The following is a 41,028-nucleotide window of genomic DNA, read 5'->3' as shown; positions in this document are numbered from 1 at the left end:
CCCGCTCCTCAGGGAGCGGGCGCTTCCCTGTGTGTGGGCCGTCGCCAGGGCCTGTCGTTTGGATCAGGCGAATGAAAGACGCTAGACCGCCGGGGAGCGATGGGCCACGTACGCCAGGGTGCCGAGGACGAGGCGGGCCTGCGGGGGCTGGGTCGCCGAGTCGAGTCCGGGGGCGCGCAGCCACCGGACCGGGCCGAGGCCGCCGCGGTCGGAGGGCGGGGCGGTGATGTGGGTGCCGGGGCCGAGCGCGTGCAGGTCGAGGGCCGCGTCGTCCCAGCCCATCCGGTAGAGCAGTGAGCCGAGTTCGGCGGCGGAGCCCGGTGCGACGAAGAAGTGGGCGCGTCCCTCGGGCGTCGCCGTCACGGGGCCGAGCGGCAGGCCCATCCGCTCCAGGCGGACGAGCGCGCGACGGCCGGCCGACTCGGGTACGTCGATGATGTCGAACGCGCCGCCGACGGGCAGCATCACCGCGGCACCGGGGAACTGGTCCCAGATCTCGGTCGCTTCGTCGAGCGTGGCCCCCGCCGGGACGGTCGGCGCGTGGTCGATGGGATGGGCGCCGGGTTGGATGCAGTCCGCCCTGCCGCACGAGCAGGCGCCCTCCGAGGCGCGTGCTCCCGGCACCGCCTCCCAGCCCCAGAGTCCGGTGAACTCGGCCACCGTGGTGCAGTCCGACGCGCGGCCTGCAGTGCGGCCGCGGCGCCGCGCACCGGACCGGATGTCGAGAATCCCGCGGCTGCCGCCGATCGTGAAGCCCATGCCCCCTCCAACGGGTCCTGCGCACCGGTGGTTACGAGACGGAATCGGATCGTGACCCTCTGCTTCCATGGGGCCGTGAACCGCCGGCTCGGGGCGGCGTTCGGTAGCTTCGGGGGGTGGTGCGCCCGGTGCCGCACGCCCCGGCGTACACCGCTCCGCCCACTTTCAGCCGTCCTATGTCAAGTGAATCGTGTGTGGCGCCCGCCTAGTTCATTCGAAGGGGTGGCGAATGGTGGCGTTTCCGGGTTCGCCATGGCCGGAGGGGTGATCGTAGGGTTACTTTCAGTACACAAGCCCCTGGGATGTGAGCACTCTTGGGTATGCCGGAGGCAAGTCGGTTTCCTGTTCGAGGAGTGACAACCACCGGACGGGCGGCCGCAGTTGACGGCATGCTGGTAGGGCTTGACGCACATCGCACCCCGCAGCAGCGGGGTGGCGAAGAGGTGGCTTCAGGGATGGGGGCGTTCCAGTGGGCGGCAGCGACGGAAGCGTGACGAACGCTGAGAAGCGCCCCAATGAGCTGCTGAGCTCGTGGTTCCTGCGCAGCGGCTGGTCGAAGGGCGAGCTGGCGCGCCAAGTGAACCGCCGGGCACGGCAGTTGGGCGCCAATCACATCTCCACGGACACCTCGCGCGTGCGCCGCTGGCTCGACGGCGAGAACCCGCGCGAGCCGATCCCGCGGATCCTGTCCGAGCTGTTCTCCGAGCGCTTCGGCTGCGTCGTCGCGGTCGAGGACCTCGGCCTGCGCGCCGCGCACCAGTCGCCCTCCGTGTCCGGCGTCGACCTGCCCTGGACGGGTCCGCAGACGGTGGCGCTGATCGGTGAGTTCTCCCGCAGTGACCTGATGCTGGCGCGCCGCGGATTCCTCGGCAGCGCCCTCGCGCTCTCCGCGGGCCCCGCGCTCATCGAGCCCATGCAGCGCTGGCTCGTGCCCACGCCCGGGACGTCGGCGGCGGAGCCCGACCCGGCGGCCCTGCGCCGCGGGAACCGGCTCTCGAAGCCGGAGCTCGACCTCCTGGAGTCGACGACGGTCATGTTCCGGCAGTGGGACGCGCAGTGCGGTGGCGGGCTGCGCCGCAAGGCCGTCGTCGGCCAGCTGCACGAGGTGACCGACCTGCTCCAGGAGCCCCAGCCGGCGGCCACGACGAAGCGGCTCTTCAAAGTCGCGGCCGAGCTGGCCGAGCTGGCGGGCTGGATGAGCTACGACGTGGGCCTCCAGCCCACCGCCCAGAAGTACTTCGTCCTCGCCCTGCACGCGGCCAAGGAAGCCGGCGACAAGCCGCTCGGCTCGTACGTCCTGTCCAGCATGAGCCGGCAGATGATCCACCTCGGCCGGCCCGACGACGCGCTGGAACTCGTCCATCTCGCGCAGTACGGCAGCCGCGACTGCGCCAGTCCGCGCACGCAGGCCATGCTGTATGCGATGGAGGCCCGCGCCTACGCGAACATCGGGCAGCCCGGCAAGTGCAAGCGGGCCGTCCGGATGGCCGAGGAGACCTTCCACGACGCCGACGACTGGGACGACCCGGACCCCGACTGGATCCGCTTCTTCTCCGAGGCCGAGCTGCACGGCGAGAACTCCCACTCGTACCGCGACCTCGCCTATGTGGCGGGCCGCAGCCCCACGTACGCCTCGATGGCCGAGCCCGTCATGCGGCGCGCCGTCGAGCTCTTCGAGAAGGACTCCGAGCACCAGCGGTCGTACGCGCTGAACCTGATCGGGATGGCCACGGTGCATCTGCTCCAGCGCGAGCCCGAGCAGTCCACGGTGCTGGCCGAGCAGGCCATGGTCATCGCCAAGAAGGTGCGCTCCGAGCGGGTCAACACCCGTATCCGCAAGACCGTGGACACCGCGGTCCGTGAGTTCGGGGACGTCGCCGAGGTCACGCACCTCACCGAACAGCTCGCGATCCATCTGCCGGAGACCGCCGAAGCGGTCTGAACCCTTGTCCCCGGCCGCGGCCGGCCCTCCCGGACTGCCCGACTCGGCTCCCCCATTGCCAGGTCAACCGGATGGCCGCCGCGGCCGGTCTTTGTTGGTTGCGTCACGATAACGATCGCCTCACCCCGTATCAGGCAGTTCATTGACGCGTAACACGCACGACCTCTTCGTCACTGCGGCGAAACATCGAGGGGCGTCCACGGAAACGGCGCTGCACCATTCTCTTGGCGCATAACCGGCCCGCCCCTCTTGACCGCACAGGCTTCGCCCGCACGGGGCCGTACCAACGACGAGGAGACGCCGATGCCCCCAGGCATCACGCTTGCCGCAGACACGCCCACGCTGTCTGCCGCCAATACAGGGTTCATGCTGATCTGTTCCGCCCTGGTGATGATCATGACGCCCGGACTCGCCTTCTTCTACGGAGGCATGGTCCGCGTCAAGTCCACCCTGAACATGCTGATGATGAGCTTCATCAGCCTCGGGATCGTCACGATCCTGTGGGTTCTCTACGGCTTCTCCGCCGCCTTCGGCACCGACCACGGCAGCCTGATCGGCTGGTCCTCGGACTACGTCGGGCTCAGCGGCATCGGCCTGACGCAGCTGTGGGACGGCTACACCATCCCGGTCTACGTCTTCGCCGTGTTCCAGCTGATGTTCGCGATCATCACGCCCGCCCTGATAAGCGGCGCGCTCGCCGACCGTGTGAAGTTCAGCGCCTGGGCGCTGTTCATCACCCTGTGGGCGACGCTCGTGTACTTCCCCGTCGCGCACTGGGTCTGGGGCACCGGCGGCTGGGCGTTCGACCTCGGCGTCATCGACTTCGCCGGCGGCACCGCGGTCCACATCAACGCGGGTGCGGCCGCTCTCGGTGTGATCCTCGTGATCGGCAAGCGCGTCGGCTTCAAGAAGGACCCGATGCGGCCCCACTCGCTGCCGCTGGTGATGCTCGGCGCCGGTCTGCTGTGGTTCGGCTGGTTCGGGTTCAACGCGGGCTCGTGGCTCGGCAACGACGACGGTGTCGGCGCGCTGATGTTCGTCAACACGCAGGTCGCCACCGCCGCCGCCATGCTCGCCTGGCTGATCTACGAGAAGATCCGGCACGGCGCGTTCACCACCCTCGGCGCCGCGTCCGGCGCGGTCGCGGGCCTCGTCGCGATCACCCCGTCCGGCGGCTCCTGCTCGCCCCTCGGCGCGATCGCCATCGGCGTCGTCGCGGGTGTCCTGTGCGCCATGGCCGTCGGCCTCAAGTACAAGTTCGGCTACGACGACTCGCTCGACGTCGTCGGCGTCCACCTCGTCGGCGGAGTCATCGGCTCGCTCCTCATCGGCTTCTTCGCCACCGGCGGCGGCCAGTCCGACGCGCAGGGCCTCTTCTACGGCGGCGGCCTGACCCAGCTGTGGAAGCAGCTCGCGGGCGTCGGCGCGGTCCTCGCGTACTCGCTCGTCGCCTCCGCGATCCTCGCCTTCCTGATCGACAAGGCGATCGGCATGCGGGTCAGCGAGGACGACGAGGTCTCCGGCATCGACCAGGTCGAGCACGCCGAGACCGCGTACGACTTCAGCGGCGCGGGCGGCGGCACGGTCCTGCGCTCGGCGGCGCCGGGCCCGGGCTCCGGACGCGTCGACGAGGCAGCAGCGCAGACCAAGAAGGTGGACGCATGAAGCTCATCACGGCGGTCGTCAAGCCGCACCGGCTCGACGAGATCAAGGAAGCCCTCCAGGCCTTCGGCATCCAGGGCCTGACCGTCACCGAGGCCAGCGGATACGGCCGCCAGCGCGGTCACACCGAGGTCTACCGCGGCGCCGAGTACACCGTCGACCTCGTGCCGAAGATCCGCATAGAGGTCCTCGTGGAGGACGACGACGCCGAACAGCTCATCGATGTCGTGGTCAAGGCCGCCAGGACCGGCAAGATCGGGGACGGCAAGGTCTGGGCCGTCCCGGTGGAGACCGCCGTCAGGGTCCGCACCGGTGAGCGCGGGCCGGACGCGCTGTAAACGCAACAGAGGAGTCGCTGGGTGACGAGTGTGGATGTGCAGACCGGAAAAGCGGACGACGACGATTCAGCACCCAGCGGCTATGCGGCGGCCCGGCTGCGCCTCCTCCAGGACGAGGCGCAGTCCGGGCCGCCGCGCCGTTCTGCCCTCGCCGGGCTGACCGACGACTGGCTCGCCGAACTGTTCACCGACGGGGCGCGCGAGCTGTCAGGGGTGTCACTCGTCGCCGTCGGCGGCTACGGGCGCGGGGAGCTCTCCCCGCGCAGCGACCTCGACCTGCTGCTCCTGCACGACGGCAGCGCCGGCCCCGGCGCCATCGCCTCCCTCGCGGACCGCGTCTGGTACCCCGTATGGGACCTGGGGCTCGCCCTCGACCACTCCGTCCGTACTCCGGCGGAGGCGCGCAAGACGGCGGGCGAGGACCTCAAGGTGCAGCTCGGCCTCCTCGACGCCCGGCACATCGCCGGCGACCTCGGCCTGACGGTGGGCCTGCGCACCGCCGTCCTCGCCGACTGGCGCAACCAGGCACTCAAACGCCTGCCCGAACTGCGTGACCTGTGCGACGAACGGGCCGAACGCCAGGGCGAGTTGCAGTACCTGCTCGAACCCGACCTCAAGGAGGCCAGGGGCGGCCTCAGGGACGTCACCGCGCTGCGCGCCGTCGCCGCGTCATGGCTCGCCGACGCCCCCAGGGAGGGCCTCGCCGACGCGCGGCGCAGACTCCTCGACGTACGGGACGCCCTGCACCTGGCCACCGGCCGCGCCACCGACCGCCTCGCCCTCCAGGAACAGGACCAGGTCGCAGCGGAACTCGGCCTCCTCGACGCCGACACCCTGCTCCGCCAGGTCTACGAGGCCGCGCGCACCGTGTCGTACGCCAGTGACGTCACCTGGCGCGAGGTGGGGCGCGTGCTCAGGTCGCGGGCCGTGCGGCCGCGGCTGCGCACCATGCTCGGCGGCGGGAGCAAGCCCGCCACCGAGCGGTCGCCGCTCGCCGAGGGCGTCGTCGAGCAGGAGGGCGAGGCGGTCCTCGCCCGCGCGGCCAGGCCCGAGCGCGACCCCGTGCTGCCGCTGCGCGCCGCCGCGGCCGCCGCCCAGGCCGGGCTGCCGCTGTCCCTGCACGCCGTCCGCAGGATGGCCGCCGCCGCGCGCCCGCTGCCCACGCCGTGGCCCGCCGAGGCCCGCGAGCAGCTCGTGACGCTGCTCGGCGCGGGCCGGCCGACCGTCGAGGTCTGGGAGGCGCTGGAGGCCGAGGGCCTGATCACGCGGCTGCTGCCCGACTGGGAGCGGGTGCGGTGCAGGCCCCAGCGCAACGCCGTGCACACCTGGACGGTCGACCGGCACCTCGTCGAGACCGCCGTGCGCGCCGCCGCACTCACGCGCCGCGTCGGCCGCCCCGACCTGCTGCTCGTCGCCGCGCTCCTGCACGACATCGGCAAGGGCTGGCCCGGCGACCACTCCGTGGCCGGCGAGATCATCGCGAAGGACGTGGCCGCGCGCATCGGCTTCGACCGTGCGGACGTCGCCGTCGTCGCCACCCTCGTACGCCACCATCTGCTGCTCATCGAGTCGGCGACGCGGCGCGATCTGGACGACCCGGCGACGGTGCGGGCCGTCGCGGACGCGGTCGGGTCCGTGGGGACGCTCGAACTGCTGCATGCCCTGACGGAGGCGGACGCGCTCGCCACCGGGCCCGCGGCCTGGTCCTCGTGGCGCGGGTCTCTCGTCACCGACCTGGTCAAGCGGGTCGCCGCCGTCCTCGCGGGGGAGGACCCCGGCGACGGCGACGGCCCCGCCGCGGCCGAGCCGACCGCCGAACAGGAGCGGCTGGCCGTCGAGGCCTTCCGCACGGGCGGCCCGGTGCTGTCCCTGCGCGCGCAGACCGAGGCCCCCGCAGACCGGGACGCGGAGGGCACCGAGGCCGCGCCCGCCGATCCGGAGCCCCTCGGCGTCGAACTGCTGATCGCCGTCCCCGACCAGCCCGGCGTGCTGCCCGCCGTCGCCGGGGTGCTCGCCATGCACCGGCTCACGGTCCGCACGGCGGAGCTGCGGGCCCTCGACCTGCCCGCTCAGATGCCGGGCTCGGTCCTGCTCCTCGACTGGAGGGTCGCCGCCGAGTACGGGTCCCTGCCCCAGGCCGCACGGCTGCGCGCGGATCTCGTACGGGCCCTCGACGGCTCCCTGGACATCGCCGCCCGGCTCGCCGAGCGGGACGCCGCCTATCCGCGGCGGCGCGGCACCGTCGCGCCGCCGCCCCGGGTGACGGTCGCCCCCGCCGCCTCGCGGCACGCGACGGTGATCGAGGTGCGGGCACAGGACGCACCGGGCCTGCTGCACCGCATCGGCCGGGCGCTCGAGACGGCGGACGTACGGGTGCGGTCCGCGCATGTGTCGACCCTCGGGGCGAACGCGGTCGACGCGTTCTATGTCACGGGCGCCGAGGGAACACCGCTGCCCGCGGCGGCCGCGGCCGCGGTGGCGGGCGCGCTGGAAGGGGCGCTGCGGGGGTAGTGAGGCCGACGGGGAGACCGGCTTTTTGTGGCGCCGGTCTCCCCGGGGCGCTTCGTACGGCCTCGGGAGCGCTTCGTACGAATGGGGTGGAGACCCCACTGGACACCTCCGGATACCCTGGAGGACGACCTGTCCGCCCGCCCTTCAACCCGAGGATTCGCGACCGCCGTGTTCGACACTCTTTCCGACCGCCTCGCAGCGACATTCAAGAACCTCCGCGGCAAGGGGCGCCTCAGCGAGGCGGACATCGACGCCACGGCGCGCGAGATCCGTATCGCCCTGCTCGAAGCGGACGTGGCCCTGCCCGTCGTCCGCGCCTTCATCAAGCAGGTCAAGGAGCGTGCGGCCGGCGCGGAGGTCTCCCAGGCGCTGAACCCCGCCCAGCAGGTCATCAAGATCGTCAACGAGGAGCTCATCGGCATCCTCGGCGGCGAGACCCGGCGCCTGCGGTTCGCCAAGAACCCGCCCAGCGTGATCATGCTCGCGGGTCTCCAGGGTGCCGGTAAGACGACCCTCGCCGGAAAGCTCGGCCACTGGCTGAAGGGGCAGGGCCACGCGCCGCTGCTCGTCGCCTGTGACCTCCAGCGCCCGAACGCCGTGAACCAGCTGTCCGTCGTCGCCGAGCGCGCCGGCGTCGGCATCTACGCCCCCGAGCCGGGCAACGGCGTGGGCGACCCGGTCCAGGTCGCCAAGGACTCCATCGAGTTCGCCCGGCAGAAGCAGTACGACGTCGTCATCGTCGACACCGCCGGCCGCCTGGGTATCGACCAGGAGCTGATGCAGCAGGCCGCGGACATCCGCGACGCCGTCTCGCCCGACGAGGTCCTCTTCGTCGTCGACGCCATGATCGGTCAGGACGCGGTCAACACCGCCGAGGCCTTCCGTGACGGCGTCGGCTTCGACGGCGTGGTGCTCTCCAAGCTCGACGGTGACGCCCGTGGTGGTGCCGCCCTGTCGATCGCGCACGTCACCGGCCGCCAGGTCATGTTCGCCTCGAACGGCGAGAAGCTGGACGACTTCGACGCGTTCCACCCGGACCGCATGGCGTCCCGCATCCTCGGCATGGGCGACATGCTCACGCTGATCGAGAAGGCCGAGCAGACCTTCTCGCAGCAGGAGGCCGAGAAGATGGCCTCCAAGCTGGCCTCCAAGAAGGGCCAGGACTTCACGCTCGACGACTTCCTGGCCCAGATGGAGCAGGTCAGGAAGATGGGCTCCATCTCCAAGCTGCTCGGGATGCTGCCCGGCATGGCGCAGATGAAGGACCAGATCAACAACCTCGACGAGCGTGACGTCGACCGCACGGCCGCCATCATCAAGTCGATGACCCCGGCCGAGCGCGCGGACGCCACGATCATCAACGGCTCGCGCCGTGCCCGTATCGCCCGTGGTTCGGGCGTCGAGGTCAGCGCGGTGAAGAACCTCGTCGAGCGGTTCTTCGAGGCCCGCAAGATGATGTCCCGCATGGCGCAGGGCGGCGGCATGCCGGGGATGCCCGGGATGCCGGGCATGGGCGGCGGCCCCGGCCGGCAGAAGAAGAAGCAGAAGCAGGCCAAGGGCAAGCAGCGCTCCGGCAACCCGATGAAGCGCAAGCAGCAGGAAGAGGAAGAGGCCGCGCGCCGCGAGGCCGCCGGCCAGAGCGGCAACGCGTTCGGTCTGCCCGCCGCCGACCAGGACAAGAACTTCGAACTGCCCGACGAGTTCAAGAAGTTCATGGGCTGACCGGCCACTTCGTAGACATGCGTAAGGGGCGCCCGCCATTGCGGGCGCCCCTTACGCATGGGCGGGTCAGGCGGCCCGCGCCGCCGCCCGACTGATCTTCGTGCCGTTCGCGAGCCCCGCCGGATCGAGGCCGAGCGCCGCCGCGGCCGTCGCGCCCACGTCCGCCAGGCTGCCCGCGTCCGGCAGCAGCTCGACACCTGCCGCGCCCGGGCGGTGGACGAGCACCGGCACGAACTCCCGGGTGTGGAAGGCGTGGCCGATCGTCGGGTCGTTCCCGTGGTCGCCGGTCACGATCAGCCGGTCGCCGTCCGCGTCGAGCAGGGAGACGAGCGCCGCGAGCCCCGCGTCGACCTGCTCCAGGACGTGCCCGTAACGCTCCACGTCCTGCTGGTGCCCGGCCAGATCGCTCTCCTGCACATTGGCCACGACCAGCGCGTCGCCCTCCGCGCGGACGGCTTCCAGTGTGTGCGCGAGCACGTCCGCGGTCGGCACCGCCGGGCGCCGCACCGCGTCGTCGCAGGCCAGGATGTCCGCGGCCTTCCCGACGAGCGTGACGGGAATCCCGGCCCGCGCCGCCAGGTCCGGCAGCTGCCGCGTGTGGTCGAGGCCCGCGCCGAGATGCCGCACCTCAAGGCCGCCGTTGCGGTAGAAGCCGCTCGCCGGGGTGTCGAGACCGACCGTGCCACCGTCCCCATTGCGTACGAAGTCGGAGAGCGGCCCGCTCGCGTGGCCGCCCACTGCGATCACCCGCGCGACGGGCGCCACCGCGCGCACCGTGCGCGCGATGGAGAGGATCCCGTCGAAGCCCAGATCGTCGAGGCGGCCCGAGGCGTTCCAGTTGATACCCGGGTCGGCCTCCAGGTTGTCGTGCACGAGAACAACCCCGTCGACCACCAACAGGGACCTGTCGTCGAGGAGTTCGACCCGGTGGCCCGCGGTCTCCAGGGCTGTCGTCACCTCGTCGAGGTGGTCGCCGAGCCGCGCCACCGTCACCTGGCTGAAGTCGGCGCCCATCATCGTGTGGTGACCCGCGTACGTGTCCGCGCCGGGGTAGCCGAGCCCGGCCCGGCCCGCCGCGACCGGCAGATGGGTGCGCCGCGCGAGGTCCGGGTGCGGATGGACCAGGCCGAGCCCGAGCGCACCGAGCGCGGGCAGCCGCAGCGGGCGTCCGAACGCCTCGCGGCACCGGTCGAGCACATGCCCGCAGGTGTCCGCCGCCAGGTCGCCGGGGCGCAGGGCCCCCGCGTCCGGCATGGCGCCGACACCGAATCCGTCGACGACGACGACGACGGTCTTGGCTCTCACAGGGCCCTTCCTTGCGCGTCGTACAGGCCGGTCAGGCGCGGGGACCCGGACGACAGGCCCGCCACCACCGCGACCGTCGAGCGGGTCACGAAGATCTGTGTGCGGAACGCGAGCAGCGCCGTGTCGCCCGCCGCGACGGCGCGGCCGGGGGCGGGCGCGTCGAGCAGCCGGTAGTAGTCGATGTTCTCCGCGGGCGCGTCCTGCACCGCAAGGCGCCGGCCCGTGCGGGGCAGCAGCGCCGAACCGATGTGCGCGCGGGGGTAGAAACCGCCGCCGAACACGGCGGGCCGGCCGTCGGCGAGGGTGTGGGCGACCTCGGTGACGTAGACGTACGCGGGCTTCTCGGGCTGGCCGGCGTCGCGGGCGTGCAGGGGCGTGGTCCCGGTGAGCGAGTGGCCCGGCTCGCCGTGGGTCGCGCCGTGCCCGGCGAGGAGCGGGAGGCTGGCCATGGAGGTGGCGCTCGGGGCGCTCAGCTTCAGGCCTTCGTGCCCGCGTGAGGTGAGCAACTCCCTTGCCTTGACGGCGAGTTCGAAATTGGCGGTGGGGCGTGGCGTGCCCGTCGCCGGGTCGCACAGGACGCACGGGAACGCGGTGACGCCCGCGATCCGTACCCCGGGCAACTCCTCGGCGGCTGCCGCGAAGTCGTCGAGCGCGCCGAGCGGAACGCCGCCCTCCTGCCCGGGATAGACCGCACCCTCGGCCCCTTCGAGGCGCACGAGGACGTCCTGGACGAAGCCCTGTGCGCGGGCCGCGTCCGAGACCGCGCGGGCGTTGTCGATGTCGAAGACGGTCACGGTCTCCGGACGCCGGGCCAGCATCTCGGGGAGCGAGCGGCGCGGGATCTGCACGAGGTGGCCGAGGTTTCCCGCCTGGGCGCCCGCCGCGTGCAGGGTGCGGGCCTCCTGCGCGTCGATGGCCGCGTACTTCGGGATGTGCCGGGCGATCGCCCTGATCAGCTCGGGGTTGCGGCCGAGCTGCTTCACGACGAACCAGAGGGTGAGCCCGAGCCGGTCCGCCTCGGCGGCGAGCAGCGCGGCGTTCGACTCGACCGCGTCGAGATCCATGACGTACGTGTCGGGCGGGATCGCGCCCCGCCGGTGGAGGTCGGCCGCGGCGTCGACGAGCTCCGGGTTGCGGGTGCGCAGACTGTCGAGGAACACGGTCAGTCGTCCTTTGCGTGGTGCTTCAGTACGTCGAGGGAGCGGCGCAGGATGTCGATCACGAGGTCGGCGCCCGCCCGCATCGGGTTGATCCGCACCGTCCAGTCCGCGAGCCCGGGGGAGTCGTCGAGGGACGAGCTGGACATGCGGTAGAACAGCGGCGCGATCTCGTAACGGGAGTTGGCGCCGACGGGATAGGGCGCGGCGCCGAACCGGGCGGCGACAGCGGGGAGTTCACGCGCGACGGGTCGGTCGAGACGCACGAGCAGACACCGGTCCTGGGCGTTCGCGAGCCGCACCTCGGCGACCCCGGGCACCTCACCGGCGGCGAGCCGCCCGGCGACCTGGGCGCCCACCCGCGACTGCACCGCCCACATCACCGGCACGTGCGTCAGGGCGCGCAGCACGTCAAGCGCCTGATGACCCTGGACCTGGCCGCCGCCCGAGTAGTTGTCCGCGCGGACCCGCCCGACGAGGTCACGCGCCCCGACGACGATGCCCACGCCCTCGGGCCCGTGCAGCTTGAACAGCGAGAAACAGGAGGCGTCCGCGCCGAGTTCGACGCCCGAGAAGGGCACGCGCAGCACGGCGTAGTTGTCGTCGACGACCGTGCGCACTCCGGCCGCCCGGCAGGCGGCGAGCACCTCGCCCGGGTCGTACGAGTCGCCGAGCCGCTGGCGGGTGTGCTGGACGTACGCCCACCGGAAGCGCCCCGACGCGAGGGCCTCGCGCAGCGCGCCCAGGTCGTTGAAGTCGACCTCTTCGGTACGGACGCCGATGCCGCGCAGCGTGACCTCGGTGGTCCGGTACACCGGTGCCCGGTGGATCAGCAGCGGGTCACCCGCGCTCACCGCGGCGTTCAGCGCGGCACGGATCGCCCCCGTGCCCGCGCCCTGGACGAACGCGGCGTCCTCGGCCCCGAAGAAGTCGGCGAGCACCGCCTCGGCCTTGGCGGTCGTGCGGGGCCGGCCGAGCCCCGGCACGACGCCCGCGTCGGCGCTGAACAGTTCCTCGCCGGAGAAGTGCGCGGTGGTGCACTCGATCAGGCGGAACTGCCGGGCCATCGCCTCGTCGACCGGGACCGTGGCGAGCGGAAAGGTCTCGGGGAGCGCGGGTGCGGCCGAGTGGGTGGGCGTCATCGTCAGATCTCCTCCGCGCTCGCGCCGGTCAAAAAGCGCAGCGGATTGCGGCGCGTCATCAGGTCCACCAGGCCGTCGTCCACGCCCACGGCACGGGCCCGGGGCAGGAACGACCGGAACAGATGCCCGTAACCCTGACCGCCCTCGCGCTCCAGATAGCCGTGGCGCGAGATGTCGCAGCTGAGCAGGACACGGTCGGCGTAGCCGGCCTCCAGGAGGGCGAGCAGCAGCCGCAGCCGGACGTCGTCGCTCTGGTAGCCCTCCTTGCCGACCGTGTCGAACGCGACGTACGCGCCGCTCGCGGCCAGCTCCTTGTGCACGGCCGGATCGTCGAGGAGGTCCTGGTGGCCGACCGAGATCCGGTGCGGGACGAGGCCCTCGCCGGTGAGCAGCTCCAGCTGGGCGAGACCGCCGCGGCCGAGCTGCGCGTGCGTGGCGACCGACAGGCCGGTGGCGACGGCGGCCCGCGCCGCCGCCCGCAGCGCACGCGACTCCGGCTCGCCGGGCACGTCACCGTGGCTGCCGACCTCGCCGAGCACGCCCGGCCGGACGCCGCTCGCGCCGAGACCGCCGTCGATCTCGCGGACCAGCGAGTCGGCCAGCTGCCCGACCTCCGCGCCGGCCAGCTCGGGCGTGTGGAACGGCTCGTAGTACCAGCCGGTGGCCGCGACGACGGCGACCTGCGCATCCCGGGAGATCCGGGCCAGGGCGCGCGGGTCGCGCCCCATGCCGCGGCAGGTCAGCTCGATCACCAGGGAGAGGCCGAACTCCTCGCGCAGGGCGGCCAGTTCGCCCGTGACGGCCGGTCCGTGCTCCTCGGCGTCGAGGACCGCTGCACCGTTGCCGTGCCGGTCGAGGTCGAGCACCAGATGCTCGTGGGCCAGGGCCGGGCCGCGTACGGCGGTTGCGGGGAGCGGGCCGGTGACGGTGCGGAGGAGGGGCGGGGTGTGCATGGTGCGGTGGGTTTCCTTCCTGGCGTACGGACCCGGCCTCAGCTCTTGATCGGGGTGAACAGGTCGAGCCAGTACAGGAGGTTGAGCAGGATGCCGCCGACGATCACCGCTGCGGGAGCGGCCGCCATCCGTACGACCGGCCGGCCCATCGCCTCGTTCAGCAGGTAGAGCCCGCCGACGACGAGGATGCCGAGACCGGCGCCCATGGCGTTGGCGGCCATCAGCGAACCGAAGAGGATCGCCAGCTGGAGCGTGTCGGTGATGGCGCTGCGCAGATGCTCCGACGAGTCGCGCACGCTCGGCAGCTTGCCGAGGAACCTGCCGATGTAGGAGAGGGCGAGCACCTCGACGGCGAAGACGGCCGCGCCGACGATGGCCGCGAGGAACGGGTTCGGCAGCAGATAGCCGATGGGGTAGACGAGCGTGAAGCCCGCGATGCCGTACGCCCCCGAGGCGAGCGCGGTCGTCGCGATCAGCGGGATGAAGCCGAACACCCGGTAGAAGTCCACCTGGGCGGCCTCGCTGTAGTGCCCCTTGGCGATCAGGAAGCTGGTGGCCTCACCACCGCCGAATATGTGCATCTGCGCGAGCACACAGACACCCGCTCCGAGCACCATGAACAGCGGCAGGAACGTGCGCAGTCTCGCCGCGCTGGCGCTGAACAGCGACGCCATGGGGTCGTCCGCGAGGACCACTTCCTCGACGCCGCCGCCCTCGGCCCGCGCGGCCTTGCGCTCCCGGACGTCCTTGGCGACCGCGAGGCCGATGAGCATCAGGACACCGACCGCCATGGCGAGCGCGCCCGCGAACATGTTGGGCCAGATCTTCATGGTCATCACGACCAGGGCCAGTTCGAGGACGCCCGCGACGCCGCCCCACCGACGTCCGAACTGCTTGGTGATCGCCAGCACCGGGAACAGCGTGAACAGGAAGAGGATCGGCGTCGACATCTGCTGCATCGCGGTGAGGAAGTCGACCGGCAGGTCGTGGGCCACGTCGTTCGCGCCGTTCAGGCCGAACACGACGACGGCGCCCCAGGCACCGCCCAGGATCGGCGCGAGCCACTTCTTCGGGGCGAGCAGCCCGAGGATGTCCGTGGGCAGGAACAGCAGCCACGGGTTGAGCACCCCGGTGGACAGGGCCATCGGCGCGCCGAGCCCGAAGATGAACCCGGCGGAGAGCCCGAAGGAGACCGCGGTGGTGGCGCTGCGGGTCGACCGGCCCTGGATGAAGTCCAGCATGAACGGGCGTACACCGTCGTTGAAGACGGCCAGTGCCATGTGCGAGATGAACGCGGTCAGCGCGCAGAGCGCGATCACGGTCAACTGCTGCGCCAGAGAGAAGTCGAGGTTCGCACCGGCGGCGAGTGTGGTGTTCACGGGGCTCACGGGATCTCCTTCGTGCCCGGGGCGGAGGTGCCTGGTGTGATCAGGCGCGCGCGGCGATGGCGCGGGCGATCAGGGGGGCGATGACGTCGATCTGGTCCATGGAGAAGCCGAAGACCTTCTTGCCCTGGTCGAGCAGGGAGTCGACCTCGTCCTCGGTCGGTACGGAACGCCCGAAGGTGTGGCACGCGGGCCGGCCCATGAGCCCGACGAGGACGCCGAGCGAGGCGCCGGCGCCGGTGTGACAGGTGCCGAGGTAGAAGTCGGCCTGGCCCACGCGGAGCTTCATCGCGGCGTCCATGTCGCTGGAGACGACGATGTCCACGCCGTCGAGAGCGAGCGCCTTGACGGTCCCGACGACCTCGACCTTGCCGACGCCGCCGGTGAGGATCTTTGTCATGGAGTGGTCCTTGGGGGTGGGGAGTCGGGTGATGGATGTCCCGCCAGCACCGCAAGATGCATGGCAAGGAAGTTGACTTCGGAGTCGGGCAGGGTGGCGCCGAGCTGTTCGCGGGCGCGGGCGGCGACCTCGCGGGCGCCGGCCACGGCCCGGGGGTGGCCGGCCAGCTCCGCGGCCACCTGTTCGTCGGTGAGGAACTGCTCGATCGGCTCCCCGTCGACGAGCCGGGTCAGCGCCATCATCAGATGGCTGGTGAGCATGCCGGCGGTCTGCTCGGTGACCTCGTTTCCGCGTTCCGCGAGGGCGGTGAGCTCGGCGGTCACGAAGTCGGCGACCTCGGGCCTGACCTGGCCGCCTTCGCGGAACAGCCGGATGCGGAGGGCGAGTTGGCCGTCCATGGGATCTCCTTCCTGACTCCACGACAATTCGACAATAATCAGGATTCTGGATATTCAGCTCGCAGGCGGCGGCCGAATCCTCCGGGTGCCACCCCCGCCGGTTCAGTACGACGGCACGCGCTCGCCCCGCAACACCTCGGCCTGCAGTGATGTCACGGTCGACAGGTCGACCGCGTCCCGCACCGCGGAGAGTGCCTTCGCGCCCTCGGTCCTGCCGATGATGGCCGCACTGGAGTTGCGCAGGGACAGATCGCGGGTGACCTCGTCGCCCAGCGGCAGCACCTCCCCGCCCATCCCTATCCGGCCCTGGGCCTCGTCGAGATTCCAGACGGTCGCGTCGGCCAGGTTCTGCGCGAACAGGTCCCGCAGCTGCATGTACGAGGACTCGACCCACTCGATGTCGGTGCGCCCGGCGAACGCGCGCTCGGCGAGCATCCGCTGGTCCTCGGAGGTGTGGTCCACGGCGACCCGCAGGCCGGGCGCGTCGAGCGAGGCGCCCTCGCGCAGCAGCAGCCCGTGCGCTCCGACGTACGTGGCCGGGCCCAGGTCGGCGACCAGCTCCACCGGATGCTCCTCGATCAGCCGGTCGGCGGCGAACCGCGAGAGAACCACGAGGTCGACCTTGCCTTCGAGCAGGGCGGTGGTCCGGGCGCCGGCGCCGCGCATGAACGTGATCGCGAAGGGGGTGCCCGCCTCCTCGAAGGCCGTACGCAAGCCGGTGGCCAGGCCCTCGTAGCGGCGGGAGTAGGGCAGGGGCATTGCGGCGAGCAGGGTGCCGAGGCCGGAGAGGCGCCACAGTACGGAGCGCTCGGAGCGGACCAGGAAGGTGCCCAGGTGGCCGCGCGCGGCGGTCTCGATGGCTCCGGACTCCTCCAGGAGCCGCAGGGCGGCCTGAACGGTGCCGTTTCCGCATCCCAGTTCCTCGGCGAAGTCGCGGACCCGGGGCAGCCGTGTGTCGGGCTCGTGATTGAGCAGCAGGACCGCGAGCTGGCGGGCCGCGAGGCCGTTGCGCGTAAGGAAGCGCTCGTCGAAACCGTTCACGGATCGGACAGTAATCAGGATTCTGGATACTGGCAAGGGTCCCGGATGTGTGCGGTCATGGGCGGGAGGCGTGACGGCAGGAGGAGAGCAAGCGTGGCCAACCCCGTACCCCCGCGCGACCGCACCGACCAGCCGTGGCGCTCCGAGGGAGCCCCGCCTCCACAGCCCGCGAAGCCGCCCAGGAAGAAGATGCCGGGCGGCTGGGGCGGTCTCATCCTCACCGCCCTGATCGTCTACGTCATCGCCAACCTCGTGCTGTCGTTCTTCAGCAAGGGCAACGAGCCGACGATCTCGTACACCGAGTTCAGCAAGCAGGTCGCCGACAACAACGTCACCAAGATCTACTCCAAGGGCGACGCGATCCAGGGCCAGCTCAAGAAGGAGCAGCCAACGCCCGACGGCAGTGACAGCTCGAGCAAGAACTACACCAAGTTCAAGACTCAGCGGCCGTCCTTCGCGGACGACGACCTCTGGGCGAATCTGGAGAAGCACAACGTCGTGGTGACGGCCTCACCGGTCGTCCAGGAGCGCAGCTTCCTCGCCAACCTCCTCATCTCGCTCGCCCCGATGTTCCTGCTCGTCGTGCTGTGGATCTTCATCGCGCGGCGGATGCGGCAGGGCATGGGCGGCGGCATGGGGGGAGGCATGCTCGGGCGCAAACAGCCGCCCAAGCCGGTCGAGCTCGAGCCCGGCATGCAGCGCACCACGTTCGCGGACGTCGCCGGCATCGACGAGGTCCAGGGGGAGCTCAGTGACGTCGTCGACTTCCTCAAGAACCCCGACGCCTACCGTGAGATGGGCGCGAAGATGCCCCGCGGCGTCCTTCTCTCGGGCCCGCCGGGAACCGGCAAGACGCTCCTGGCCCGGGCCGTCGCGGGCGAGGCCGGTGTCCCGTTCTTCTCCGCGTCCGCCTCCGAGTTCATCGAGATGATCGTCGGAGTCGGCGCCTCGCGCGTACGCGAACTCTTCGCCGAGGCCCGCAAGGTGGCGCCCTCGATCATCTTCATCGACGAGATCGACACCATCGGCCGGGCCCGCGGCGGCGGCTCCGCCATGGGTGGCCACGACGAACGCGAGCAGACCCTCAACCAGATCCTCACCGAGATGGACGGCTTCTCGGGATCCGAGGGCGTCATCGTCATCGCGGCCACCAACCGCGCGGACGTCCTCGACCCGGCCCTCACCCGCCCCGGCCGCTTCGACCGCGTCGTGAGCGTCAGCCCGCCCGACCGCGGGGGCCGCGAGGCGATCCTCAAGATCCACACCCGGCAGATCCCGCTCGCCCCGGACGTGGACCTGCTGCAGGTCGCCCGTACGACCCCGGGCATGACCGGTGCCGACCTCGCCAACCTCACCAACGAGGCCGCCCTCCTCGCCGTCAAACGCCAGCAGAAAGCGGTGACGCAGAGCGACCTCTCCCAGGCGCTGGAAAAGGTCCAGCTCGGCGCCGAACGGCCCCTCGTCATGCCGGACGAGGAGCGCCGCCGCACCGCCTACCACGAGAGCGGCCACGCCCTGCTCGGTATGCTCCAGCCCGGCGCCGACCCCGTCCGCAAGATCACCATCGTGCCGCGCGGCCGCGCGCTCGGCGTCACCCTCTCCACGCCCGACGTCGACAGATACGCCTACACGGAGGAGTACCTGCGGGGCCGCATCATCGGCGCGCTCGGCGGCATGGCGGCCGAAGACGTCGTATACGGGGTCGTCACCACCGGAGCCGAGAACGATCTCGAACAGGTCACGAACATCGCGCGCGGCATGGTCGCCCGCTGGGGCATGAGCGACCGCATCGGCCGTCTCTCCGCCCTGCCGAGCGACGCCCAGCAGGCGTACGGGCTCTCCGCCGCGCCGCACACCCTCGACACCATCGACCACGAGATGCGCCGCATCGTCGACGAGTGTTACGAGGAGGCCTGCACCAAACTCCGCGACCACCGCGGCCAGTTGGACGCCCTGGCCGCGGCGCTCCTCGCGAACGAGACCCTCGACGAGGCGGAGGCCTACCGCGTCGCCGGCGTCATCCGCCTCACCAAGGACGAGGAGGCGCAGGGGACGCAGCGGATTCAGGGAACTCAGGACACGGACGGCCAGGAGACGGCGACGGACCAGTGAGGCCCGTCACGGGGTGCGCGCGATCACGTAGCGGAACACGTTCGGCATCCATACCGTCCCGTCCCGCCGCTGATGCGGATGCAGCGCCTCCGTCATCTCCTTCTCGACCTGGGACCGGTCCGTCGCGCCGATCGCCGCGTCGAACAGCCCCGTCGACAGCAGCCCGCGCACGGCGCTGTCCACGTCCGCGTAGCCGAACGGACAGGCGACCCGGCCGGAGCCGTCCGGCCTGAGCCCTGCCCGGTGTGTGACCTCCTCCAGGTCGTCGCGGAGCGCGGGCCGCCAACTGCCCGTACTGCGCAGAGGATCGGCGAGCTTCGTCGCGACCCGCAGGACCGACGACGTCGCGCACCGCTCCGGCGGACCCCAGCCGGCCAGCACCACGGGAGTACCCCGCTCGGCGAACGGCGACGCCGACTCAAGGAGCGCCCCGAGCCCCTCGGAGTCGCCTGCCGTGCAGCCGACCGGCTGGAACGCGGTGATCAGGTTGTACGGCGGATCGTCCGGCTGTGCCGCGTCCTCGGGGCCCCCTTCGGTCAGTCGCGTGTCGCCACGCGCGCGCGTGCCCCGCGTCTCGCCCTGGAGACGCTCTCTGGCCAGTGCGAGCCGCTCCGGCGCGGCCGCCTCGACGCCCGTGACCGCCGCGCCCCGCGACGCCGCCATCAAAAGGGCGAGCCCCGAGCCGCAGCCGAGGCCGAGAAGCCGGGTGCCGGCCCCGTCGCCGACCTCCAGTCGTTCGTAGACCGCTTCGTAGAGCGGGACCAGCATCCGTTCCTGTATCTCCGCCCAGTCACGCGCGCGTGCGCACAGGTCCACGCGGGGCACGCGCCCCGCGTGGGGGAGGTGCCGCTGCACGAGCGTAGGTGTCATCGAAAGCGCCCCAATCCGCCGAGAGTTACTGCTGTGGCGTGTTCCTGCGGTTCGTCCCGCCCCGTACATGTGCGCTCGCAGTTCCCCCGTATGCCAGAGAACTCCGCATCCGTCGTCACGTCTAGGGGGTGTTCCCAAGGGCCTTCGGCCGCCGCGCGCGTCCCTGCGGCGCGCGGCGGTACGGGGGAAATGCATTGCCTTGCGGGCGTCATCGCGCCGTAGCATGCGCGCCATGGCCAAGACACCCGTTCTCACGCCTCAGGCAGAGGACTTCCCGCGCTGGTACCAGGACATCGTCAACAAGGCCGAACTGGCCGACAACGGTCCGGTGCGCGGCACGATGGTCATCCGACCGTACGGCTACGGCCTGTGGGAGCGGATGCAGCAGGACATGGACGCCCGCATCAAGGAGACGGGCACCCAGAACGCGTACTTCCCGCTCCTGATCCCGCAGTCGTACCTCCACAAGGAGGCCGAGCACGTCGAGGGGTTCGCGCCCGAACTCGCCGTGGTCACGCACGGCGGCGGCAAGGAGCTGGAAGAGCCCGCCGTCGTCCGCCCCACCTCCGAGATGATCATCAACGAGTACTTCGCGAAGTGGGTCCAGAGCTACCGCGACCTGCCCCTCCTCATCAACCAGTGGGCGAACGTCGTCCGCTGGGAGCTGCGCCCCCGCCTCTTCCTGCGCACCACGGAGTTCCTCTGGCAGGAGGGCCACACCGCGCACGCCACGTACGAGGAGGCCCGCGACTTCGCGGCCCGCATCCACCGGCACGTGTACGCGGACTTCATGCGGGACGTCCTGGCGATGGACGTCGTCCTGGGCCGCAAGACAGCCCAGGAGCGCTTCGCCGGCGCCATCAACACCCTCACGCTCGAAGGCATGATGGGCGACGGCAAGGCCCTCCAGCTGGGCACCAGCCACGAACTCGGCCAGAACTTCGCCAGGGCCTTCCACACCCAGTACCTGTCAAAGGAGGGCAAGCAGGAGCTGGTCTGGCAGACCTCCTGGGGCTCGACCACCCGCATGATCGGCGCCCTCGTGATGATGCACGGCGACGACAACGGTCTGCGGATCCCGCCCCGGCTCGCCCCCACCCAGGTCGTGGTGCTCGCCATCAAGGGGGACGACGCCGTTCTGGCCAAGGTCCACGAGATCGGCGACGCCCTCACGGCGGCGGGCATCCGCGTCCATGTCGACGACCGCACGGACACCCCGTTCGGCCGCCGAGCCGTCGACTGGGAACTCAAGGGAGTGCCCGTACGCGTCGAGATCGGCCCGCGCGACCTCGAGAACGGCACGGCGATGCTGGCCAGGCGCATCCCCGGCGGCAAGGAGCCGGTCGCCGTCGAGGCGCTCGCCGCACTGCTGCCCACCGTCCTCGAGGAGGACCAGGCGCTGCTCCTCAAGCAGGCCCGCGAGCGCCGTGAGTCCCGTACGACCGATGTGACGACGGTCGACGAGGCCGTCGAGGCCGCCACATCGGGCGGCTGGGCCCGCATCCCGTGGGCCACCCTCGGCGAGGCGGGCGAGGCCGAACTGGCCGAGCACTCCGTCTCCGTGCGGTGTCTGGTCACCGAGGACGGGGCGGTGCCGGACGCGGACGACGCGCCGGGTAACGTCGCCGTCGTGGCACGCGCGTACTGAGCCACCGCACCTGCGAAGCGAGCGGCGAGAGAAGGCCGAAAGGCACCTTGCGCATCAGACGGACACAGTCGCCCCGGCGTGCGGACATCGTCTACGCGCCGGGGCGTACGTATGCCTACGCACCACCTTGGTGTGAGCTGTGAGGCTTCTCCGCAGATCAGCGCACCCGCCCTCGTCCGGACGCATGAGCGGCAACTGACTGGTACGTGCAAATTATTTGGGATGCCCCGGAATAGGAACACAGAGGCATCCCGGCTCGTTGTCACGACGTGAGCACGACACCACCTGTTCTCGCCGCAGAGCTGGCACAGGCGTGGGCCGACATTCAGCGGCACCACGCCGAGCTGCCAGATCTAGCCGCGCCCGAATCCCTGATCGGGGAGTCGTCGTCCGCCTGCGGACACGAGCTCTCCTTCGAGCGACTCCTCCATGAGGCAGTCCATGGCATCGCCGCCGCCCGAGGAGTACGCGACACCTCCCGCGCCGGCCGGTACCACAACCGCAGATTCCTCGCCATCGCCGAAGAGCTGGGCCTCGACCACCCCGAGGAGCCGCACCCCAGCAGCGGCTTCTCGCTGGTGACACTCAACCCCGAGGCGAAGCAGCGTTACCGGCCGACGATCGAGCGGCTCAAGAGCGCCCTCAAGGCGCACACCGTGGCCACGGCCGCGGACACCAAGCGCAGCTTCCGCGGCCCGGCCGCGCGGCACGGCTCCTCCGGGGGCGGCGTCCGCGTCAAGGCGGTCTGCGACTGCGGGCGCAATGTGCGCGTGGTGCCCTCGGTCCTCGCCCAGGCCCCGATCGTCTGCGGCGGCTGCGGCAAGCCGTTCCGCATCCCGGAGGCCGTCGGCGCGGGCGTCGGGTGATCTCCGGCGGGTCTTCGGTCAGGGGGCCCGACCTGCTGCGGGGCGTTCGACGGGGGCACCTCGCTGCTCGTTCAGAGCTCGGGGGACGGTTCGGCCGCCCCCTCGGCGTATGGCACAATGGCTAGCTGTACTCGACAGCCGCATAGGAACCCTCTCGCCTCCGGCTGACGCGTCCATCGGGCACTCCGAGTACCGCAACCCCACGTGGCATCCCGTTGTGCCCAACCACGTCAAGACCAGGAGACACCACTCCAGTGGCAGTCAAGATCAAGCTGAAGCGTCTGGGCAAGATCCGTTCGCCTCACTACCGCATCGTCGTCGCCGACTCCCGTACCCGCCGTGACGGCCGGGCCATCGAGGAGATCGGCCTGTACCACCCGGTGCAGAACCCCTCGCGCATCGAGGTCAACTCGGAGCGTGCCCAGTACTGGCTGTCCGTCGGCGCCCAGCCGACCGAGCCGGTCATGGCCATCCTGAAGCTCACCGGTGACTGGCAGAAGCACAAGGGCCTGCCGGCCCCCGCGCCGCTGCTCGTCGCGGAGCCCAAGGACAAGCGCGCCGCGTTCGAGGCCTTCACCAAGGGTCTCGAGGGCGACGACGCCAAGGGTGAGGCCATCACCCCGAAGGCCAAGAAGGCTGACAAGAAGGCGGACGAGGCCCCGGCGGCCGAGTCCACCGAGTCCACCGAGGCCTGAGCATGCTCGAGGAGGCTCTTGAGCACCTCGTGAAGGGCATCGTCGACAACCCCGACGATGTGCAGGTCGCCTCGCGCAACCTGCGCCGTGGGCGCGTACTCGAGGTCCGGGTTCACCCCGATGACCTCGGCAAGGTGATCGGCCGTAACGGCCGCACCGCGCGTGCCCTGCGTACCGTCGTGGGCGCCATCGGCGGCCGCGGTGTCCGCGTCGACCTCGTCGACGTGGACCAGGTTCGCTGAGCCGGACCAACGGTTCGGCGACAGATGAAGCACCGGCTCGGGCCGGGGAGGGCCTCAGGGCCGTCCCCGGCCCGTGGCCGTATGACAGGAGAGTTGTTCACGTGCAGCTGGTAGTCGCGCGCATCGGCCGCGCCCACGGCATCAAGGGTGAGGTCACCGTCGAGGTACGCACCGACGAGCCCGAGCTGCGTCTCGGCCCCGGTGCCGTGCTCGCCACCGACCCCGCCTCCACGGGGCCGCTGACGATCGAGACCGGCCGCGTGCACAGCGGCCGCCTCCTGCTGCGCTTCGCGGGCGTACGCGACCGTACGGCCGCCGAGGCCCTGCGCAACACGCTCCTGATCGCCGAGGTGGACCCGGAGGAGCTGCCGGAGGACGAGGACGAGTTCTACGACCACCAGCTGATGGACCTGGACGTGGTCACCACGGACGGCGTCGAGGTCGGCCGGATCACCGAGATCTCGCACCTGCCCTCGCAGGACCTGTTCATCGTGGAGCGCCCCGACGGCAGCGAGGTGATGATCCCCTTCGTCGAGGAGATCGTCACCGAGATCGACCTCGAGGAGCAGCGGGCGATCATCGACCCGCCGCCCGGTCTCATCGACGACCGTGCCGAGATCGTCTCCAGCCGCGACGCCGGCGAGGGCTCCGACGAGGACTCCGGCAAGACCTCCGAGGCGGGCGGCGCCTGATGCGGCTCGACGTCGTCACGATCTTCCCCGAGTACCTCGACCCGCTGAACGTCTCCCTCGTCGGCAAGGCCCGCGCGCGCGGGCAGCTCGACGTACGGGTGCACGACCTCAGGGAGTGGACGTACGACCGGCACAACACGGTCGACGACACCCCGTACGGGGGCGGCCCCGGCATGGTCATGAAGACCGGCCCCTGGGGCGACGCCCTCGACGACGTGCTCGCCGACGGCTACGAGACCGGGTCCCACGGCCCCGCCCTCGTCGTCCCCACGCCCAGCGGCCGCCCCTTCACCCAGGAACTCGCCGTCGAGCTCTCCGAGCGCCCCTGGCTGGTCTTCACGCCCGCGCGCTACGAGGGCATCGACCGCCGCGTCATCGACGAGTACGCGACCCGGATGCCGGTCTACGAGGTCTCCATCGGCGACTACGTGCTGGCCGGCGGAGAGGCCGCCGTGCTCGTCGTCACGGAGGCCGTCGCGCGGCTGCTGCCCGGGGTCCTCGGCAACGCCGAGTCCCACCGGGACGACTCCTTCGCGCCCGGCGCCATGGCCAACCTCCTCGAAGGCCCCGTCTACACCAAGCCCCCCGAGTGGCGCGGACAGGGCATCCCGGACGTGCTGCTGAGCGGCCACCACGGCAAGATCGCGCGCTGGCGGCGGGACGAGGCGCTGCGGCGCACCACCCGCAACAGGCCCGATCTCGTGGAGCGTTGCGATCCCTCGGTCTTCGACAAGAAGGACCGCGAGATGCTCTCCATCCTGGGCTGGCGGCCGGGCCCCGACGGCCGATTTGGGCGAGACCCCGAAGCCGTGGAAGAATAGGCCGCTGCTGTACGTCCAGCGTGCGCCCCTGCCACAGGGGGAACGACGCCCGCCCGACGCGATCAGCTACCGAATCCTCATTTCGAACACTCCCGCCGATGACCTGTGGCATCGGTGAAGAAAGCAGACGATCATGTCTCACCTGCTCGACTCCGTCGACAGCGCGTCGCTGCGCAGCGACATCCCGGCCTTCCGCCCGGGTGACACCGTCAACGTCCACGTCCGGGTCATCGAGGGCAACCGCTCCCGTGTGCAGCAGTTCAAGGGCGTAGTCATCCGCCGCCAGGGCGCCGGTGTCCGCGAGACCTTCACGGTCCGTAAGGTCTCCTTCTCCGTCGGCGTCGAGCGCACGTTCCCGGTGCACACCCCGATCGTCGAGAAGATCGAGCTCGTCACCCGCGGTGACGTGCGTCGCGCGAAGCTCTACTACCTGCGCGACCTGCGCGGCAAGGCCGCGAAGATCAAGGAGAAGCGCGACAGCTGAGCTCGCGCACGGGGTCACAGCCGGGCCGGATAGCATCTGGCCTCGATGGACACCGAAGCACAGACAACGGAACGCGATCGCGCCTCCCAACCCTCCGTACACGAGGGCGAGGAGGAGCGGTCGCGTTTCGCGTTTGTGCCGTGGGCCGCGTCCTGGCTCCCCGGCGGGCGCCTGACCCTGTCGGCGCTGCTCTGCCTCGTTCTGCTGCTCCTGCTGAGCATCTTCGTGATGCAGCCCTTCCAGATCCCCAGCGGTTCCATGGAGCCCGCATTGAGGGTCGGGGACCGCGTTCTCGTAAACAAGTTGGCGTACCGTTTCGGTGCTGAGCCGCAGCGGGGCGACGTCGTGGTCTTCGACGGGACCGGGTACTTCGGTGACGCCGACTACATCAAGCGGGTCGTGGGCGTGGGGGGAGACCATGTGGTCTGCTGCGACAGCAAGGGGAGGATCGGGGTGAACGGCGAACCGTTGGACGAGAGTTCGTTCCTGTACCCCGGAAACACCCCGTCGAAGGTCCCCTTCGACCTCGTCGTGCCCGACGGCACCCTCTTCCTGCTCGGTGATCACCGGGGCGATTCCCGGGACTCACGCGACTACCTGGGCGCGCCCGGCGGCGGCATGGTCCCCGTGGGCGAAGTGATCGGCAGGGCCCAGTGGATCGCCTGGCCGACGGGCCACTGGGGGTCGCTGTCCCATGACGACGTCTACGCGCGCGTGCCGGCACCCGGCGGTGCTCATGGGTAACCGCGGACGCTCCCACTCCCGCAGGGGCGGCGGTGACACCCGCCTGCCCACCGGGACGCGCCGCGCCGGCACCCCGCCGCTGCCGGGCCGTGCCGAGCGGCGCAGGCTGGCGCGCAAGGTCAAGCGACGCCGACAGCGCTCCGCGCTCAAGGAGATCCCGCTCCTCATAGGCGTGGCGCTGCTGATAGCACTCGTCCTGAAGACGTTCCTCGTCCAGGCCTTCGTGATCCCGTCCGGCTCCATGGAGCAGACGATCAGGATCGGCGACCGGGTACTGGTCGACAAGCTCACCCCGTGGTTCGGCGCCAAGCCGCACCGCGGCGACGTCGTCGTCTTCAAGGACCCCGGCAAGTGGCTGGAACAGGAACAGGGCGCGAAGAAGGACGCCCCCGTCGGCGTCAAGCAGGTGAAAGAAGGCCTCACCTGGATCGGCCTTCTGCCCTCCGACGACGAGCGCGACCTCATCAAGAGGGTCATCGCGGTCGGCGGTGACACCGTCAAGTGCTGCGACACGCAGGGCCGCGTGACGGTCAACGGGACACCCCTGAACGAGCCGTACATCCACCCCGGAGACGTGCCGTCGAAGTTCGAATTCGAGGTCGAGGTGCCCAAGGGGCGCCTGTTCGTGATGGGCGACCACCGCTCCAACTCGGCCGACTCGCGCTTCCACCGCACCGAGGCGTTCAGTGGCACCGTCTCGGAGAAGTCGGTCGTCGGCCGCGCCCGCGTCATCGCCTGGCCGGTCGGCCACTGGAGCACGCTCCCGGAGCCGGACACCTACGCGACAGTGGCCGCCGCGCAGAACAGTTCGGCCCCGGCCCGGCAACCGTCGCATAGGGTGGCCTCCGAGGATCAGAACGGATTGATCCCTCTCCCGAGCCCTGCGGAACTCCCGCTCGTTATGGGAGTGGTGGGCCTGCATCGCGTATGGGACGACAGGCAGCGGCACGGAGTGAGGAGTGGATGTGGGGGACTTGGCGGTCGGCGCACGGTCAGGGCAAGGGCCCGACGAGCAGCCCGGGCGATCCGACGACGGAGCGGCATCGGCCGCGACGGGCGCCGTGAACCTCGACAGTGGCGCCGCGAACGGCGACGGGCACGGTGGTGGCCGGGGCGACGGCCCTGGTGACGCCCACGGTGACGGCGGCACGGCGGGAGGCCGGGCGAAGAAGCCCCGCTCCTTCTGGAAGGAGCTTCCGCTCCTGATCGTCATCGCGCTGGTCCTGGCGCTGGTGATCAAGACGTTCCTGGTGCAGGCGTTCTCGATTCCGTCGGCGTCGATGGAGAACACCCTGCAGATCGGCGACCGCGTGCTCGTCGACAAGCTGACGCCGTGGTTCGGCTCCGAGCCCGGGCGCGGCGAGGTCATCGTCTTCCACGACCCGGACGGCTGGCTGAAGGACGAGCCGACGGCCGAGCCGAATCCGGTGCAGCGGGTCCTCGGCTGGATCGGCCTCATGCCGTCCACGAACGAGAAGGACCTCATCAAGCGCGTCATCGGCGTCGGCGGCGACACCATCGAGTGCAACGGCACGGGACCGCTCGTGGTCAACGGCAAGGCGCTGAACGAGCCGTACGTCTACCCGGGGAACACCCCGTGCACCGACGACAATGTGGGCGGCAAGTTCAAGATCACCGTACCTATTGGCAAAGTTTGGGTCATGGGTGACCACCGCCAGGACTCCATGGACTCCCGATACCACCAGCAGGACAGCAACCAGGGCTTCGTCCCCGTGGACAACGTCGTGGGCCGCGCGATCGTGGTCGCCTGGCCGCCCGCCCGCTGGACGACTCTGCCGGTACCGGACACGTTCGACCAGCCGGGCCTGAACGCCGCGATGGGAGCGGCCCCGGGCGCGCTCGGGCTCGCGGGCGCCGCGCCGCTCGTGCTGTGGCGCAGGCGTCGGCTTACCCAGGGGAACACCAGGGTTTCTGCGGTGAAGACCGCCGGGTAGGGTGCCGTCCCAGATCGCCGATCTTCCACGGCGAGTCTCCGAGGCGGGGAGCAACTGGGATGAGCAGGACACGTCGTACGGACGAGGGCCATGGCCGGCTCGGCAGCACGCTGTCGGGATTGGCCGTGGCCCTCGGCTGTGTGCTGTTCCTGGGCGGGTTCGTGTGGGGCGCCATCGTGTACCAGCCGTACACCGTGCCCACCGAGTCGATGACGCCGACGATCGGCGCGGGCGACCGGGTCCTCGCGCAGCGCATCGACGGCAGTGAGGTCAAGCGCGGCGACGTCGTCGTCTTCACGGAGTCGGCGTGGGGCAACATGCCCATGGTCAAGCGCGTCGTCGGCATCGGCGGCGACAAGATCGCCTGCTGCGAGGCCGGCAAGCTGACCGTCAACGGCAAGGAGATTGCCGAACCGTATCTCCCCAAGGGACAGGGCCCCTCGGCCACGGGGATCCCCACCACCACGGTCCCTGAGGGCCGCCTCTTCCTGCTCGGCGACGAGCGCAGCGGCTCTCTCGACTCCAGCGTCCACATCGGCGACTCCAGCCACGGAACGGTGCCGCGCAGCGCGGTTGCCGCCCGGGTCGACGCCGTGGCCTGGCCGATGGACGGCATGCTCGCGCGGCCCACCGGCTTCGAGGCGCTGCCGGGCGGGCTCTCCCAGCCGGGCCCCCTGAGGCTGGTCCTGGCCGCCGTGGTCGCGGGCGCCGTCCTGGTGCTCGGCGGTGCCGCGTACGGGCCGATCGCCAAGCGCGCGAGCAAGGGCCGCGGCAGGTCGCGCGCGTCGGCGGGGGAGCGGGCCCTTGCGGGCTGAGCCTCCCGGCGCCGGCCGGCAGCTGCGGAAGGTCGCACGGGTCGTACTGCTCGATCCCGACGACCGCATTCTGCTGCTGCACGGGCACGAGCCGGGGGACGCCGCCGACGACTGGTGGTTCACCCCGGGCGGCGGCCTGGAGGGTGACGAGACCCGTGAGCAGGCCGCGCTGCGCGAGCTCGCGGAGGAGACCGGCATCACGGACGTCGAGCTCGGCCCGGTCCTGTGGTGCCGCACCTGCTCCTTCCCGTTCGACGGGCGGCGCTGGGACCAGGACGAGTGGTACTTCCTGGCCCGTACGACGGCCGCGGTGGCCGGGGCGGAGATCACCGGGGCGGGCCTGACCGAGCTGGAACGGCGCAGCGTCGCCGGAGCACGTTGGTGGACGTGCCGGGAACTGGCCGAGGCACATGAGACGGTGTACCCGACCAGGCTCGCCGGGCTGCTGGAACGGCTGCTCGACGAGGGTCCCCCGAGTCGTCCCGAAGTCCTCGACACGGAAATCGTCTAGAGGCGTACGGGGCTGACGCACAATAGGGGGACGCACGGCTGAAGGGGAACATGCCATGAGCGCCGAGGACCTCGAGAAGTACGAGACCGAGATGGAGCTGAAGCTCTACCGGGAGTACCGCGACGTCGTCGGTCTGTTCAAATACGTGATTGAGACCGAACGGCGCTTCTATCTCACCAACGACTACGAGATGCAGGTGCACTCGGTCCAGGGTGAGGTTTTCTTTGAGGTATCCATGGCGGATGCCTGGGTGTGGGACATGTACAGGCCCGCACGGTTCGTGAAGCAGGTCCGGGTACTCACGTTCAAGGACGTGAACATCGAGGAGCTGAACAAGAGCGATCTCGAGCTGCCGGGTGGGTGAGCTCGCTGGATCGGGTGGCTGGGTTATCCACAACCCGTGAGTAGTTCACCAAGATCCACTTCTTCGGCGTCCATGCCTCAGCGTGGGCGTCGGAGGTGGTGCCGACATGAACGCGTCCAAGGCACGCAGCGCACTCGGAAAGTACGGCGAGGAGCTGGCCGCGCGCCGGCTGGCCGAGTCCGGAATGACGGTCATCGAGCGCAACTGGCGGGCGGGCAGGACCGGTGAGATCGACATCGTCGCCCGGGAGGGCGACGCGCTCGTCGTCTGCGAGGTGAAGACCCGCAGGGCGGGCGGCCCCGCCGGGTCCTTCGAGCATCCGATGGCCGGGGTCACCCCCGTCAAGGCCCAGAGGCTGCGCGACCTGGCGGAGCGCTGGGTTCAGGAACACGGGGGAGCGCCACCCGGCGGCGTACGCATCGATCTGGTCGGGGTCCTACTGCCGGAGCGCGGCGCCCCTGTCGTCGAGCATGCGCGGGGTGTGGCCTGATGGGATTCGCGCGCACATGCTCCGTGGCCCTCGTCGGGGTCGAGGGGGTGGTCGTCGAGGTCCAGGCCGACCTGGAGCCCGGGGTCGCCGCGTTCACGCTGGTCGGACTGCCCGACAAGAGCCTGTCGGAGAGCCGCGACCGGGTCAGGGCGGCGGTCGTCAACTCCGGCCAGGAGTGGCCGCAGAAGAAACTCACGGTGGGGCTCAGCCCGGCGTCCGTGCCGAAGAGCGGCAGCGGATTTGACCTGGCCATCGCCAGCGCCGTGCTGGGAGCGGCCGAGCGGATCGATCCGAGGGTCCTCTCCGAGGTCGTGATGATCGGCGAGCTGGGACTCGACGGCCGCGTACGGCCCGTTCGCGGGGTGCTCCCGGCCGTCCTCGCGGCGGCCGACGCGGGCTACGAACAGGTCGTGGTCCCGGAGTGCTCGGCCGGCGAGGCCGCGCTCGTCCCGGGCGTCTCCGTCCTCGGTGTACGGAGCCTGCGGCAGCTCATCGCGGTCCTGACGGACGAGCCGGTCCCGGACGAGCCGCCCGACGACACCGGACGCCCCGACCCGATGCTCGCGGGCCTGAGCATCCCGGGCCAGGGCCTCGGCGTGGGTCTCGCCGGGATGCCGCACGACGCCCACATCCTCGATCTGGCCGATGTCGTCGGCCAGCGCGCCGCACGCACGGCGATCGAGGTCGCCGCCGCCGGGGCCCACCACGTCCTCCTCCAGGGACCGCCAGGTGCCGGAAAGACCATGCTCGCCGAGCGGCTGCCGCTGGTCATGCCGCCGCTCACCCGCGAGGAAGCCCTCGAAGTGACGGCCATCCACTCGGTGGCGGGCATACTGCCGCCGGGCAAACCGATGGTCGACGCCGCCCCCTACTGCGCGCCGCACCACTCGGCGACGATGCAGTCTCTCGTCGGCGGCGGACAGGGGATGCCGCGGCCGGGCGCCGTGTCGTTGTCCCACAGAGGGGTGCTCTTTCTTGACGAGGCGCCGGAATTCAGCGGCCAGGCACTCGACGCGCTGCGCCAGCCGCTGGAGTCGGGCCACGTGATCATCGCCCGCAGCGCGGGGGTGGTGCGCCTGCCCGCCCGCTTCCTGATGGCCCTGGCCGCCAATCCGTGCCCGTGCGGCAACCACTCGCTCGTGGGCGGCGGCTGCGAGTGCCCGCCGGCTGCAGTCCGCCGCTACCAGGCGCGCCTCTCCGGGCCGCTGCTCGACCGGGTCGACCTCAAGGTGGACGTGGAGCCCGTCACGCGTGCGGAGCTGACCGGGAGCGGCGCACAGGGTGAGACCACGGTCGTCGTCCGCGAGCGGGTGCGGGCCGCCCGGGAGAGGGCCGCGGCACGGCTCGCGGACACGCCCTGGCGGACGAACAGCGAAGTGCCCGGGCATGCCCTGCGCACCCGGTGGCCCGCCGCGCCGGGGGCCATGGACGAGGTCGAGACCGATCTGGAGCGAGGCTTCCTGACCGCCCGCGGTGTCGACCGTGTGCTGCGGGTGGCCTGGACCGTCTCGGACCTCTGCGGCCGGGACCGGCCACGCGCACAGGACGTGGCGCTCGCCCTTCAGCTGCGCACCGGGATCTCGCGCGGTGTGGCCATGGCCCTCGGGGGGTCGGCATGAGCGCAGCGGAGGTCTCCGACGGGATCCGGCTCGCGAGGGCCGCCCTCACCAGGATCGTCGAGCCCGGCGACGAGACGGCGGGGCGGTGGCTGAGGGAGTTCGGGGCGGTGGAGGTGGCGCGGCGCATCGTCGAGGACGGGGAGCCGCTGCCCGGGGTGAGCGAGGGTCGCTGGGCGGGGCTGCGGGCCAGAGCGGCCGACGTGCTGCCCGAGCGTGACCTGGAGCGGGCGGCGGGCGCGGGCGCGCGGATCGTGTGTCCCGGGGACGCGGAGTGGCCGGCCCAGCTGGACGATCTCGGCGACGCGCGGCCCGTCGCCCTATGGGTGCGGGGGAGGCCGTCCCTGCGGATATGGGCGCTGCGGTCCGTCGGCGTCGTGGGGGCGCGGGCCTGCACGGACTACGGGGCACGGGTGGCGGCGAGCCTCGGTGCGGGGCTCGCGGAGCGCGGCAGCGTCGTCGTGTCGGGCGGGGCGTACGGGGTGGACGCGGCCGCCCATCGCGGGACCCTCGGTGCGAGCGGCGCCACCGTGGCGGTCCTGGCCTGCGGGGTCGACCGGCCCTATCCGCGCGGCCACGTCCAGTTGATCGAGCGGATCGCGGAACAGGGGCTCGTCATCGCGGAGTTGCCGCCCGGTGATCACCCGACGCGGAGCAGATTCATCCTCCGTAACCGCGTGATCGCCGCGCTCACCCGGGGGACCGTCGTCGTGGAGGCCGCCTACCGCAGCGGTGCTCTCGGTACGGCGCGGTGGGCGCAGCGCCTCGGCCGTCACACGATGGGGGTCCCTGGGCCGGTCACGAGTACCCGCTCCGAAGGGGTGAACGAACTACTGCGCGGGGAGGCGGTTCTCGTCACCGACGCGGCGGAAGTCATGGAGCTGGTCGGGGACATGGGGGACCTCGCCCCGGCACGGCGCGGACCCGTACTGCCGCACGACCTGCTCGCGCCGGGTGCCGCGGCGGTCCTGGCGGCGCTGCCCGCCGGCGGAACTGTCGGGGCGGGGGACATCGCCCGGGCGGCGGGCACCGGAGTCGACGACGCGATCGGGAGGTTGTACGAACTGCGCTCACTGGGGTTCGTCGAACGACACAGCGATGGCTGGCAGTTGACACGCCAGGCGATCCAGCCTGTCTTGCCGGAAGGAGGCGATCGGTGACGGAGGGTGTTGCGCCGTCCGGATGACGGCCGAACCCCTTGGCATTACGGGGCGTTGGCGTTTCGGCCCGGTTACGTACAGCGACGGATGTGACCCCGCAAGTCGCCCAACGGAACGTATCTGCGCACGTGCGATCCCATAGTCTTCGCACACTGCGACACTCCAGTCACGCTACGCTCACCAGGATTCCGGCTCGTTCGGTTCAATCCGGAATCAGCCTGGCAACGAAGAGCAACCACGATCAGATGGGCAACCGAGCATCAGACAGATATCTTGGGATCTTTACCATCAGTCCGGCGCCAGGCGCACAAATCCCCAGTTCACGGCAGAACGGCACAAGGCGACGAATGCCCCAGCACACCTCCGGGTCTGACCGGGCTGCGGTTCCCCCCGCTGCCCGTGGCAGCGTGCGGCCTCCTGCTCCCTCGTCGCTCGAGGAGCTGTGGAGGTCGTACAAGACGACGGGCGACGGGCGATTGCGCGAGCAGCTCATCCTGCACTACTCGCCGCTGGTCAAGTACGTCGCGGGCCGCGTCAGCGTCGGGCTGCCGCCCAATGTCGAACAGGCCGACTTCGTGTCCTCGGGGGTCTTCGGACTGATCGACGCGATCGAGAAATTCGATATCGAGCGCGAGATCAAGTTCGAGACGTACGCGATCACCCGGATCCGCGGCGCCATGATCGACGAACTCCGGGCGCTCGACTGGATTCCGCGTTCCGTGCGGCAGAAGGCACGCAACGTCGAGCGGGCCTACGCCACGCTCGAGGCGCAGCTGCGGCGGACTCCGTCGGAGAGCGAGGTGGCCGCAGAGCTCGGCATCAGGATCGAGGAACTGCACGCGGTCTTCAGCCAGTTGTCCCTCGCGAACGTGGTGGCCCTGGAAGAGCTGCTGCACGCCGGTGGCGAGAGCGGCGACCGGCTCAGCCTGATGGACACGCTCGAGGATCACGCCGCCGACAACCCGGTCGAAGTCGCCGAGGACCGGGAGCTGCGGCGGTATCTGGCGCGAGCGATCAACACGCTGCCCGAGCGCGAGAAGACCGTGGTGACGCTCTACTACTACGAGGGCCTCACCCTCGCGGAGATCGGCAATGTGCTCGGCGTGACCGAGAGCCGCGTCAGTCAGATCCACACCAAGTCCGTCCTCCAGCTGCGCGCGAAGCTGGCCGCCTTCCGGCGCTGACGATGCGGAATCGTCCCTGCCGGGCCGTGCGTGGGGCAGGACGACTCCCGCGGCGCGCCTCCCGTCCGTAAAGTGGTGACGTGCCAAGGATTCGAGCGGCCTCAGTGGCCGAGCACCGGTCGATGCAGCGCGGCGCCCTTCTGGACGCGGCGCGCTCCCTGTTGTCCGAGGGCGGGACGGAGGCGCTGACCTTCCCCGCGCTCGCCGAGCGCACCGGGCTCGCCCGGTCCTCCGTGTACGAGTACTTCCGGTCGCGGGCCGCGGTCGTCGAAGAGCTCTGCGAGGTTGACTTCCCCGTCTGGGCGGCGGAGGTCTCCACGGCGATGGAGCGCGCCGGGACCCCCGAGGGCAAGGTCGAGGCGTATGTGCGGGAGCAGCTCTCGCTGGTGGGCGACCGCCGGCACCGCGCGGTCGTGGCCATCTCGGCGAGCGAACTCGATTCAGGGGCGCGCGAGAAGATCCGCGCCGCCCACGGCGGGCTGGTCGCGATGATCGTCGAGGCGCTCGCCGACATGGGCCACACGGAACCGCGCCTCGCGGCAATGCTCCTTCAGGGGGTGGTGGACGCGGCGGTCCGGCGCATCGAACTGGGCGCGGCGGAAGACCCCTCGGCCATCACCGAGGCGGCCGTGAGCATGGCTCTCCGGGGCGTCAGCGGCTGATCCAGGGCGCGAGCCCTAGGGGCCGGCGCAAGCGGGGCCGGCTCCCGTGCGGCACTCATCTCCGTACCGGACGCCGGCCGTCGCCCCGCCCGGCAGCAGCGGCGAGAAGGGTCGCGGTGCGCCGGCCCTCATGGCGCCTGCACGAACGGCCGACCGGACCGGCAACAGCGGGACCAGCAAAGGCGGGTCGGCCCAAGGCGGGCCGCCCGTCCCCGCCGCCGCGCCACCCGCCCCCAGCACCGGCAGCAGTCGCGACGGACCCTGGCGCAACAACCGGGGTGGCAGTAGGGACAGCGGGTCGAGGTAGGTGTCACCGCGTAGCAAGCCCCAGTGCAGGCAGGACGTCGGGCCGCAATGGTCTGTCGCGGGTTCCAGCGCGCCCACTACCTCGCCCGGCGCCACCAGGGCGCCCTTCTTCACCGACGGCGTCACCGGTTCGTACGTAGTCCGTAGGGGTGGATCGCCCGTTCCTGACAGTTCCACCGCCACCACCCCCGCGCCCGCCACGCGGCCCGCGAACGACACCCGGCCCCGCGCCACCGCTCTGACCGGGGCGCCGACCGGCGCGGCCAGGTCCACGCCGCGGTGGCCCGCCCCGTACTCCGTCGCCGGCGGGGCCCAGCCCCGTACGATCAGGGGCCGCGCCCCCACCGGCCAGGCGGCGCCCACGGTCGGTACCGGCGGGGGCGGCAAGAGGCCCGCCAGCGCCGCGGTCATCGTCATCGTCAGCATCAGTCGCATGCACTGAACGGTCCCGTCCCGACGCGATCCGCGGGGATCATGGACCGGATCTGTGGACTACCGATCGGTTGTGGACAGCGGCGTCACCCGGCACCTCGCGGGTCCCGTACACTTCTGAATGGCGATCGGGGTCACCCGATCGACTTCGCACGCCCCAACACCAGGTCATTCGTGACGGTGTCCGCGCTCCTCGGTCCCTCGTGGCACAGCGCGCGGGGCGTCAGGCGCGACAGCAATCCTGCGGTCGCGGCAACCGAGAACCCAAGGAGTACGGCCATGGCCGTCGTCACGATGCGGGAGCTGCTGGAAAGCGGCGTCCACTTCGGTCACCAGACCCGTCGCTGGAACCCGAAGATGAAGCGCTTCATCTTCACCGAGCGCAACGGCATCTACATCATCGACCTGCTCCAGTCGCTGTCGTACATCGACCGCGCCTACGAGTTCGTCAAGGAGACCGTCGCCCACGGCGGCACGGTCATGTTCGTCGGTACGAAGAAGCAGGCGCAGGAGGCGATCGCCGAGCAGGCGACCCGCGTCGGCATGCCCTACGTCAACCAGCGCTGGCTGGGCGGCATGCTCACCAACTTCTCGACCGTCTACAAGCGTCTGCAGCGCCTCAAGGAGCTTGAGCAGATCGACTTCGAGGATGTGGCCGCGTCCGGCCTCACCAAGAAGGAGCTGCTCGTCCTCTCCCGCGAGAAGGCCAAGCTGGAGAAGACCCTCGGCGGTATCCGCGAGATGTCCAAGGTGCCCAGCGCCGTCTGGATCGTGGACACCAAGAAGGAGCACATCGCGGTCGGTGAGGCCCGGAAGCTCAACATCCCGGTCGTCGCCATCCTCGACACCAACTGCGACCCCGACGAGGTCGACTACAAGATCCCGGGCAACGACGACGCGATCCGCTCCGTCACCCTGCTCACCCGCGTGATCGCCGACGCCGTCGCCGAGGGCCTCATCGCCCGCTCCGGTGCCGCCACCGGCGACCAGAAGCCGGGCGAGAAGGCCGCGGGCGAGCCGCTCGCCGAGTGGGAGCGCGACCTGCTCGAGGGCGAGAAGAAGGCCGACGAGAAGCCGGCCGCCGAGGCCGAGGTCCAGACCTCCGCCGAGACGGAGAAGGTCGCCGACGCCGAGGCCGAGGTCGCCACCGAGGTTGTCGCCGAGGCTCCGGCCGCGGACGCCGAGCAGGCCTGAACCTCCCCGGTTCGGTAGTTGACGGCGGGGGCCGACTCGGCCCCCGCCGTTCACCCGTAGATCTTTCAGACTTCGAGAGAGAATTTCAGATCATGGCGAACTACACCGCCGCTGACGTCAAGAAGCTCCGCGAGCTCACGGGCGCCGGCATGATGGACTGCAAGAAGGCGCTCGACGAGGCCGACGGCAGCGTCGACAAGGCCGTCGAGGCCCTGCGCATCAAGGGCCAGAAGGGCGTCGCCAAGCGCGAGGGCCGCTCCGCCGAGAACGGCGCCGTCGTCTCCCTCATCGCCGACGACAACACCTCCGGTGTCATCCTCGAGCTGAAGTGCGAGACGGACTTCGTCGCCAAGGGTGAGAAGTTCCAGGCCGTCGCGAACTCCCTCGCCGCCCACGCCGCCAAGACGAACCCGGCCGACATCGCGGCGCTCCTCGCGTCCGAGATCGAGCCCGGCAAGACCGTCCAGGCGTACGTCGACGAGGCCAACGCCAACCTCGGCGAGAAGATCGTCCTCGACCGCTTCGCGCAGTTCTCCGGCGCCTACGTCACCGCGTACATGCACCGCACCATGCCCGACCTGCCCCCGCAGATCGGTGTTCTGGTCGAGCTGGACAAGGCCGACGCCGACCTCGCCAAGGGCATCGCGCAGCACATCGCCGCCTTCGCGCCGAAGTACCTCTCCCGTGAGGACGTCCCGGCCGAGGTCGTCGAGTCCGAGCGTCGCGTCGCCGAGGAGACCACGCGCGCCGAGGGCAAGCCCGAGGCCGCTCTCCCGAAGATCGTCGAGGGTCGCGTCAACGGCTTCTTCAAGGAGGCCACCCTCCTCGGCCAGCCGTACGCGCTGGACAACAAGAAGTCCGTGCAGAAGGTCCTGGACGAGGCCGGTGTCACCCTGAAGCGCTTCTCGCGCATCAAGGTCGGCATCTGAGTCCGTACCGCGACAGCCGGAAGACACCGCTAGGGTCGACGAGATCCCAGTAGGGTCGACAGCAGTCTCCCGCGTACGCCGCCACGCGCGCGTCCGCGCCGGGTGACCGCAGATGTGACGAGGAGGCCATTGCCGAGCATGGGATGCGAACAACACCCCACCGGCAATGGCCTTCTTTGTATGTGTGCCAAGTAAAGAGGCGAGATCACCATGACCACCACCACCAAGGCCGACAAGGGCGACAAGAGCGACGACGGCAAAGGCGCGGGGCGCTTTTTGCTGAAGCTGTCCGGCGAGGCGTTCGCCGGTGGCGGGGGTCTGGGCGTCGACCCCGACGTGGTGCACAAGATCGCCCGTGAGATCGCGGCCGTCGTGCGCGACGGCGCGCAGATCGCCGTCGTCATCGGCGGCGGCAACTTCTTCCGCGGCGCCGAGCTCCAGCAGCGCGGCATGGACCGGGCCCGCTCCGACTACATGGGCATGCTCGGCACCGTCATGAACTGCCTCGCGCTCCAGGACTTCCTGGAGAAGGAGGGCATCGACAGCCGCGTGCAGACCGCCATCACCATGGGGCAGGTCGCCGAGCCGTACATCCCGCTGCGCGCCGTGCGCCACCTGGAGAAGGGCCGCGTCGTCATCTTCGGCGCCGGTATGGGCATGCCGTACTTCTCCACCGACACGACCGCCGCCCAGCGCGCCCTGGAGATCGACGCCGAGGCGCTGCTCATGGGCAAGAACGGGGTGGACGGGGTCTACGACTCCGACCCGAAGACCAACCCCGAGGCTGTGAAGTTCGACGCGCTCAGCTACGGCGAGGTCATCACCCGCGACCTCAAGGTCGCCGACATGACCGCGATCACCCTGTGCCGCGACAACAAGCTGCCCATCCTCGTCTTCGAACTGCTCGCCGAGGGCAATATCGCGCGAGCGGTCAAGGGTGAGAAGATCGGCACGCTCGTGGGCGACCACGGAACGCGGGCCTGACACGACCCCCGCCAGGGGATGGACAATGTCCTGCCGGTCGGACACCGTGCAGGAAAGACACACGACGCAGCCGGCCGCCCTGGGCGCATGCCGGGCCTCACTCAAGACACGCAGGAGCAAGTGGTGATCGAAGAGACCCTCCTCGAGGCCGAGGAGAAGATGGAGAAGGCCGTCGTGGTCGCCAAGGAGGACTTCGCCGCGATCCGCACCGGCCGTGCGCACCCGGCGATGTTCAACAAGATCGTGGCGGATTACTACGGCGCGCTGACCCCGATCAACCAGCTGGCCTCGTTCTCCGTGCCCGAGCCGCGGATGGCCGTGGTGACCCCGTTCGACAAGAGCGCGCTGCGCAACATCGAGCAGGCGATCCGCGACTCGGACCTCGGCGTCAACCCGAGCAACGACGGCAACATCATTCGTGTGACGTTCCCGGAGCTGACCCAGGACCGCCGCAAGGAGTACATCAAGGTCGCCAAGACCAAGGCCGAGGACTCCAAGATCTCGATCCGCTCCATCCGCCGCAAGGCCAAGGAGACGATCGACAAGTTCGTCAAGGACGGCGAGGTCGGCGAGGACGAGGGCCGCCGCGCCGAGAAGGAGCTCGACGACACCACCGCGAAGTACGTCGCACAGGTGGACGAGCTGCTCAAGCACAAGGAAGCCGAGCTGCTCGAGGTCTGAGGAATTCCGTGAACGAGTCTTCCTGGGGAGCGCCGACCGGAGCCGGGTACTGGGGGCCGCCCGACCAGGGGCCCTCCCAGGGGGCTTCCCCGGCGGGTCCCGCGTACGAACAGCATGCGGTTGAGGAGACTCGGCCCATGCCCATCGTGCCCGAAATGCCCGAGGTACCCGCCGGTGGTCGTGACCAGGACGACGATCGGGGGGCTGCTCGGCCGAGCGGTCCCCTGTTCCGCGACGCGTCGCAGGGCGGGAGCCGGCACGAGGACCCTCGCGGGGGACAGCACGAGTCGCAGCATCAGGCACAGCACGAGCCGCAGCATCAGACGCACCGCCCGACGCAGCACCAGACGCCGTATGTGACGCCGCACGAGGCGCAGCACGAGAGCCGGCAGGAGCCCATGCCAAGCGCCGCACAGCCCGCCCCCGCACCGCCGAAGAAGAGCGCGGGCCGTGACCTCGGGGCCGCCATAGGAGTCGGGGTGGGGCTCGGCGCGGTGATCGTCGCGTCGCTCTTCATCGTCAAGGCCGTGTTCATCGGCGTGATAGCGGTGGCCGTCGTCGTCGGCCTCTGGGAGCTCACCTCGCGGCTCGAGGAGCGCAAGGGCATCAAGGCGCCGCTTGTGCCGCTCGCAGTCGGCGGCGCGGCGATGGTCGTCGCCGGATATGTCCGCGGCACCGAGGGCGCCTGGGTGGCGATGGCGCTCACCGCGCTCGCGGTCCTGGTCTGGCGCATGACGGAGCCCCCCGAGGGCTACCTCAGGGACGTCACGGCCGGTGTCTTCGCAGCGTTCTACGTGCCGTTCCTCGCGACTTTCGTGGCGCTCATGCTCACCGCGGACGACGGGCCGCGGCGCGTCCTGACGTTCCTGCTGCTGACGGTCGTCAGCGACACCGGCGCGTACGCGATCGGCTGGCGCTTCGGCAAGCACAAGCTCGCCCCGCGCATCAGCCCCGGCAAGACGCGCGAGGGGCTGGTCGGCGCGGTGACGTTCGCGATGGCCGCCGGCGCGCTGTGCATGCAGTTCCTGATCGACGACGGTGCCTGGTGGCAGGGTCTGCTGCTCGGGCTCGCGGTCGCGGCCAGCGCCACGCTCGGCGACCTCGGCGAGTCGATGATCAAGCGCGACCTGGGGATCAAGGACATGGGCACGCTCCTCCCCGGGCACGGCGGGATCATGGACCGCCTCGACTCGCTGCTCCCGACGGCGCCGGTGGTCTGGCTGCTCCTGGTGATCTTCGTCGGAGCCGGCTGACCGGCCCGCTCATCCCGGCTGACCTGCGCGGATTCAGGTGACGGGCTCGTTGTCCACAGGGCGGCGGGCCCGTTGTCGTGTCTGCGGCACTGGAAGGGTCATGTCTGAGGCCGGAGAACTGGCGGTGATCCGGCGGGAATTGGCCCCCGACCTACGTTTGGCGCTGACCGGGGGCGGTTTTGCCGGGAGCCGGGCGGCCGGGGCCGTCTGTGGGCCCTCCGAGGGTGGCCCACGACGGCCAGTCACGGCCGGCGACGACCACCCCGCACTTCTTGTGCCCCAGGTCACGCAAATGGATCTGCGACACTGGACGAGTTATGCCTAAGCCCGGAGAACTCACTTTCGTCGCCCCGCGCGGAGCCAAGAAGCCGCCGCGGCACCTCGCCGACCTCTCGCCCGCCGAGCGGAAGGAGGCCGTTGCCGCGATCGGTGAGAAGCCGTTCCGCGCCAAGCAGCTGTCGCAGCACTACTTCTCGCGGTTCGCGCACGACCCCGCGGAGTGGACCGACATCCCCGCCGCCTCGCGCGGCAAGCTGCAGGAGGCGCTGCTTCCGGAGCTGATGACGGTCGTCCGGCATCTGTCGACGGACCAGGACACCACCC

The 41,028-nt window shown here is 70.7% G+C and carries 40 protein-coding genes and 1 pseudogene (1 of these 41 running past the window's edge); 30 read left to right on the top strand and 11 right to left on the bottom strand.

Annotation, left to right across the window (positions count from 1 at the left end; genetic code table 11):
- Positions 1-81: 81 nt before the first annotated feature.
- Entirely contained in the window at positions 82-759 is a 678-nt protein-coding gene (locus ACWIGU_RS40935) for a bifunctional DNA primase/polymerase (RefSeq protein WP_454406903.1), read from the bottom strand.
- A 469-nt stretch (positions 760-1,228) separates the two neighbouring features.
- Here ACWIGU_RS40935 and nsdA point away from each other — a divergent pair, with 469 nt between their 5' ends.
- From nsdA to ffh, 5 genes are all read left to right on the top strand, one after another.
- Positions 1,229-2,701, top strand: coding sequence for a transcriptional repressor NsdA (nsdA, locus tag ACWIGU_RS40930; RefSeq protein WP_454406901.1), 1,473 nt, complete (start codon positions 1,229-1,231; stop codon positions 2,699-2,701).
- Positions 2,702-3,004: 303 nt separating this feature from the next.
- Positions 3,005-4,366 (top strand): ammonium transporter, encoded by a 1,362-nt coding sequence (locus ACWIGU_RS40925; protein ID WP_454406900.1) that lies wholly within the window; start codon positions 3,005-3,007, stop codon positions 4,364-4,366.
- Positions 4,363-4,701, top strand: a complete 339-nt coding sequence (locus ACWIGU_RS40920) for a P-II family nitrogen regulator (RefSeq protein WP_100595057.1) — start codon at positions 4,363-4,365, stop codon at positions 4,699-4,701. The genes ACWIGU_RS40925 and ACWIGU_RS40920 overlap by 4 nt, the downstream gene beginning before the upstream one ends.
- 21 nt (positions 4,702-4,722) lie before the next feature.
- Positions 4,723-7,212 carry a [protein-PII] uridylyltransferase gene (locus tag ACWIGU_RS40915; protein ID WP_454406899.1) on the top strand — a complete coding sequence of 830 codons (2,490 nt, stop codon included), beginning with the start codon at positions 4,723-4,725 and terminating at the stop codon, positions 7,210-7,212.
- A 168-nt stretch (positions 7,213-7,380) separates the two neighbouring features.
- The gene (gene ffh, locus ACWIGU_RS40910; RefSeq protein WP_454406898.1) at positions 7,381-8,934 is read left to right on the top strand and encodes a signal recognition particle protein; all 1,554 of its coding nucleotides are present in this window, start codon (positions 7,381-7,383) and stop codon (positions 8,932-8,934) included.
- Between the two features lie 66 nt (positions 8,935-9,000).
- Here ffh and ACWIGU_RS40905 read toward each other — a convergent pair whose 3' ends face one another.
- The 8 genes from ACWIGU_RS40905 to yhfZ form a co-directional block, all read right to left on the bottom strand.
- Positions 9,001-10,239: a phosphopentomutase gene (locus ACWIGU_RS40905; RefSeq protein WP_454406897.1), complete on the bottom strand. Its 1,239-nt coding sequence runs from the start codon at positions 10,237-10,239 to the stop codon at positions 9,001-9,003.
- Positions 10,236-11,399, bottom strand: coding sequence for a YhfX family PLP-dependent enzyme (locus ACWIGU_RS40900; protein WP_454406896.1), 1,164 nt, complete (start codon positions 11,397-11,399; stop codon positions 10,236-10,238). The genes ACWIGU_RS40905 and ACWIGU_RS40900 overlap by 4 nt, the downstream gene beginning before the upstream one ends.
- Positions 11,400-11,401: 2 nt before the next feature.
- Positions 11,402-12,538, bottom strand: coding sequence for an aminotransferase class V-fold PLP-dependent enzyme (locus ACWIGU_RS40895; RefSeq protein ID WP_454406895.1), 1,137 nt, complete (start codon positions 12,536-12,538; stop codon positions 11,402-11,404).
- 2 nt (positions 12,539-12,540) lie between these two features.
- Positions 12,541-13,491 (bottom strand): phosphotriesterase family protein, encoded by a 951-nt coding sequence (locus ACWIGU_RS40890; protein ID WP_454406894.1) that lies wholly within the window; start codon positions 13,489-13,491, stop codon positions 12,541-12,543.
- 38 nt (positions 13,492-13,529) lie between these two features.
- On the bottom strand, positions 13,530-14,870 hold the full coding sequence (locus ACWIGU_RS40885) for a YhfT family protein (RefSeq protein ID WP_454406943.1): 1,341 nt from the start codon (positions 14,868-14,870) through the stop codon (positions 13,530-13,532).
- A gap of 49 nt (positions 14,871-14,919) precedes the next feature.
- Positions 14,920-15,276 (bottom strand): DUF2620 domain-containing protein, encoded by a 357-nt coding sequence (locus tag ACWIGU_RS40880; protein WP_356289699.1) that lies wholly within the window; start codon positions 15,274-15,276, stop codon positions 14,920-14,922.
- Complete coding sequence (locus tag ACWIGU_RS40875; RefSeq protein ID WP_454406893.1) at positions 15,273-15,674, bottom strand: PRD domain-containing protein; 402 nt, start codon at positions 15,672-15,674, stop codon at positions 15,273-15,275. The genes ACWIGU_RS40880 and ACWIGU_RS40875 overlap by 4 nt, the downstream gene beginning before the upstream one ends.
- A gap of 102 nt (positions 15,675-15,776) precedes the next feature.
- On the bottom strand, positions 15,777-16,715 hold the full coding sequence (gene yhfZ / locus ACWIGU_RS40870; protein ID WP_454406892.1) for a GntR family transcriptional regulator YhfZ: 939 nt from the start codon (positions 16,713-16,715) through the stop codon (positions 15,777-15,779).
- Between the two features lie 93 nt (positions 16,716-16,808).
- On the opposite strand from yhfZ, the gene ftsH reads away from it, so the two are divergent.
- A complete protein-coding gene (gene ftsH, locus ACWIGU_RS40865; RefSeq protein WP_454406891.1) occupies positions 16,809-18,827 on the top strand; it encodes an ATP-dependent zinc metalloprotease FtsH in 2,019 nt (672 codons plus the stop codon).
- 6 nt (positions 18,828-18,833) lie between these two features.
- Here ftsH and ACWIGU_RS40860 read toward each other — a convergent pair whose 3' ends face one another.
- Positions 18,834-19,697: an SAM-dependent methyltransferase gene (locus tag ACWIGU_RS40860; RefSeq protein WP_454406890.1), complete on the bottom strand. Its 864-nt coding sequence runs from the start codon at positions 19,695-19,697 to the stop codon at positions 18,834-18,836.
- 232 nt (positions 19,698-19,929) lie between these two features.
- On the opposite strand from ACWIGU_RS40860, the gene proS reads away from it, so the two are divergent.
- The 18 genes from proS to ACWIGU_RS40770 all read left to right on the top strand — a co-directional run bounded on the left by proS (position 19,930) and on the right by ACWIGU_RS40770 (position 34,646).
- On the top strand, positions 19,930-21,345 hold the full coding sequence (gene proS / locus ACWIGU_RS40855; protein WP_454406889.1) for a proline--tRNA ligase: 1,416 nt from the start codon (positions 19,930-19,932) through the stop codon (positions 21,343-21,345).
- A 269-nt stretch (positions 21,346-21,614) separates the two neighbouring features.
- A complete protein-coding gene (locus tag ACWIGU_RS40850) occupies positions 21,615-22,211 on the top strand; it encodes a hypothetical protein (RefSeq protein WP_454406888.1) in 597 nt (198 codons plus the stop codon).
- Positions 22,212-22,465: 254 nt separating this feature from the next.
- Positions 22,466-22,906, top strand: coding sequence for a 30S ribosomal protein S16 (gene rpsP, locus ACWIGU_RS40845; protein WP_127829943.1), 441 nt, complete (start codon positions 22,466-22,468; stop codon positions 22,904-22,906).
- A 2-nt stretch (positions 22,907-22,908) separates the two neighbouring features.
- Positions 22,909-23,148, top strand: coding sequence for an RNA-binding protein (locus tag ACWIGU_RS40840; RefSeq protein WP_014176063.1), 240 nt, complete (start codon positions 22,909-22,911; stop codon positions 23,146-23,148).
- A 101-nt stretch (positions 23,149-23,249) separates the two neighbouring features.
- Complete coding sequence (gene rimM, locus ACWIGU_RS40835) at positions 23,250-23,840, top strand: ribosome maturation factor RimM (RefSeq protein ID WP_454406887.1); 591 nt, start codon at positions 23,250-23,252, stop codon at positions 23,838-23,840.
- Positions 23,840-24,661, top strand: a complete 822-nt coding sequence (trmD, locus tag ACWIGU_RS40830; protein ID WP_393586693.1) for a tRNA (guanosine(37)-N1)-methyltransferase TrmD — start codon at positions 23,840-23,842, stop codon at positions 24,659-24,661. Before rimM ends, trmD begins: the two co-directional genes overlap by 1 nt.
- A 133-nt stretch (positions 24,662-24,794) precedes the next feature.
- The gene (rplS, locus tag ACWIGU_RS40825) at positions 24,795-25,145 is read left to right on the top strand and encodes a 50S ribosomal protein L19 (RefSeq protein WP_454406885.1); all 351 of its coding nucleotides are present in this window, start codon (positions 24,795-24,797) and stop codon (positions 25,143-25,145) included.
- 45 nt (positions 25,146-25,190) lie between these two features.
- Complete coding sequence (gene lepB, locus ACWIGU_RS40820; RefSeq protein ID WP_454406884.1) at positions 25,191-25,889, top strand: signal peptidase I; 699 nt, start codon at positions 25,191-25,193, stop codon at positions 25,887-25,889.
- Complete coding sequence (gene lepB / locus ACWIGU_RS40815; protein ID WP_454406882.1) at positions 25,882-27,018, top strand: signal peptidase I; 1,137 nt, start codon at positions 25,882-25,884, stop codon at positions 27,016-27,018. Before lepB (ACWIGU_RS40820) ends, lepB (ACWIGU_RS40815) begins: the two co-directional genes overlap by 8 nt.
- Positions 26,951-27,844 carry a signal peptidase I gene (gene lepB, locus ACWIGU_RS40810; protein WP_454406881.1) on the top strand — a complete coding sequence of 298 codons (894 nt, stop codon included), beginning with the start codon at positions 26,951-26,953 and terminating at the stop codon, positions 27,842-27,844. The genes lepB (ACWIGU_RS40815) and lepB (ACWIGU_RS40810) overlap by 68 nt, the downstream gene beginning before the upstream one ends.
- Before the next feature lie 59 nt (positions 27,845-27,903).
- A complete protein-coding gene (lepB, locus tag ACWIGU_RS40805) occupies positions 27,904-28,659 on the top strand; it encodes a signal peptidase I (RefSeq protein WP_454406880.1) in 756 nt (251 codons plus the stop codon).
- Complete coding sequence (locus tag ACWIGU_RS40800) at positions 28,649-29,170, top strand: NUDIX hydrolase (RefSeq protein ID WP_454406879.1); 522 nt, start codon at positions 28,649-28,651, stop codon at positions 29,168-29,170. Before lepB (ACWIGU_RS40805) ends, ACWIGU_RS40800 begins: the two co-directional genes overlap by 11 nt.
- A gap of 55 nt (positions 29,171-29,225) precedes the next feature.
- Positions 29,226-29,534: a DUF2469 domain-containing protein gene (locus ACWIGU_RS40795; protein WP_003965949.1), complete on the top strand. Its 309-nt coding sequence runs from the start codon at positions 29,226-29,228 to the stop codon at positions 29,532-29,534.
- Positions 29,535-29,640: 106 nt separating this feature from the next.
- Positions 29,641-30,024 carry a YraN family protein gene (locus tag ACWIGU_RS40790; RefSeq protein ID WP_100595079.1) on the top strand — a complete coding sequence of 128 codons (384 nt, stop codon included), beginning with the start codon at positions 29,641-29,643 and terminating at the stop codon, positions 30,022-30,024.
- Positions 30,024-31,643 carry a YifB family Mg chelatase-like AAA ATPase gene (locus ACWIGU_RS40785; RefSeq protein WP_454406878.1) on the top strand — a complete coding sequence of 540 codons (1,620 nt, stop codon included), beginning with the start codon at positions 30,024-30,026 and terminating at the stop codon, positions 31,641-31,643. Before ACWIGU_RS40790 ends, ACWIGU_RS40785 begins: the two co-directional genes overlap by 1 nt.
- Positions 31,640-32,800: a DNA-processing protein DprA gene (dprA, locus tag ACWIGU_RS40780; RefSeq protein WP_454406877.1), complete on the top strand. Its 1,161-nt coding sequence runs from the start codon at positions 31,640-31,642 to the stop codon at positions 32,798-32,800. Before ACWIGU_RS40785 ends, dprA begins: the two co-directional genes overlap by 4 nt.
- Positions 32,801-33,147: 347 nt before the next feature.
- Entirely contained in the window at positions 33,148-33,984 is an 837-nt protein-coding gene (gene whiG, locus ACWIGU_RS40775) for an RNA polymerase sigma factor WhiG (RefSeq protein WP_454406876.1), read from the top strand.
- Positions 33,985-34,088: 104 nt separating this feature from the next.
- The gene (locus tag ACWIGU_RS40770; RefSeq protein ID WP_366119838.1) at positions 34,089-34,646 is read left to right on the top strand and encodes a TetR/AcrR family transcriptional regulator; all 558 of its coding nucleotides are present in this window, start codon (positions 34,089-34,091) and stop codon (positions 34,644-34,646) included.
- 231 nt (positions 34,647-34,877) lie between these two features.
- Here the strand turns inward: ACWIGU_RS40770 and ACWIGU_RS40765 are convergent.
- A pseudogene (locus ACWIGU_RS40765) lies at positions 34,878-35,369 on the bottom strand (peptidoglycan DD-metalloendopeptidase family protein); the annotation flags it as partial.
- 294 nt (positions 35,370-35,663) lie between these two features.
- On the opposite strand from ACWIGU_RS40765, the gene rpsB reads away from it, so the two are divergent.
- The 6 genes from rpsB to rlmN form a co-directional block, all read left to right on the top strand.
- Positions 35,664-36,578, top strand: a complete 915-nt coding sequence (gene rpsB, locus ACWIGU_RS40760; RefSeq protein ID WP_356282128.1) for a 30S ribosomal protein S2 — start codon at positions 35,664-35,666, stop codon at positions 36,576-36,578.
- Positions 36,579-36,670: 92 nt separating this feature from the next.
- On the top strand, positions 36,671-37,507 hold the full coding sequence (gene tsf / locus ACWIGU_RS40755) for a translation elongation factor Ts (RefSeq protein WP_100595085.1): 837 nt from the start codon (positions 36,671-36,673) through the stop codon (positions 37,505-37,507).
- A 210-nt stretch (positions 37,508-37,717) separates the two neighbouring features.
- Positions 37,718-38,491 (top strand): UMP kinase, encoded by a 774-nt coding sequence (gene pyrH / locus ACWIGU_RS40750; protein ID WP_266674649.1) that lies wholly within the window; start codon positions 37,718-37,720, stop codon positions 38,489-38,491.
- 123 nt (positions 38,492-38,614) lie between these two features.
- A complete protein-coding gene (frr, locus tag ACWIGU_RS40745; RefSeq protein WP_329569876.1) occupies positions 38,615-39,172 on the top strand; it encodes a ribosome recycling factor in 558 nt (185 codons plus the stop codon).
- An 8-nt stretch (positions 39,173-39,180) separates the two neighbouring features.
- Complete coding sequence (locus ACWIGU_RS40740; protein ID WP_454406874.1) at positions 39,181-40,425, top strand: phosphatidate cytidylyltransferase; 1,245 nt, start codon at positions 39,181-39,183, stop codon at positions 40,423-40,425.
- 317 nt (positions 40,426-40,742) lie between these two features.
- Positions 40,743-41,028, top strand: partial view of a 23S rRNA (adenine(2503)-C(2))-methyltransferase RlmN gene (gene rlmN, locus ACWIGU_RS40735; protein ID WP_127829924.1) — the start only. It continues 821 nt past the right edge of the window; 286 of the gene's 1,107 nt are visible here — the first part of the coding sequence; the start codon lies at positions 40,743-40,745; its stop codon lies beyond the right edge, outside the window.

It is taken from the genome of Streptomyces sp. NPDC055400 (assembly GCF_053644375.1).
The sequence above is the reverse complement of the archived record's forward strand: the minus strand, read 5'-3'. Positions and strand labels throughout refer to the sequence as shown.

Coding starts and splice junctions, on each gene's coding strand:
- ACWIGU_RS40935 (WP_454406903.1), bottom strand. CDS start 759: ATGGGCTTCACGATCGGCGGCAGCCGCGGGATTCTCGACATCCGGTCC.
- ACWIGU_RS40925 (WP_454406900.1), top strand. CDS start 3,005: ATGCCCCCAGGCATCACGCTTGCCGCAGACACGCCCACGCTGTCTGCC.
- ACWIGU_RS40920 (WP_100595057.1), top strand. CDS start 4,363: ATGAAGCTCATCACGGCGGTCGTCAAGCCGCACCGGCTCGACGAGATC.
- ACWIGU_RS40895 (WP_454406895.1), bottom strand. CDS start 12,538: ATGACGCCCACCCACTCGGCCGCACCCGCGCTCCCCGAGACCTTTCCG.
- ACWIGU_RS40890 (WP_454406894.1), bottom strand. CDS start 13,491: ATGCACACCCCGCCCCTCCTCCGCACCGTCACCGGCCCGCTCCCCGCA.
- ACWIGU_RS40880 (WP_356289699.1), bottom strand. CDS start 15,276: ATGACAAAGATCCTCACCGGCGGCGTCGGCAAGGTCGAGGTCGTCGGG.
- ACWIGU_RS40875 (WP_454406893.1), bottom strand. CDS start 15,674: ATGGACGGCCAACTCGCCCTCCGCATCCGGCTGTTCCGCGAAGGCGGC.
- ACWIGU_RS40860 (WP_454406890.1), bottom strand. CDS start 19,697: ATGACACCTACGCTCGTGCAGCGGCACCTCCCCCACGCGGGGCGCGTG.
- proS (WP_454406889.1), top strand. CDS start 19,930: ATGGCCAAGACACCCGTTCTCACGCCTCAGGCAGAGGACTTCCCGCGC.
- ACWIGU_RS40840 (WP_014176063.1), top strand. CDS start 22,909: ATGCTCGAGGAGGCTCTTGAGCACCTCGTGAAGGGCATCGTCGACAAC.
- trmD (WP_393586693.1), top strand. CDS start 23,840: ATGCGGCTCGACGTCGTCACGATCTTCCCCGAGTACCTCGACCCGCTG.
- rplS (WP_454406885.1), top strand. CDS start 24,795: ATGTCTCACCTGCTCGACTCCGTCGACAGCGCGTCGCTGCGCAGCGAC.
- lepB (WP_454406884.1), top strand. CDS start 25,191: ATGGACACCGAAGCACAGACAACGGAACGCGATCGCGCCTCCCAACCC.
- lepB (WP_454406882.1), top strand. CDS start 25,882: ATGGGTAACCGCGGACGCTCCCACTCCCGCAGGGGCGGCGGTGACACC.
- lepB (WP_454406880.1), top strand. CDS start 27,904: ATGAGCAGGACACGTCGTACGGACGAGGGCCATGGCCGGCTCGGCAGC.
- ACWIGU_RS40795 (WP_003965949.1), top strand. CDS start 29,226: ATGAGCGCCGAGGACCTCGAGAAGTACGAGACCGAGATGGAGCTGAAG.
- ACWIGU_RS40790 (WP_100595079.1), top strand. CDS start 29,641: ATGAACGCGTCCAAGGCACGCAGCGCACTCGGAAAGTACGGCGAGGAG.
- ACWIGU_RS40785 (WP_454406878.1), top strand. CDS start 30,024: ATGGGATTCGCGCGCACATGCTCCGTGGCCCTCGTCGGGGTCGAGGGG.
- dprA (WP_454406877.1), top strand. CDS start 31,640: ATGAGCGCAGCGGAGGTCTCCGACGGGATCCGGCTCGCGAGGGCCGCC.
- whiG (WP_454406876.1), top strand. CDS start 33,148: ATGCCCCAGCACACCTCCGGGTCTGACCGGGCTGCGGTTCCCCCCGCT.
- rpsB (WP_356282128.1), top strand. CDS start 35,664: ATGGCCGTCGTCACGATGCGGGAGCTGCTGGAAAGCGGCGTCCACTTC.
- tsf (WP_100595085.1), top strand. CDS start 36,671: ATGGCGAACTACACCGCCGCTGACGTCAAGAAGCTCCGCGAGCTCACG.
- pyrH (WP_266674649.1), top strand. CDS start 37,718: ATGACCACCACCACCAAGGCCGACAAGGGCGACAAGAGCGACGACGGC.